This is a genomic window from Paenibacillus silvestris (assembly GCF_009882985.1).
Classification (GTDB): Bacteria; Bacillota; Bacilli; order Paenibacillales; family NBRC-103111; genus Paenibacillus_E; species Paenibacillus_E silvestris.
Genome location: NZ_WTUZ01000036.1, coordinates 1 through 57671 on the forward strand (window position 1 = coordinate 1; position 57671 = coordinate 57671).

Genomic DNA, 57671 nt, shown 5'->3' on the forward strand with positions numbered 1-57671 from the left:
ACCAGCTAGCCAAGTACATTCGAGCCGTCTAAAAGAAGAAAATGAACGAAAAGAAAAGAGAAACAAAGGAAATCTAAGAGCATCGTTACTTTCGTTAGCAACTCTCCGGAATTAGGGGGTCTGACCGCAATAGGCTGAATTTGGCCATCTTGCATTGAAATAGCGGAACGTAGTTCCCCTCCTTCTGCCAAATACCCTGTTCCGCCGAAAATAGCGGACCATAGTTCCCTCAACCGCCGAATCGCCTGAGTCAATCACAGTTCCTCCCATTAGTAGGGAGATTTACTCGTGATGGGCAGGTTTGCTTGTAGCTGCGAGATTGGCTTGTGGCAGGCAGGTTTGCTTGTAGCTGCGAGTTTGGCATATGGCCAGGGCTCACATGATTATGACCGCATCTCTTCTCTTCTCTTCTCTTCTCTTCTCTTCTCTTCTCCTCTCTTCCCATTGGAAGAAATCCAACGAAACACCATACTAGAGCCACAAATTCCTCACTTCATTGGATGAAATCCAACGTGAGCGGCTCGTGGGCACCCAAAAAGCCCTAAAATACATTCCCTCGTTGGATTTCATCCAATAGGAATGACTTTTTGAGCCCCAATTCCATCCTTTCGTTGGATTTCATCCAATGAGAATGGGAGATTACCGCATACCTGCGTTCCCTCTCCCGCATTTTTACTCGCTCCTGCTTGCTAACACACTCGCAAATTAGCTAAACCCAAGAACCCAGCGGAGATCCACTAGGTTCTTGGGGGCGCTACTATTTCAATCACGCTGCATTACCGAAGTCTACTCCCGCGACTGCTTCAATCACGCTGCATCACCGCAGCCTACTTCTTCTGACTCTGAGCCAACGATTCTTGATACTCTTGAATCATTTTGTTGCCGCCTGCCGTTTTCCATTTCTCGATTTCCGCTTTCCAACCCGCTTCATCAATCTTACCCATGATGAATTTGGTTTCAGCATCTGTAATCATCTGCTCCAATTCCTTGCCGCGCTCCGAGAACGTTGCCGAATTAAGTGTCAGCGCCGGATTCGGCACGATATACTGTTCATTCGTCTGGCCAATCTTCTGACTTCTGCGGAACAGATCCGGCTGTTTCATCACCTTCGCCACATTATAGCTCTCCCCGCGCTGCGGCAGTGTATCCCGGTATGGCTTCACTTCTTTCAAATCTGCATCGCGATCAAGCGGTTCTGTAAACTCGCCTTTGTCCGCATAATGCTTGCCTTCAATACCTTTCACGATCAGATTCGCCATCTGTGGATCCAACAGCTTATCAACGAAAGCGAGGACCTTCTTGAACTCCGCTTCTGTTTTCACAGAGGATTTGGGAATCGCCAAGAAGCCGGCATTGCCACTCTCCCCAGGGACTCGGCGGCCACTCGGTCCTTCTACTGCAGCAGCCTCAATAACGGCGCTCGGAACGACCTTCACGATCTTATCCTGCCAGCTTTGCGCATTCCCACCGGAAATCCGAATGCCTGCACGGCCTGATTCGTAGGCTTTGTCCACCTCCGTGGTGTCAACGACAGGGAAATCCTGATTGATCAGCTTTTCATCGTATAAGCGTTTAAATAATTTCATCGTGTCAAAGAAAGGCTGAGTCACAAACTCTGGTGCAAAAACGCCATTCTCAACCTTCCATTTGGACGGCCCGCCTTGTGAGACCGAAATTCGTGTCAACGTGGAGCTGACATCCTGGTTATATTTCTTCTCAAGCATTAAGCCGTAGGTATCGTTTTTCCCGTTTTTATCCGGGTCATTCAGCGTAAGCGCTTTAATAACATTGTACCAATCGTCCAGGGTTTTCGGGGACTGAAGGTTCAACGCATCCATCCAATCCTTGCGGTAATGGATCACGGCGCGCCCTAGATCGCGGTACAGCGGTACACCATATATTTTGCCATCGACGGCGATATTGTCATAAAACAGCTTATTCTGCGCCTGAAGGTTTTTATAATCCTTGAGATACGGACCGATCTCCCAGAACAAATCTGATTTCAAGGAGCTGATCATGCTTGGATTACTATAATTGAGCTTAATGAGTTTCGGAAGCTCGCCAGAGGCGATCATCACATTAACCTTTTCATCGTAGGCAGAAGCCGGAATCCATTGGATTTGTAAATTCGTATTCGTATAGGCCTTAATCGCCTTCTCAATCTCATTGTCTTTCGCCGGAACCTCGCCAACTTGATTCACAACCAACGTGAGTGGAAATGGCGTCTTATCCTCCGCTGCAGCTGTACTTTGCGCCCCGTTCGTTCCAGCATCCGAGCTGGGATCTGCGCCGCACGCAGTCAGCACCGTAGATAACATGAATACCGTTCCCAACATCAGAGCCACTTGATTTCTTTTCATCGAGCTTTCCCCTTTCGTTATCCCTTATTATACTCTATTTTCAATCTCCGCCTATCTCCTTAAAGGAACAGGCAGAGCGTAAATAGCTTGTGAGGTTACCCTTTCACAGAGCCGAGCAAGACGCCTTTTGTGAAATGCTTTTGCAGGAATGGATACACCAGCAGAATCGGAAGCGTTGCAAACACGATAACAGCCATTCGAATGGTCAGCGGTTGGATCTCAGCTTCATCAAACCCTGAATCGCCAATCCGACTTTGCGCCAACATAATGATTTCTCGCAATAACACTTGAATTGGCCATTTGCCGTTATCATTGATGTACAATATGGCGTTGAAAAATTGATTCCAATGCGTAACGGAATAAAAGAGGGCAAACGTTGCCATAGCTGGCATCGAAAGCGGGAGCACGATCCGGAATAACACACCCATATCGTTACATCCGTCGATTTTGGCCGAATCCTCCAGCCCGTCGGGAATTTGCTGAAAGAAGTTTTTGAGTACAATCAGGTTAAAAGCGCTTATGGCGCTCGGAATCATTAAGGACCACAACGTATTCGTGAGATGCAGACCTTTGACGACGAAATAGGTGGGAATCATGCCCCCGCTGAAAAGCATCGTAAACAGCACTGCAAGGAGGATAGTTTGACGCCCTCTTAGCTTGGATTTAGCCAATGGATACGCCATTAAAGCAGTAAAAACAAGATTGATAATCGTACCTACTACCGTGATATAGATCGAAACCCCGAGGCTGCGAAGCAAAGTGTCCGTGGAGAAAATGTACTTGTACGCAGATAGCGACCACTCTTTTGGGAATAAAATCAACCCGCCCTTAGCTACCTCAGAGGGACTTGTGAAGGATACCGCCAAGACATAAACAAACGGCAGTACGCAGACGATGGCGATAATGAGCAGCAAACTGTAATTGACTATGTTGAAAATGCGATTTCCAAGCGTTTTATCGTATTGCATGTCTTGCAACCTCCATCTCAAGCGGCATCAATAAACGCCTTCTTGACCGAATTTTTTGGCCATCCAATTTGAGCCTAGTACAAGAATGAGTCCGACCAATGATTTGAACAGACCGACTGCCGCACTGTAGCTGAACTGACCTTGACTTAACCCCTTCATATACACATAAGTGTCGAAGACCTCTCCGACTTCCCGGTTCGTTGGCGCTAACATAAGGAAGATGTGCTCGAAGCCAGCGTCCAAGAAGTTACCGAGTCTTAAAATAAGCAAAATAACGATCGTGCTGGAGATGGCCGGCAGCGTGATGTGCCAGAGTTGACGCCAGCGCCCTGCGCCATCCATTCTTGCGGCTTCATATAGCTGCATGTCAACGCCCGATAGCGCTGCCAGGAAAATAATCGTGCCCCAACCAACCTCTTTCCAGATGGACTGGGAGACGATCATCGTTCTAAACCACTCCGGTTCCATCAGAAAGGCAATTTTTTGACCCGTTAAATAGAATAAAAGCTCGTTCAGTATCCCGTTTTCCGTCGTAAGCAGCATGTAGAAAATCCCAACGACAACAACCCATGAAACAAAATGGGGAATGTACACCAACGTCTGCACGAACCGCTTGAAGCGCTCTTTTCTAACCTCGTTTAACATCAAAGCCAGAACAATGGGCAATGGGAAGAAAAACACCAAATTGTAAATCGCTAATAACACCGTATTTCGAAAAAGCATCCAAAACTGGGGTTCGCTAAAAAATCGCTGAAAATGTTTCAGCCCAACCCATGGGCTATGCGCATACCCTAGATGCGGCTTATAGTCCTGAAAAGCCATAATGATGCCGTACATAGGTACATACTTGAATATTAAAAAGTACGCGACACCGGGAAGCAGCATATAATAGAGCCATTTATCTCTGATTACGTCTCTAACCCATTCACTTTTTCGCAGCTTTTGCCCAGGGGTTACAGGCGCAGCTGTTTCTATCGCAGTCTCCTTCATGCTCTCTTCTCCTTCCAGCTCGAAACCGATATGCCTTGATTATTGACCATGAGCACATGGATAGATATACCTAGCAGATAACTTGTGTGTTCTGTGCGAGAATACCCCTTCTCTCATCCCTATTCGCTACGGCAATACCTCCTGCATAACTCCGCGTATGCCACAGAAAACCAAAAAAGAGCTATTCCCTTGAGTGATTATCATCACTCTTGGAAACAGCTCTTTTTATTTATTGCTTTCAAACAGCTCCCTGTAGCTGCCTGGTGTCGTGCCGAACGTTTTGCGGAAATTGCGAATGAAAGCGCTGATATTTTTATACTGCAGCTTCTCGCCGATTTCGGAAATTTTTAACGTTGTTGTTTCCAGCATCACTTTTGCCATATTCATCCGGTAGTCCGATAAATAATCGCTAAAAGGAATGCCCATTTCCCTTTTGAATACACGGCTTAAATACACGGGGTGGAAGCTAAGATGAGCTGCGCAGGACTCTAACGTTATATCTTGATCGTACTGATCATGAATGATCCGAACCAGACGGTCCGCAATGTTCAAATACTGGCAATCCGCCTTCTCCGATAAAATAACGATAATGGGCGCAAATAGCCTCGTTTGGAACCAAATAGCGATTTCCTCTCTAGTTTGGAGCTTAAGCAGACGTTCCACAGCGGAGTCGCCGTCCAGCACTTTTTTAACCGAAATACCTTGATCCTGAACGACGGTCAGAATCCGTGACATCAGCTGCAAGAGCAGAATGTGATGTTCATGTAGGAAGCCATCCTTATTCAGCAGCGTCGATAAATAGGTTTGAAACACTTCCATCGCTTTCTCGAGCTGTACATCCTTGAGTGCTTGCAGCAGTTGATCTTCCATAAGCTTCAGATGCGAATATACCGCCGATTCCGCACGTTCACTGCTTTCAATGTCTTCAAAATGAACAATAATATCGGGTCCCAGACTTATCCGGCATTTCAAAGCTACTAGACTTTCGCCGTAGGCTTTAACGGTTTCTGACAGCTTATGGTACGGCTTGCTGATGCCCACACTGACCTGCAGCTGGAGAAATTTGCTCACATTTGATTTAATAAGCTCCGCTGTCTGGTAGAACAGATGCTTCAGCTCCTGCGGGTCTATCGTGTCCAGAGCCAGTAAAGTGACTTGCGATTCGCCCATCAGGATCGGACTGAACCGGGTGTGAGCCGGCAGCAGCTCGCCAACGATATTGTTAATAGCGAACAGCAGCAGTTCGCGATCCTGCTCTTGATAACGTGTCTCCTGAAGCTGATCGACTTGCAAGGTCAGTACGCCAAGAGAGTTCCATTCCATTGGAAAACCATACATGTGCGAGCGATGCTTGAAATCCTCATCGGATATTTGACCCGTGAACAGCTTTAGCACGAAAAACTCCTTCAAGTGCACCGACTGTCCCTGCATCTGCTTCTCCAATCGTCCTCGCGATACCGCCAGTGATTGGAATTTTTCTTGAATGTACGCCAATTCGTCTCTTTGTCCAGTCTGACTATTCACGGAGGGCTCTACTTCGTAAGTACTTGTAACCTCAAGCAAATTGCGTATAGGCGAATACATTCGTTTACTTCCGTAAAATGCAAAGGCCAGAACGATTAGCAGGATTAACGCACAAGCTGCTGCTGTCAGCAAGCCGATTTTCTTGCTGGCCTGTGTCATTTCGGAGATGGAAACAACCGATACGAAGGTCCATGCGTTATACCCTGATGACAAATAAGTGACCCCAACCTGCTTATCCCCGATTTTCGCTTTAAAAAAACCACTTTTGTCAGCAGCACTGCTAATTTTACCGGTAATAATGGTGTTAATTTCTTGGTAAGCGGCTTGATCCTCAGGTTTGGATAAGAATGCGTTCCCCTTCTGATCGAGCACGTAATTCGTTCCGAGCTGATTGTTTGTAGTCAGTCCACCACGGATCTCATCAGCTGAAACTTGCACCATAAGCATGCCTTTAGGGGTGTTCGTTTTGGGCACAATGGGAATTTTATAAACGAGACTAAGCGTATTTCTAGCACTAGCACTAGCACTAGAACTAGCTGTCTGTCTATCACCTTCGTCTTCCACGCTAGTGGTCTGAACTTGATTCAACAAATGTGTATTCCAAAATAAGCTCTCAGGCTGCTTGGCATACAGCAGCAGTTCATTTTTATTCTCGAGTTGATCTACTTGCTTCAAGTTATCTAAGGTTACGGCCCAGCCTTTCTCGAAATTCACGAGATAGGCTTCTGAGATGACCGCTTTGGCTTGCAGATTGTACAGCCCCGTCATCACTTCTCGTACCCGGATAAAATCTTCACCCGTCAGTGACTCATTCATCACTTCTTTAACAAGTGCGGAATTAATAAATTGCAAGGTGGTCACTTCCAGCGACTTGACGGTCTGCTCCACGCGCAATTGTGTTTGCAGAAGCAATTGCATATTCGCTTCATTGACTTTCGCTTCAACATCCTTGGTGGCTATATAGTAGGAAGCAATGCCGATAAACACGGTAGGAAGCGCACCTAGGATCAGACTAAACCCCAGGAGCCGAAGCAAATATTTATGCAAGATCCACACAACCTTCCAACTGGTAATATGACTAGTATTACATATTCATTCAGACCCATCAAGCCAGGATCAGGTAATGATATCGCTTACATTAGCAGAGTATGCAGCTTCAAACTATACGGTTTAGATAACTTTTGGGTTATACGACGAAAAAACCCTTACAAGATAAGGGTTTTCTTCAAGTTGGGTCCTCCTTGACATGCGAGGAAGTTACTTCAAGCATACAAGTTATCTCCTGCATATAGGCACAGCAGCTACTTCTTTTGATCATATCGGATGTCCTTGGAATCCGCACCGGTTACAACCAGCATACTTTCTCCTGATGCAGAATTGCATTGCCCCAGCTCAATAAGCTCCACATTCTGACATTGATGCAGCTTGATCACAGGACCGACGTTTGTTTGCAATTTCAAACAATCCAGCAGCAAATCTTTCGCATAATGTGCGATAACCCCCCGCTCGGAGGTCGCATGAAAGTTACTGATGCGCACATTCTCCAAGGGCATTTCGGGAAGCCCATTCACAATAAGCGCTGTTTGAGCTCCTGTACAAGTAACATTCGCAATCGTCATATTGCGGAAAACCGGCGTGCCTTCCGTAACAGGAAACGCGTCTTCCTTCGCACTGCCCGAGCCTTCTATCCCCTCATAAAACAGATGGAAGGAGATCGCTTCCCCGGCAATATTGGTCATCCTAATTCGGCTGATAGCGATCTCTTCGACAACGCCTCCGCGTCCGCGAGCGCTTTTGAACCGCAGCCCGATATCGGTACCAATGAATGTGCAGTCCGACACATGAATGCGCCGAACACCGCCAGACATCTCGCTGCCGATCACAAAACCGCCGTGGCCGTGATAAACGATGCAGTTCCGAATCGTGACATATTCGCAAGGGATTCCTAGCTGACGCCCAGCTTCATCCTTGCCTGACTTCATACAGATGGCGTCATCTCCCACGTCAAACTTGCAGTTTTCGATAACGGCATACCGGCAAGAATCCAAATCCAACCCGTCCCCGTTTTGGGCAAACCATGGATTCCTCACCGTCACGTTGCGAATCGTGACATGTTCGGAAGCCCATGGGTGCAGGCACCATGCTGCCGAGTTTTGGAACGTAGGACCATCCAGCAAAATATGCTTGCACCTGCGAAAGCTTAGTAAATTCGGCCTAAGATATGCGCGATAGGCCTCGTAGGCTAACGGATCATGAATGCCTTCCTGAACGAGCTTTTCTGTCTGTACTCTACCGTTCATAGCGGCAACCGATGGCCACCAGAACTCGCCCTCAGCATCGGTAACCCCACCGGATTGCAGCAAGCTTTCCCATTGCAGCGCTGTCATTTTCCAGCGTTTGATCGGCCGCCAAGCTTCCCCATTGCCATCAAATACACCTTCGCCTGTAATAGCTATATGCTCCAACCCCTCAGCGTCTAACGGCGATTGACACCGAACCGAAGGAATGCCCTCAAAGCTGGACATGACGAGTGGGTACTTAGCAAACTCCTTGGTAAACATGATCAAGGCCCCTGCTTCTGCATGCAGCTCTAGTCGGCTGACAAGCTTCAGCGGCCCCGTTAACCATAAACCGGCCGGGATGACTACTCTCCCGCCGCCAGCTTCCGAGCAAGCCTGAATGGCTTGCTGGAATGCCTGCGTGTTGTCTGTATGCCCATCACCGACAGCGCCAAAGTCCGTTATCCTGAACAAGCGATCAGGAATTTCCGGCAGCAGCACCTCTGGCATGGTCCAGCCGTTATGTGTCTCGCTGCGTTCTACTTGTGAGCTTGTCATAGCGATCCCCCTTCTTTCTCATCGCTGAATCGGAACCAATCGATATCTACGAAGCCTTGGCTTGTCGTTTCGTCTGCCTGTTTGTCTTGCAAACAGAATAGCCCCAGCTTGGCCCCGACCCATCCGCCAGGCACCGCTGCAAACTCGTTCCCGATCCGGTGGTAGGCCACGTCATCCCAGCTATAATAAAAGCTGAACACCGCTTCTTCAACGGCAACTGTTCGCAAATAAATCGTTCGAGCTAATTCAGCTACAGGCACACGCGCGATTACTTGTTCCCTTGATGACTCCTTGCTGCCGCTTCCTGTGGCGAAGACGAGCTCAAGCCCCTCCTCCGTTGACTTAAGGGCCAAATAACGATACTCATGTCCGAAAATCGTCAACCCCGCCAACTCTTCCTCCGTATCGGAGCCGAAGCCAGAGCCTAAGCCAGGAATAAACGTCAGCTTCACCGTTGCTGTAAATGCCGGAGCAGGGAGCTTTTGACAAAGGATGTTCATCGCATTGTACAAGGTTGATGTGCCAGCTGGCAGTGGCTGCGCATATAACCGCAGATGACTAGGGTTCGCGGTCAGCGAATACCACTGTGGGCGATGGTTAGCCTGCCATTGCCACTGCAAGCCTAGAACCGGCTGATCGAACTCATCGCTAGTTGCAGGTACTCTACTCGGCCATGCACGTCCTACATCCGGCTTCTTGTGTACAAGAACAGGTTCGCCAATACCGTCACCTTTTGTATCAAGACCGATGATAGGCCAGTCGTTCTCCCAGCTCATAGGCTGAAGGTGGACAATACGCCCATATGCTTCGCGGTCCTGGAAATGCAGAAACCAAAACTCACCTGATTCTAGCTCCACATAACCGCCTTGATGCGGTCCGTTAATGGGTGAATCGCCTTGATGAAGAACCATTTTATCCTCATAGGGCCCCCAAATGTTCTCAGCTCGAAGCACTGTCTGCCAGCCTACTGCAACTCCTCCCGCCGGAGCAAACACATAGTAATAGCCGCCACGCTTGTACAGCTTTGGCCCTTCAATTGTCGGATGATTGTCGGTCCCATCGAAAATGATCCTGCCGTCATCCAGCAGCGATGTGCCATCTGGCGACATCCGGCATATTTGTAGCTTGCTCTTGATGCCGCAGCGGCTTTTGGCGAAGGCATGCACCAAATAAGCCTGCCCGTCCTCATCCCAGAACGGACAAGGATCAATCCATCCCTTCACTTCCTTCACCATGTGCAGAGCTGTCCATGGGCCTGCAGGATGATCGGCGGTAGTCATATAAATACCTTCATCTGGAGCGCTGAAATATATCCAGTACTTCCCGTCGTGATAACGGATGGCAGGCGCCCACACACCGTCGCCATGCCGTACACGATCATCATACTCGCCTGGCAACTGATCAATCGCATGACCTATTAACGTCCAATTAACCAAATCCTTCGAATGCAGGATCGGCAGTCCCGGCGTGCTGACGAAGCTGGAAGCCGTCATATAGAAGACTTCGCCCACCCGGATCACATCCGGATCCGAATAATCCGCGCATAGAATGGGATTGCGATACGTGCCATCACCTAGATCGGCATACCATACTGGCCTAACTTCACTTTCACTGACGCTCATTTCCGTTCCCCTCCTTGTAATCGCTCGATTTCCACACTAGCAAGCAAGAAAGGCGCCATTCCCATCAGAGCATCCTTCACAATCTTTTCCCCCAAGTAGTACTCAAAGCTGCCATCTCGATAAGGATTACCGCCAAGTCCCGCTCCATGGCATATCCCGTTAACATGTACGCCACTCGCATCTTCTTCGATAAGTTCATTCAATAGGCCTTGGAAACCTCTCAGAGCTACTTCCTTAAAAGGGCCGGAAAGGTACTTCAGCCGAACGCCTTTGGCAGCCGCATACACGAACATACTGCTCCCTGACGCTTCCAAATAGTTTGTCCCCTCCTCGCCTCTATTCAAAACCTGATACCATAACCCCGTAATCGGGTCCTGAACACGCGCAAGAGCATGCATCATCCGTTCAAAAACACCCATCATCGTCCCTCGCTGCGGGTGATCCTTCGGAAAGTGCTCCAAAGCATCTACAATCGCCATCGCGTACCAGCCCATGCCTCTGCTCCAGAAATGCCGCGATTTCCCTGTCGTGGCCTCACACCACTGCTGCTCTCCACTTTCATCCCATCCATGATGCAGCAAACCTGTCTGACGATCGCGGGTATGCCGCTCAACCAGGAGGAGCTGCCTCGCCGCCTCATCGAATAGCTCAGGGATATCGAAAACCCTCGCATACTCCGCAATGAACGGAGTCGCCATATATAAGCCGTCCAACCACATTTGGAACGGGTAAATCTTTTTATGCCACAAGCCACCTTCGCTCGTTCGCGGATGCCCTTTAATTTGAAGAATGAGCTCGGAAGCAGCTTGCGCATATTTCTTGTCAGATGTCTTTTTCCATAGTGAAAAAAGCACCTTGCCTTGATTAATTTGATCCAAATTATAATCTTCCAATGTATAGGTACGGATTGTCCCGTCCTCTTGAACGAACAAGTCCGTGTGTTTCCTGACATATTCGCCGTAGGTGTCATCCCCCGTCTGTTCACCCACGTGAAGCAACGCTTTCAGTGTCATTCCATTCACATACATCCATCTTTGCTCGAGTTCCGGATGATAGCCTCTTTCATTTGTGCTCCTCATGATGGTTTTCGCTGTCTTGACTGACCACTTGTCCTCTTCCTTCATCTGATTCTCCCGCCTTCCCTCTCAGTGCTCTTTCAGATCTGCCATATCTACTAACTATTATGCTTGAGGATAGGATGTCACACTATGCATTTGAGATAACCTCTTTCTTATGATTGCAAAAATGCCGGATAAGCTTGGGTTTCTGTGCGAAATAAACGCCCGAACCCATCAACGAAGTTGCTTCAAGCATATTGGTTGCTTGCTGCATATGAATCGAATTTAAGCCTAAAAAGCCCTAACAGAAGGTTATCCGTTAGGGCTTTTACTTATTTTAGATTAAGCATGGATATCCAGCAGCTTTGACATAAGATCGAGGAATCGGTCATGACAGAACGCATTATACTCGTTCCACGGGGCTTGCAAGCCAGCGTAACTCCCGGTGGCATGCACTTGCTTCGCTTTCACAGCTTTCAGTTCCAGCCATGCCGGAGATCGGCTGACTCGCTGCCATGTCGCCTGCGAAATCTCATCCTTAGGCACGCTCAGGATCATATGGTCCGCATCATAGGCGCCAAGGTCGTGAGCCTCAATCGCTTGCGTCCACAAGATAGAGTCAATATGACGTGCCGGGGCAAGTTGAAGATCATCGTACAGGACAGTTCCTGCATGTCTCCCCCAGAAATACATCCTCATCTTATCGACCACGACAACGATGACCTTCTCGTCCTGCAATCTTTTCTTCACTGTTTCCCTAATCCTTGCAGCCTTCTGATCGTAACTGTGAAGCCATCTCGTTGCATCCTTCATTTTGCCAAGGAAATCTGCTGTCAGCAACAAATGTTGACGCCACCCTACTTCCCACGGCAGAAACAGAGAAGGGGCAATCTGCTTGAGCCTTGCTTGTTCCTCTGCATCGATCCAAGCGTCGACACCGATGATATAATCAGGCTGCGCTTTTTGCAGAGCTTCTCTGTTGAAATCATAATGATGGCTGAGCGGTACAGACACATCAAAGGCGTATTTATTTCTATAATAATCTGTCCAATACTGATCGATAGGCGCTGCATAGGGAATCGTACGAAGAGCCAGTAATTGACCGATATTCACCCAACTGTAGGCAGCGATTTTAGTTGATCTATTTTTCAAATATACAGCTGGAGCTAGTCCTATATGTTTCTTGAACATATTGCTAAAGTACGTTTCGTTCTTATAGCCAACTTTATACGCAATATCCGTGAGTGAAAGCTTGGCCTGCTCACCCATTAACCGTCTTGCCTCCATGAGGCGCAGATCCGTCACATACTCAATAACACCTTTGCCAAACTTTTCTTTGAACAGCCGCATAAAATGGTACCGGCTTAGCCCTGCCTTCGTAGCCAGCCGGTCAATTGTAATATCTTCCGTGTAATGCTGCTCTAACATGAGCTTTGCACACTCCAGGGCCAGCTCTGTTTTGTGCTCTTGATTTTTGAACACCTGACTGAGCAGCTCATAGAAGCCAGCCTCGCTGCGAAAGCGATCTGCAGCATTTCCATTGTTCCAATGGGTCCAAACGGATTTGCACAATGGAATGACGGAAGGGGCCGACAATTGAATGGCCTCGCCTTCCCCCGGAAATCGATGTGTTCTTTTTACAACAGCTTTCGTACCGGCTATCTCCACCGCTTGGAACCGCAAGAGATAAAAGCCTTGCTCATCCCCAACATGCAGACCCATTTCTAGCAGTTGACCAGGTCTGCACACAAATACAGTCCCAGGACGCATTGGAAAATAGTGACCATCCACGATAAGACGTCCCTCGTTGGCGGCCGATGCGACAAGTAGGAAGGTATCGGCTCGAATGAAATCGCGTTCTGCCGGCCATTTCATCTGATGTTCCGTTACATGCTGGGCACCAAGAAGCTTATACCACGTATCAGCAAACGAGTTATCGTTGCTGTTAAGTAAATCTGAATCTTCTCCCATGGACGATTGCTTCTCCCATAAATCTGCTTATTTGATAACGTCATGCAGAACATCATCAATAATGAGTTGATTGGCAATGACATTTTGATTAAACCAGTGACCTGAATCTGCCTCATACACATGTCCTTGCTTGACTGCAGGCAATTGCATCCACAGCGGGTTATCAACCGGCGGTTTCGCCCTGCCTTTTCCGGACAGCACGAAAATATAGTCAACATCATCCAACTGCGCCAACGTCTCTATCGAATAGGTCTCGTAATCACCCTTTAACAATTTCGGCTGTTTAAATCCAAGTCCTTCATACAGCAGTTTTCCGCTATAGAATTTTGCTCCAAACAGCTTGTAGCCCTTATCTCCGGCTTGCAGCAGCACAGCTGTTTTTTCTCCTGCTTTTATGCGGATTTGTTCTTTCGCACCCGTTAATTTCTGGTCAAGCTTCTTGATCGCCTGATCCGCTTCGCTGCTCTTGCCCAGCACTTCGCCTAACTTAGTGAAATTGCCGCGCCAGTCGTTTTCATCTTTTGAAAGCACATAGGTAGGTGCCACTTTGGAGAATTCTTCATAAGATCCATTTTTCATATAAGCCTCTGAGGTGAGGATAATCAAATCTGGATTATAACTTAACGCTTCTTCCGGCTTAAGCCCGCCTTCCATATGCAGGATTGCGACGTCTTTTAGCTCCTTTTGCAAATACTGCTGTGGCTGCCCGGCAGCAGACCACTGTGCAACCGGTTTTACGCCGAGCGCCGTAAGTGCATCTTCTAGAAATGGCGCAATGATACGCTGCGGCTGTGCAGGAACTTTTACCGTGTGCCCCATTGCGTCTGTCAGCATTTTCTCCGTCTCTGGTTTTTGAGTTGCCGCGCTGGAAGTCGGCTGCGCGCTGGTCACTGCGCCGGCTCCCGCTTGCTTCGTATCATTTCCAGCTCCGCAGCCGGCGAGAAAAACCGTTGTCAGAAGAAGAACCGATGTGATCGTAGCGTACTTTTTAAAATGAAACATATGGAACCCCCTAGGTGATACTGATAATCATTATCGTTATCGATACTAAGGAGTATATAGGAAGACAGCCTGTTTGTGAATAAGCAAAAATGCTGTATTTATGGCGAAGCTGCGCACGATCGTGTATACGTGGAGGTTTTACGGACAATCTCCGGTCGCTAAAGGTTATCTTGAGGGAACTGGAATCCTCTATTTTGAGGAAAACAAGCTATTTTCTCGCTAAGCGGAACTCCAGTCTCTTATATGCCCTCCACGGTGCGTTTTTCAACTGAAATCTTCAAAATAGCGGAACGTAGTTCCCCTTGCAGATGGAATCCCTGCTTTTTCAGAGAAATAGCGGACTCTAGTTCCTTGCCCCCCTCATCACACACATTTGCTGCGTAAAAAAAAGACACCTTTGCGGTGTCATTGAGAGTTAGCCCGTTCAGCTACCCACGTCAAGATCGATATGTCAGCTACTCCTAACTCAACGACATTGTTCTTATAAATCATTACTCCAAATCCATGTTCCTCATCCCAGGTACAATCAAATTCTAACCCAAAATAGGCCATTCCATCTTTGTGTACATTCATGATATGTACATTCAATAGACCAATTAAATTTTTCAGATCATTAATTTCATTTATATCCGGCATAAATCGTTCTAACTCTTCATCTTCGTAACCATAGTAATCCTGTAAATCCTTATAGTTTTTAAATAAAACCTTAAGAACTATGTCTCTAATGGCATTTTGATTTTCGACAATATAATGAAAGGCCGCAACGTGTTCATCCTCAATTTTGGGATCAGCCATTACCGTATCCCCACCGAGATCTAGCCCGTAAACACCATTCTTTTTTGTCAAAAAGTCATCCCATGCTTCTAAACAAATAGTGCCCTCGTATCCATATTCTCCAAGTGAAATGTTGGGTATTTTAAGTGTCAATTGGGTTTCATCCTTTATTCAGTTTTTATTTTCCTCTTACAACTACAAAACTTCCTGCAATGAAATCATGCAATGCCCTTCTCTTTGGGTTAAATAAAACTAGCAAATCACTAACTATAGTTAAAATGCCGAAATACGAATACATACTTTGGTACATACTCGAACTGTTTGAAAGGAAGTGAACAACATCTTTCTCTTCAATTTTTGATTGAATGGCCAAATCTAATATAGGTATTAAACAACCAGCCCCGATAATGTAAAAGATTATTCTTCGGACTGATCTCAGTATGGTTAATCGTTCTCCATTCTTATCAATGATCTTTGCTTTCATGATTAATTTCCCCGGTGTACCACCGTATTTTACTATAAAGAATATCATTGCCGCGCAAAAAAATATCCAGTAAACAACGAATGGGATAACATTTCCCAATCGCACTGATAATTTCAATGAGTAGGTATAGAGCAGTACACAAGGTATACCTGCAATAATTAGATCAAGTAGTCTCATACCAACTCTTTGCCAGAATCCAGCTATATTACATAAAATATTCTCCGTTTCCATTAGTTTTTCTCCTTTTTACAAAAATTTTCAAATAACTCCCTCAATCATTAATGTCTTAGGTAAGATTTCCACAATAATTTCTAATTTCCTATGACTTTATCAAAACTTAAGGAAAACAAGAAAAAGACACCCAAGTGGTGTCTAAAGTGTCTTAACATTATCATCATGGATACAACGAAGGTAGCTCCAACTCCATTTTATCAGCAACTAACGTGTAAAACTCAGGAAACCTAGCATCTGTGGGACTTGGTATCTCTTCCAATGCGCGTATCACTAGCCCAGAAGCCGAAATTGCCGAGATAATCTCACCTATTGTCCAACTCCGTGTAAGAACCTTCTCCAGCCCGTAGCGCTCTTCCTCAGGCAGCAATTTGGCAAATGCTACGTCCCCTTCTCTCGTCCCCTTTTCAAAATAGTTACCGCTTGGCTCAGTCAGATTGACTGTGTTCATCCAAGCACGAGCAAAAGGATGAAAGTCGGTTAAGAGGAACCGACCCTTATTTCCAAGTCTGCGACGGACCACCGCAAAGATATCGTTAAGATCATTAAAATAGTGCAGAACACCAAACTCCATGAGCACGATGTCAAATTGGCCAAGTGACTCTTCATCCGGGATTTGCAACACGTCTGAACAAATATAATCGAGCTTCACACCGACTGCATCGGCAACTTGCTTGGCGTATAAGCGGTTTTCTTCCGAAATATCTACTACGGTTACGTCCGCACCTAACATGGCTAGAGAGATTGCTTTTCTGCCATTCGAGCCAAGAAGATTAATCATTCGCTTTCCATTTGGATCACCTATGTATTTCAGCCAATAGCGTAGAGGATGCTTGTGTTCCCGCTTCAATTCTCCAGCGAGCTCATCCGGTGTCCCAAAATTATGTACCCAAGCCTGATACGCTTTCGTTTCCCAAGCCTTCTTGTTTGCTCTTGAAAACTCATCTTGCACATCCATACCTCCCATACTCATTTGACTCCAAATGCTCTTCCATTAGACTGCATCCTTAATTTACCACAAATATTTGAGCAACAAACAACCCTTTTTCTGCGTCTAAACATTACTAAAGTCAGCTAAGGAGTTTATGATATGAAGATAAAAACTGGTATACAAACAGGAGCCGCGCTTATGCTGCTTCTCATGGGTATGCTCCCTGCAGCAAATGCGCATGCAGACGAGAACACGTCGCTTCCGGTCTATCTGGATGGTCATCCGCTCAGCTTTGAGACACCTCCCGTTATCGAAGATGGCTACAGTCTCGTTCCACTTCGCGCTATTTTTGAGGCTGAAGGCGCAAAGGTTTCTTGGGATGAAAACACACGTACAGTGACAGCTACGAAAAATGATATCGTATTTACATACCGCATTGGCGATAAGACCGCTCTTAAAAATAAGGATCAGCTTGAAATGCCGATTGCGGGTAAAATTATGAACGGATCAACGATGATTCCGCTTCGGTTAATTAGTGAAACGCTGGGCAATCTCGTGAAATGGCATGAATATTCTCGTACCATCACGATTTCCTCATCTAATGAGTATGAAACCAAGATTGAATATGGCGTCAATCTACGCGATGCTCCGAATACGAGTGCACAGGTCCTTCGCATGCTTCCGAAGAGTGAGAACATTCATGTAATCCGAGAAGTCGACGCCAACTGGCTCGAGGTGCAGACGAAAGATAAGTCCATTGGCTTCCTATCAGCAGGGTCGCAATATACGGATTACGCCAACCTGGCTCCAGCGGATAAAAAGGCCGATGAATTGCTCGCTTTCGGAGCAAAATATCTCGGAACGCCCTACGAATTCGGTGCAACTTCTGGCCAAACCAAGACATTCGACTGCTCCTCTTTCGTCCAATATGTGTTCAAGCAAGCATTGTCGATTGATCTCCCGCGAGTCTCCTACAACCAAGCTTTGAAAGGAACCGAAGTCCCAATCGATGAGCTGCGCAAAGGTGATGTGCTGTTCTTTGACGCACGCGGGCTCGATATTGGGCATGTTGGCATCTATGCAGGAGACGGGCGGATTCTTCATACTTACTCCAAAGAGCAAGGCGTACATTATGAAGACTTTGATGATAAATGGAAAAAGCGTTTTGCCACGGCTAGAAGGATGTTCTAGTTCTATTTTACGATACTTATAGTGGGATAATGGCTAACCCTGAGGCTGCATTTCCTACCTTAATGGTGTCAATGACCTTATTATCCTGGACGCTTATCACAGAGACGGTATTTTCTCCAAAATTAGCCACATAGGCATATTTGCCATTTTGAGTGATAGCAACTATACCGGGTTTCTTTCCCACCGGAACGGTCGCTATCACTTTATTTTTTTGAAGCAGAATGACAGAAACGGTGTTATCTCCTTCATTACCGACGTAGGCAAATTGATCGTTTGGCGTTATCGCTACTCCGATAGGCTTCGAACCTACTTTAATTTGGCTTAGAATCCTTCTGCTGCGCGTACCGATGACCAAAACATTGTGATTCGTGGTCACATAAGCCAATTTGCGGTTTCGGGTAAACGCAATTTGATCTGGACCTACCCCAGCGGGAATAGTGTCTATGACCTTATTGCATTTCGCATCAAAAATAGATATCGTATTGCTGTCGTGATTGCTCACGTAGCCCAAGGTTCTTTGTCCTCTTTTCTGCGGTGTGACTGTTACGCCTATCGGTCTATGACCAACCTTTAGCGTCTGAATGACCTTTCTCTTCTTGATACATAGAACTGAAACGGTCTTATCCGCTGAATTCGTAACATACACGTACCTTTGCGAGGTTCCAACATCGGATGGACTTTTTCCAACTGGGATTGTGCTAATGATTTTATTCGTACTTCGCTGGATGACTTGAGCGGTGTTATCGGTTTTATTGATGACAACCGCATGCTTCCCATCGGGTGTGACAGCGATCTCAAAGGGACCTTTTCCAGTCTTAATCGTTGCCTTAACCTTTCTTGTTCGGGTATCAATCACCGAGATGGTGTTGTCCTGATAATTCGTCACGTAGGCAAAATGAAACGAGGGTATACATCTATTCATGGTCACAAGGGATCACACTCCTAAGTAATCTTATGTTGGGAGATGTGCCCTAGGAACGGCTGTTATCACGAGGAAATTGCATTCTATTGAAGCAACACCCTCATATAGGATCAGCCTAACGAATATATAAGATATATGAAGAAACGTTGTCATGGAGGGCTTCCAATGCTAGCCAATATGGAGGAAAGAAAAATTACGAATCGTGATATTGAACTAATGATTGCGGAGATCGATAAAGGTTGGAAAGAATTGAATAATATCCATGTGTCGTGCCACCATATTTGGAGGGATCTCGTCCGAATATCGCAAATCTTGGACGAGAAGTTCGATATTGCTTATTAATATAAGGTCTTAAAATACAAAAACAGTAAAAGGCTTTCCCTCCGTCATTTGACGACTCTCGGGAAAGCCTCTTACTGTTTCTATTTCGCTTGAATATAACCTTCTGCTTTCAGCAACTCTGCGATCAACACAGCGCCGCCTGCTGCTCCACGCAATGTATTATGCGATAATCCTACGAATTTGTAATCATAGATGGAATCCTCACGCAAGCGGCCTACGGAGACGCCCATACCTCGACCAATGTCACGATCTAGTTTCGTCTGTGGTCTGTTCTCTTCTTCGAAATAAGTGATGAACTGCTTAGGTGCGCTTGGCAGCTCAAGCTCCTGCGGGCTTCCTTTGAACTGCAGCCAACGAGCAAGAATTTCTTCTTTGGACGGCTTTTTCTCGAACGATGCAAAAACGGTCGCCAAATGTCCATCTGTGACAGGAACGCGGATACATTGGGTTGTAATTAAAGGTGCGCTTGCTTTAACGATAGCATTATTCTCGATGCTGCCCCAGATGCGCAGCGGCTCTTGCTCGCTTTTTTCTTCTTCGCCGCCAATATAAGGGATCACATTATCCAGCATATCTGGCCAGTCTGTGAAGTTTTTGCCTGCTCCGGAAATCGCTTGATACGTAGATGCAACGACTTGTGTTGGTTTGAAATCCAACAAAGCATGTAGCGCCGGCACATAGCTCTGGATGGAGCAGTTAGGCTTAACTGCAATAAACCCAGTCGACGTTCCGAGACGTTTTCTTTGTGCCGCGATCACTTCGATATGTCCTGGGTTAACTTCCGGAATAACCATCGGGATATCAGGTGTCCAGCGGTGTGCTGAGTTGTTGGAAATAACAGGCGTACCCGTTTTGGCATAAGCCTCTTCCAAAGCTTGAATTTCATTTTTCTTCATATCAACTGCACAGAAGATAAAGTCGACTTGAGAAGCTACTTCTTCCACTTTCGAAGCATCTTGAACAACAATTTGTTTGACACCTTCAGGGATAGGAGTTGCCAGCTTCCATCTGCCTTGCACAGATTCTTCATATGTTTTACCCGCAGAGCTGCTGCTCGCTGCGATTGCTGTTACTTTAAACCAAGGATGTTGATCCAGCAGCTCAACGAAACGCTGGCCAACCATACCTGTTCCTCCGACAATACCCACTTTTAATTTTTCTGACATGATATATTCAAATCCTTTCAAAATGGTATGATAAACTATTCAATAAGTCTGAATTGGTGTACCTAATTAACGTGTGAACAACATTTCTTTTATAAAAGCAAAAAAATCCCACCCCCAAGACTAATATAGCCTTAGGGACGAGATTTGGATTCCTCGTGGTACCACCCCAGATTCGCCAATATGTCGCCATATTCGCCTCTTCAAGTACGGCATTACGGTGTAATGCGTATACTTTAGCTCTGTAACAGGAGCTCCTGGCGCACCATCCCCTTCTTACTTGGTTCCGATGTGCTGCTCTGAGCCTTTTTTCAATAAAGAATTCTTTACTCCTTTTCAGCTAACGGAGCTCTCTGTGAAAGATTTCATTTATTTACTCTTCTCTTCGTCGCATTTGAATGTTGCGATAATATTATCAGATATCGATTGTAACGTAAACAACATTTTTTAAAAATTTCGAAAAAAGACCCTTATTCGCCTACGATGTCTGCTCTTAAATCGCTGGCAACTTCCGTCATCCTTGGAATCACGGCTTCATTCTTGCCTGACACGTAAATATCACCCTGATAATGCCGGAAAGGAATTTGGGTATCACCGTAGCTCCACATGAAGAAATCACCTTCGATCGACATGGTCGTAGCACCGGTTATCGTAAACACAGATGTATAGGAAAAATCAGATTTGGAAGCAAAATACTGCTTGCATTCTTCCAAAGAGATTACGGCTTCTGAGCTGTCATTCACTTGCAAAGATCTTGTAATTCGATAGCGTTGATTCACAACGATTCCTCCATTCGTTCAACCCCAAACTAGTGGGTCTCCACGGTTTGTTTCATTAGATGAAAGTTAGTTTCATCCATATTTTATTGCAAAATCGTGCAAATTGCTAGCGCAATTTTGGGCTTCCCGGCGTGTGGCAACAAGGCCCCCTCCGCCATACAAAAATAGCCATTCCAGTCCCTGGAGTGGCTATGTCTGTATCCATTGGCTTACCCTCATGTTTTGGTTAGCTGTCTGCGATCTTCGACTTGTGGCGGCTCTTCCATCCAACCATGCCCAATCATCATTTCCCCGCCTTCTTTGACAAAGGGAATAATTTTTTGAGCAAGTTTTGCTAGCGCAAGCGGTAAATCGCTACGTAGACTAAAAGCTCCACCAAGCGAGTGACTTCCAACCGCAAACGAACCCAATAAATTGGTGAGATACATCATCAACTTATCAGAGAATGGAGAAACGGTGGAGTTGGTGGCTTTCCCCGCGTGAGTGGCAGGCGGCTCAATGTAGTCCTCGCGTAGAAATTCCCCCAAGGTCGTTTCGACCTCTTTGGACAGCTTCATCCCTTTCACGAAATATTCTTTCACTTTCTTATCATGAGCAACTTGAGCGAAACCGATCATGAGCTGCATCCCTGTAAGGTTCATTTCAATGGCATGATGCAAGAGCGAAACCTCAATCGCATTAAGAGCTCTTTTATCCTTAAATAAATGGAATCCTGATAAATAATTATCATCCTGAATAAAGGTTACTTCTGTAGGCATGGAGATATAAGGCGGCCGGGTTAGCACCCCTTTCTCCTCCAGGAATTGTACGCACTGATCGTACATCTCTTGTGAATTTGCTGTTAACTGCTTAAACAGCTGTCTGATATCTTTGCGATACGACATTGTTGAATGAAATGCAAATAGGGGAGTTTCAATCTTGCTTATCATATGCAAAAACATGGGTTCATACAGGTAATCAAATAACTTAGGAACCCCTTTATTGACGTCATTTGGAGTAAATCCCAGAGGAATGACAGCTCCTGCTCCCTCGAAAATTTGTTTAATCTTCGTTACGATTTGTTCAGAGAAATCGTACGTTGTTTTTAGAATTTGTTTAACTTCTTCATTGTCTGCACTTTCAAGGAAATATTCCAAAAATCGAAGCAACATGGTTTTTTCTTGATAGGTCATCCACAAGTTACCTATTTCAGACGATGTCAAGGGGATATCGGTTGATTCCATATGGTTGACTCCTTTATGTAAATTCGCGTGAACTCTTCCTGATGTTTACTTTCATTTATCATTTCCTATCGGGGAAAGAATATCCAGAATCCTTTGGCCAAGTTGGCCTATGAAAATAGGGCTATCCCTCTGGTCATAGACCTTTGGAATAGCCCTCATCATTTTTTGCTTACAGCCTGTATGTTACTGTGCGTTTAAAGAAAACCTAATATTATCAAAATTACCAATGTATTTCTTACTGGAATTGGTAGTTCCCGTAAAGACAAGATAGATATCTTGAAGCCCAGTCAGCTTTTGAGTTAAATCAGCCGTTACGGTCTGGTAAGTCCCCCATCCGCTCGCAGTCGGAGGTGTGGAGAGTTTCCCAACTAGTGTACCGTTTATGCCACCCAAACGAATCTCTACAGCCGCATCGGTAGGACAACTTCCGCTGTTGCCTGAATACTCAATGCCAACGCGATCCACGCCTTCACTGCCGAAGTTCATTTTCTTGAAACCGAGCCAGGCGCCATTAAACGTATTAGCAACCTGATCTCCGCTAGTCCCCTTCTCTGTTTTGAGAGGAGTATTATTGTTGTAGATATTTAGAGCAGTAGTCCATTCATTAAAGCTCTCCAGCTCCAACTTCGCATAATCGTTTCTAATTGGAAGCTCATACGAAAAGCTCGCGTTGTCGAAATTTCCGATGTATTTAAATGTCGCACTCGTCGTTCCAGTAAATACGAAGTATATGTCTTGAACGCCGGTAATTTTTTGAGTTAAATCGCCAGTAACCGTCTTGTAGGTGCCCCATCCGCTTCCTGTCGGAGGTGCTGCGAGCTTCCCGATTAACGTACCGTTGACTCCGCCTAATCGAACCTCGACTGCTGAATCGGCAGCCGTATTCGCCGTGTTACCTACGTACTCGATGGACAAACGGTTAACACCTTGTGTCCCAAAATCCATTTTTTTATACGCAATCCATGCGCCATTAAAGGTATTGGCAACCTGATCTCCGCTATTCCCTTTCTCCGTTTTGAGCGGACTATTATTGTTATACACATTTAAAGCAGTTGTCCATTCATCGTACTTCTCCAGCTCCAACTTCGCATAGTCGCTTCTAGTTGGATTTGAATTCACATACGAAAAGCTGGCGTTATCGAAATTACCGATGTATTTAAGTGCCGAACTTGTCGTTCCTGTAAGTACGAAGTACACATCTTGAAGGCCGGTTAACTTTTGAGTTAAATCGCCAGTAACCGTCTTATAGGTCCCCCATCCGTTTGATGTAGGAGGCGCCGCGAGTTTCCCGACTAACGTACCGTTGACTCCGCCTAATCGAACTTCAATGGCTGAATCGGCTGCCGTGTTAGTCGTGTTACCTACGTACTCAACGGACAATCGGTTCACACCTTCTGTCCCAAAGTCCATTGCTTTGTACGCAAGCCATGCACCATTAAAAGTGTTAGCAACTTGCTGCCCGCTTTTTCCACCTTCTGTTTTCATAGGGAGTGAATTACCCGGATTCAGGTCAGTCGACCAATCATCATAGGTTTCCAATTCCAGCTTCGCAAAATCATTTCTACTCTTTGCAAAGGTTAAACGGTCAAAGTTTCCAATGTAAGGTAACGCGCTTGTTGTGCTGCCTTTCATGACCACGTATACCTTCTGCAAACCTGTAACGGTTTTGTTCAATTGAGCGGTTACCGTTTTATAGGTTCCCCAACCATTGCCGGAATTCGTCAAGTTGACAGTTCCGACTAGTTCACCATCCAGTGCACCTAATCGAATCTCCATTTGACTGCCTACAGGCACTTTATTCGTTGGAGCATCATATTCAACGGTGATTTGATTAGCTCCTTTGGTACCAAAGTTAAATTGGTTAAAAGCAAGCCAAGCCCCGTTAAACGTATTGGATACAACCGTTCCGTTATTGCCTGATTCTGTTTTTAATGGACCATTGTTAAAAGTATTAACATCTGGTGACCATTCGGTGCGATTCTCAAACTGAATCGTTAAGCCATCCTGTGTAGGCGGCTCTTCCTCTTCCTCTGTCTTGTCCGGTAATGGAAGCGGGTCAGGAAGCGGCTCAGGATCTACAACGACCGGTGGCTTCGGTCCTGAAGGAGTTCCAGGCTCAGGCTTCGATACGATCGGTTCCGCCAGCCATAAGGAATCATAGATGTTACCGTTGTAAGCATCAACCAGATAAACGTTCATCTGGAATTTGTTTGCGTTCACGTTAAATTGCTGCGAAAGCTGGAAGCTTCCTTTTTCAACGGGTACGCTATTGGACATTAAGGCCTTCTCATTTTCATCCATGAGCTGGAAAACAACAACAGCCGAATCGCCGTAGTCACCTTTCAATGTTCCAGTGACATTGACAGCCATATTCCCTTGCCGGCTCACATCCGCTTTGAGATCATAAACATCCCACTGAATGTCGGACGTATACGCAATTGGAGAGACAAGCTCGTGACCAAATGTTATGCTCAAGCTTTCATTCGCCTTAACGCGAACCTGAATCTGACCTGCGGCATAATCCATCGGTCCTACCGTTTGCGGATTAGCTGTTGCCGCTCTCCACTTCTTGCCACCATCCGTGCTGATCTCATAGTCTGTCGCTTGGCTGAAGCCAGGAACAGCCGTCCAACCAAAGGTGTTGGCTTTATCATCAACAACTGGTGCTGTTGGCGCTGCTGGTTTCGTCATCTTCTTCACCGCTTCGAGACTAAACTCAAAGGCAATGTCCGAACTCGTAGCATTCACCTGATGAACTTCTGCGGTCACAACGTTAGTGCCTTTAACCAGGAACGACGGGTCTATAGCATAGACATTCCGATCCCGCTCATCGCCTACGGTTGCATTTGCTTTGGTGTTGTAGCTCACTTCACCTGTCGGCATATTCGTGCGGATAATTTCATGCCCGTTGAGATACACAACTGCTCCGTCATCACGAATCAGACTAGCATCCAATTCGAGAATATCGTTCAAATCAGGCATCACAAACGTTTTCCTGAAATAGGTCGTCGGGTACTTATTGTTCGCATCCGGACCGTAACTTGTTTTTGTTTTCACCCGGCCCAAACTGTCATACCCCAGCATGGCTGGACCAGAAGCCCATGTGCTATCATCATAAGCCAAGTTCGTCCAGCCTTCGCCAGCGTATTGACCTTTATCTTGATACTTCCAAACAGATTGCTCAGCAATCAATTTTTGATGACTTATTGTGTTTGTAATGTCAGCATTATAATCCATCGTTGGAGGTGCCGCACTTGCTACTGCTCCCCAACTTGTATTCGGCTTGGCATCCATTTCAAAAGACAAGGTACCACCCGACATGATATCGGCGTAAGTAATCCAAGCTTGATTGAAATCCTTACCATTCAGCTGTGCTGACTTAATGAATCGGTTTTGACTGGAAACGTTGTTAGCCTTAATTGTAAAGGTTTTACCATTATCCAGATGCAGCTTTAATTCAGAGAAAATTGGTGAACCAATTAAGTAATTCGCTTCTCCCGGATTTCCAGGGAACAAGCCCATGCTGCTGTAAACAAACCATGAAGACATACCGCCGGCATCATCATCCATCGATAACAAATATCCTTCTGGATCATCACGATAGACGCGGGATTTCATTGGGAATGCGTAAGGACCATGGTTATGATATTTCTGCGTAACCACTTCCGTTGTATACTCTCTTGCATAATATTGAGTCAAATAAGGATATCCCAAGTAATTGAACAAATAAGGAACATGCAAATCTGGTTCATTAATGGCCATATACTCGTTGATTTTGAAGAAATGCTGCAGCTCTTCTGCCATTTCTTTTTTGCCGCCCATCAAACCTGCTAATCCGTTTACGTCCTGAGGTACTGACCAACGGTAAGACCACAGATTGCCTTGATAAGCATATTTGTCCACGGCTAAAATATCTTGCTTATTTACTGTCTGTCCATTCGGTGTGAAGAAGCCGCGTTTATCGCCTTTTTCATCGACTTGCGTGGCATTCCACAGACTTTTATACGACAAAGCTGCGCTTTTATATTTCTCGTACGTTTCGCGATCTCCGATTAACTGAGCAAGCTTCATTGGGAACGAAGCACTGTTTGCCTTTTCCAGCTTGCCGGAAATCTCGGTGTCGCTTATCGAGAAATTGTCTGCATCAACAGCCATACCTTTGAGCGCTTTATACACATCAAAATTTGTAAAACCTTTTGCATAAGCGTCAACAATAACTGCACCATTAAACTCATTTCTTACCGTCGGGCTCGGCCAATACCCTTCACCCCACTGCTGATAGGAACCGCGAGTATTATATACGTCAACCATGGACTTCACCATGTTTTCATATTTCTTAGGCGCTAGCAGTGAGAATAACGAATATTTCCGGAAATCATCCCAAGTCGTCCAACCATTGTAGTAGTCAAAATCATTACCAAACTCGGACGTTTGGCGAACCGTGTTCTCATCCCTTGCTGCCTTGAATGTCCCGTTTGAGCTGGTAACATTATTCGGATGAAGGAATGTGTGATACAACTGCGTATAGAATACACGTTTGTTCGTTTCATCGGCATCGGTAATTTCAACCTTGTTCAGCTCTTTGCTCCAGTTACTTCTGGAAAGATTATGCTGAGCGTCAAAATCCCAATCCGCAATATCATGATTACGTTCATATTTTGCTTGATCTACACTGATTGTCGATAGACCAACCTTCGCTTGAACCACTTTATTGTCTTTTGTATTAAAATTCACCCAGACGCCGCTGTTCGAGCCGCTGCGCTTAGCTTCTGTTCCAACTGCATCTCCTTGCCAAGAGCTGTAGGAGTCGAAATTATGATCAAATTGAATGGAGTAATACATGGTGTAATACCCATGTCCGCACACATTCTTGGATTGAATCATACCAGAAATCTCATTGTTATTTTCAACAGTCAGATTCGCATCAACCATACCCGCATACGAATTGGAAAGATCAACCAATACAGAACCCGTATCAGCAGCAGGGAACGTATAACGGTGGAAACCAACATTATGTGAGGCTGTAAGTTCAACGCCAACACCAGAAGCAAGCTTCACGCCATAATAGCCAGGTGATGCATTTTCGCTATTTTTATCATACAACTGTTTGTACTCAGCACTATTTTTTGTAAAAGTGCGCGTTTCCGGCATCATCAAGATGTTACCGCCTGCACCGCTGCAGCCTACGCCGCTAAAACGCAGATGCGAGAAACCTTTTAGATACTTATCCTGGTAATAGTATCCGCTGAACGCTCCACCATCACTATCAGGTCCTAATGAAACCAGACCAAATGGTGTCGTTGGACCTGGATTCGCCTGCCCATTGTCGCCAAGCGTGTTAATGAACGGGTCTACGTAATCCACAGGAGAAAGATTAGTTGCAGGGTAAGCCGGGAGTTGATCGGCATCCACCCCATAAACTTCCAGCTCATACAAACGAACGGTATTGTTGTCGTAAGCCGCTTTGTCCACATAGAATCTAATGTACTGCGCTGAGAAAACCGGGACGTACCGGTTGAGAATTGTCTGCACATTATTCTTCACGACATCGACATCTACCCAAGTTTGTCCGTCGTTACTTTTTTGCAAGCGGAAATCCTTCGTGTTCCAGAAGGGGAAATTCCCCGACTCACTGATTCCTGCGTTTTTCACAATCCATTCGTTGATGTTATAAACTTTCCCTAAATCGAGTGCTAGCCACTTTTGGGCAACACCCGAATTATCGCACCATTTTGTTTCATTTTTGCCGTCAACTGCGCTGCTTGCACTCTCATTCGTGTTACATTGTCCCGAAGCTGTCACCGTGGCATTCAAGGCTACATTTCTCGTTTCAATCTCCTGAATGGAGGGATTCGTAGCCGCAGAAACAACTTCCAAAGCTAACGGTGCCAGCATGCTATATAAGAACAATACCGTCATGACAACTGAAATTATTTTTTTGCGTTTCCACATTGCGATGGGGTCCTCCCGCTTTCGTTTTATAAAGAACCGTTCGGCAGCAACCGAGTGATCATGACAGCAACTTCAGCCCGTGTAACTGAGCTTTTCGGATTGAAATGTGCGCCATCACCCTCAATTAATCCTTTTGACCAGGCTTGATGAACAGAAGCCGCAGCCCATGACGAAATTTCATTTGTATCCGCAAAAGAAGGATCAGCTTTCGTTGACTCCGTTAGGCTGAAATACTTGGCGGCTTGTACAAGCGCGACCACCGCTTCTTCACGTGTAATGATATCGTTCGGTCGGAATGCTCCGTTGTAACCCGAAACAATGCCTAAGGATGCTGCACCAATAACTTGTTCAGAGTAATAGGCACTAGCAGCAACATCAGAGAAAGGATTGGTAGCAGCTTGCGTAGATGCATGTCCGGACCATTTCAATGCACGCATCAACAGGGTAACGAACTCGGCACGCGTTATGCTCCGATTTGGCTCATAATGCTGCGGATCTACTCCCTCAACGATGTGTTTGGCTGTTAGAGATTGCACAGACTTTGCGGCCCAGTGTCCTGCGAGATCTGCAAACGTCTTGTTATACTCCAGAATTGTATAGTAGGAGAAGTGCTCGGCTGTGAAAGTGAAAGTTCCCTTGCTAACGGTTCCTCCAACATATTCAACGTTAGTGCCATTTACATGATAAACACCGGCAAGATCAGATGTCATTGCCTTCTCTTGTTCTTCCGTTAATTTCATCGTTACTACGGCAGGTTTGTCCAAGTGATGGATTTCCACTGTGTTGTCTCCCGTAATCATTTGGATCACAACAGAAAGAATAACGCCGGTTGACTTGTAATCAGGGTTGGACTGAAGGGATTGATTCAACAAGTTTTTAGCATCCGTTGTTAATGCTGTATTCAGATCAATACGAATTCGCGACTGCTGTTCGCTCGTAGCCGAAATGGCGTTGGCCGGGAAACGAACTGTGCTATTTCCATAGGTAAGAATGAGGTCCAAATTCTTATCCTTAAGGTCCTGCAAGGATTTCGCTGGGAACTCAAGCGCCGAACCTGCATCGCCAGTTGCTGCTGGCAATTGAACCGTAACGGCATCCTTGGCTTGCTGGATAGCCTGATTCAATGTTTCACTTCCGAGTACGTAACGTCCGTCTGAAGATTTCTCAGGCTGAACGATGCCATCGACGGTTTTACCTGCATTGGTTGGGATGGTGTTTGGGTCGGGTGGCGTTGTTCCAACGTTACCTGGATGATTATTATCATCAGGATCCGTTACTTCTCCGTTAGGATTAATGACTCTGAACATATTGACCTTTGTTAAGTTATCACTACCAACAACGACTTGGTATAAACCAAAAGGTGCAAAACCCTCGTCATCTGGTATCGTCACCTTCGTAGAGTAGCTGCCCTCTGCAGGGGTTATTGTATTAAGATAGAACATCGTTTGATTAGGACGAATAATTTTAACCACAACATCCTTCGTATTGTTCGCAACCGTCCCGGACAGCTCGATTTCACCGCCACGCAGTACTTCATTTACACTTAAAGCAAGTGTAAATGAAGCTGCTGCGTGAGCCGAAACCGGTGAGAGCACGAACAACAACGCCATAATGGCCGCTATATATTTTTTCACCGTCGTCAGTTCCTCTCTTCATTCCATTATTCAAACAACACAGGTCTTGCTAATTGAAGCGGTGCACGAAGATCACTGTCATATTGGTTAAAAATGAATGCTTTTACTTTGTAATTCGGTCCTTGCACGTTGAAATACTGGTTAAAAGTTAATTTATTTTGCTTAACCGGAATGGCGTTCATTAGAATCGGTTTGTCTCCATCCAGTAATTCAAACACGATATAAGCATCACTACTATAATCGGCCAGCGGCTCCAACGTCACATTAAGTTGAAGTTGCTCTCCCTTTTTGAGAGTACCTGTGATTTTATATGTATCTTCTATGAAGTTCATTGTAAATGGCAGATTCGATGCGAGAGATAGACCAGCTACTCTCCCAGAAGAGGCATCCGCTTTGACGCGTACCTGTACCGTACCCGCAGGATAATTGTTATCCCCAATCGGCTGCGGATTAGCTGTTACAGGAAGCCATGTTGCTCCTCCATCCACTGAGTACTCGTAATCAGCCGTGTTCGCATAGCCAGGGACATTCGTCCAACCGAACGTGTTACGACCATCATCAACCACAGGTGCGGTTGGTGCTACCAATGCTGTACTAACCGTGCTAGCAACCGAGTTGTCCCGTTTATCAACGGCTTTGACGGCAAATTTATAAGATTGACCCGCCTGTGTGCCAGGCACAACATACTGATAATTCGCTTGGTCCTTGACAGCTGGCACATAGGTGCTCCAGTTCATGCCTAATTTGCCGTCTACCTCGTAAATTCTAAAGCCTCTGACCGCATCTTCCTCAGGGTTGGCAACTTGTGGAGCAATCCAAGTTAGAATCTCCTTGCCATCCACCGTTTTATTTGCCGCCAATTGTGCAACAGGTGCAGGCTTCGCGTCATTCCTAACAATCGTATACGTATCGAAAGGCTGATCCTGACCAGACTTATACGAATCAATCGTGAAGCTGTTCTCCGTCATACGGATTCCCGAAAAAATCGGTAGATACGGCTGCTCGTATACCGCTGCATAATAGCGGTCTACGCCATTTTGGAGATCGTAATACTTCGTACCCGCTGAGTTATTAATCATATACAAAGTTCCGTCCGGATTAAGCGGATTTCCATTTGAATCCTTCTTCACATTCGTCACCGGAACATTGTTGTACATTTGATGAGATCTCATGAAAGTATGGTCATGTCCTTGCAAGACCACATCGATACCAAGCTCATCGAAGACTGGATAAAGCATTTGTCTCATACTCAAAATATCAGAATCAAGCGCGTGGTTCCCGAGTGAATAAATCGCTTTATGGAAAGCCACGACCTTCCACTTCCGATCCGTTTGGGCAACTTCTTTTTTCAACCATTCCACTTGCTGTCTAAAAGATTCTTTCTGACGATCATCCCAACCAATATCCATCGTATTAAGCACCATAATGTGCGCATCGCCATAGTCATACGAGTACACGCTGCCTGGTGGCAAAGGATTCTGGATGGAATCATTCGGATAATTAAAATGATAGTAATAATTGTCGTTATAAGGTCCTTCGTGATTACCAACCGCCGCCATAATCGGAATTTTCAAGAACATATTTTGCGGCTTTCCAAAATAATCAAGCCACTGAGACTCAAGGGAACCGGCATCCACCTCGTCACCCGTCATCACCATAAACTTTGAATTCGGGAAATGCTCAAGACCTTGCTTAAACGTATCGGCGAAAACTTCATAATCATGCGAATTCGAACCTTGCGAATCCGTCATGTACAAGAATTCATAATCATTCTCAATGAGTGATTCCGTTGTGAAACTGCCCGTATCGCTCCAGTTGCCGTCGCTTCCCACCCGGTATTTATAAGCAGTTCCCGGTGTTAGACCTACTGCGATCGCTTTATGGCTAATAAACGTGCCATTCGTTGAGCTTGTAATTTTAAGATTTAAAATTTTGGTTTCTTCCGGCTTTCCAACGAAACGTTTCACATCTGGTGTGCCAAAAGCTTTATCTGCTGGTACAACCTCAACAATACTATCCGCTATGTTAGCTGGTGCATTATCCGGCTTTTCATAGCTTGTATACCAAGCGAACGAACGGTTCGTTTTGGGACTTCCATTGAAGGACATCGCAATGGCAATTGGAGAGTAGTTAACTACATCATTTACAGGAATATACATGAAACTCCCAACAACTGTTCCATCTGCAAATTGTAAATTAGCTAGTCCGTCATACGAAATCTTAACAACCTGATTAGGTTTAACCTTGGTCGCCAAATTTATCTTAAGCATAGACGGGGTACTGCCTAACTCAACGCTTTGAACCTGAATAGGCAGATCATCAGCTATAACCGACAGATGAGTCCCAAGCGAAGCTGGCAAGTTATCCATATCCGAGGACATCGTTAGATAAGCGCTAGAGCCATCTTTTAGAACATTTCCTGCGATAGGTCCTGTGTAATTTTGCGGTAAGTAGAAGACATTGCTCGGTACGATAATCTTGGCCATATTTGGCGTCGACCAGCGCAGGTATAAATTCGAGCCGCCTGTATCTTCAAAATATTCAATTTTGAAATTGTATTTCTTTCCACCTTCCAAGGAGATCACATTGCCTGTTTGCTCCTTGTCCCAGTCATTCACCCAGTGATCGATTACGATCTTATCATCTACCCACAAGCGGAATCCGTTGTCACCCATCATGTAAAACGTATAATCTGCCGTTTGAGGTGGCATGATTTGCCCCGTCCAGCGAACATTGGCATGGTCTTGTGTCCCCGTCCACGATTGCAGGACAGGATCCAGATTCGTGAAATTAATCTGAGGATCTACCGTCGTTGCTTTGTAATCCCCAAAGCTGAAATCACTTTTTCCAAGGTAATATTCACCAAGCAATCCCTGATTACTGCTAGACGCTAGCGGAGTAACCAAAGGAGCAAGAGGTTTCGTTTCTACAAACCCAAAAGCTTGGAATTCATAAATGTTCGCTGCGTATTGGCCCGTCGCTGGATCAGCACTGCCCGGGTCCGTAATGTTTAGCTTGAAGTATCTTGCAGTAACCGGTGAGCTCAAATTATGGGTTGTTAGGCCATAAGTATTATCTGTAACCGTTACGACAGTAGTCCAGTGAACATCGTCCTCGCTGGTTTCAATCGTATAGTCCCGGGTATTGTAGCTATCAGGCTCTCCACTATAACCGGCATGTGCAAGTACAAACTGATGCACGGTAGCTTCTGCGCCTGCATCCACCTTCAGCCAATAAGGATTTTGCTCATTAGGCTGATTCGTATCCCCCTTGTAAACCCAGTTGCTGGTTGGATTACCGTCGATCGCATGTGCTGGGGCTGCATGATTAGACACATACCCATTTGCGGTTGCAGTAACTCCTGCTGCGGCAAAGACGTTGCTGGGATCTGGCTGCGCATACGCTGGTTGTGCAGGAGCCAAACCCGCTGTTAACAACGAGGTCACAAGCATGACTGCAGCAAGCACGCGTGATGTCAACGTGATACTCTTTTTCACTAGTTTCCCTCCTAGATAAATATGATTTTTTCCTAACGGTACTATACGGTCAATTAAACTTACATTCAATGGTTTTTGGGTTAATTAACCATGTAGTTATTGTAAAAGCGGTAAAGCCTAATTCCGTGCAATTGCTTTATTTTTCCTGTAAGCGTCAATCATTTGAACGCTCCATTGTTAATTATTGGGGTAAAATGGATGGTATATTCTGCGCGAAACGCTCATTTCATTTTCAAAAAAACGCTATCATCTCAGCAGTGATGCCACTTCCTCTTTTCCAACTTTTGCATACGCTTATGGGAAAAATGCACCCCATTTTTATCGTAAATGAAATGTAAATGTATTTTTAAGTCTTGCATGGCGAACCGATGAAAGGGTTTTCGAATATCCACAGAAATGAATAATACTTCACTGGCTGAAATTTTATTGCAGGAAATGAATCCGATTGTGCAGAGGGAACTGGAGTCCTCTATCTGTAGGAAATCGAGCTATTTCCTCAATTGAGGGTAGCTACAGGGTCTTATTTGGCCTCCATAGCGCGTGATTTAAGTGCAATTAACAAGATAACGGACCGTAGTTCCTCTTGTACCTGAAACCGTGCCTTATCAGTACAAATAAAGCTATCCCCCAGCCATATTGGAATGACTGAGGGATAGCTTTATGAATCCTTATTTAGTGAAAAGTTTCTCTGCTGCATCAAGCGCCATTTTATTTCCAATGGCGGAGTAATCAAGCCAAGGCTGATCGGCAATCGGGTAAATGTGACCCGCCTTAACCGCTTTAAGCCCTTTCCAAATCGGGTTGGTGGACAGCTGCTCAAAGAGTTTCTTAGCCCCATCTTCATTATTCACAATAACAAAGATTGCGTCGGCATCATAGTCAGGAAGAACTTCCTGCGAAATCGTTTCGTAAGCCTTGTCAATCTTCTCCACACCTTTGGCTGGCTTCAAACCTAAATCTGTAAACAGAAGTGGGCCGAGCGGACGTTTCATCCCCATAACACGCAGTTCTTTGGCAGTTACACGAATCGCCATTGCAGTCCCGTCGCCGATCTTAGCGTTTATAAGTCCTTTTACACTCGCAGCCTGTTTCTCGTAATCCTTGATGTATGTTTCTGCTTGCTGCTCTCGGTTCACAAGTTTACCGATTTTCTTCAAATGATCGCGCCATGTGCCTTCATCTAAGTTAAACACTTCTGATTTGGCAATTTTCTCGTACTTCGCGACATCCTTACCTGAAAATGCCTCATCCAAATAAATCACTTCAGGCTTCAAGGAAAGCAAGGCTTCCATATCGGGCTCAGCCACAACACCTAGCTTCTTGGTGTTCTGCAAACGGTCAGCGACATGCGGCAGAAAAGCCTTAAGATCGCCACCCATGACAGAACCTACAGGCGTAATGCCCAGCGCAAGCAGGTCATTCGTCAAATGAATGGACAGCGACGCAATACGCGGTTCTTTCTCTACTGGCTTAGTTGTACTCGCCACAGCAGCAGCTGAAGCAGAAGGAGAGGCAGATGCCGCAGGCGCTGCTTCTTTAGGTGCTCCGGATTGACCGCACGCTGTCAGAACGAATAAGGAACTGATCATACTTAGGACTACCATATTTCTCTTTTTCACAATAAAAACCCCTTTATCCTTCGTTTTCGTTATTTCGATCTTGCAAGCAAAAATAAAAAGTACGGAGCTCCAACAGCAGCAACAACAATACCTGCGGGGATTGCGTTAGGCTGGAAGATAGAGCGCCCAATCGTGTCGGAGGCCACCAAGATAACGAGACCTACCAGGCCCGCTATCGGCAGTACATACTGATACATCGGTCCAACTAATCGACGTGCCAGATGCGGCGCCACCAAGCCAAGAAAGCCAATCCCACCGGTCATTGCCACGCTCGCGCTCGACAAGGCAACTGCTGTCAGTAGAAGAAGCAGACGTTCGCGACTCACAGCAATGCCGAGCCCCGAGGTCGTTTCATCTCCAAGTGAAAAAGAATTCAAGATTTTCCACTTAGATAATGCGAAAGGAACGAACAGGCCAATCCATGGGAGAAGCGCAATGACATGCACCCAATCTCTCCCCCACACGTTGCCTACCAGCCATCTAGCTGTAAAACTATACGTCGCTTCATCTAACCGCAGCGACAGGAAGAGGGTCACAGCGCTAAAGCCAGCTGCAACGGCAATACCAACAAGGATCAACCGTATGGGTACAATCCCTTTGTACCGGTCAAAGGCTAAGGCCATAATCAAAATAGCGGTTATGACGCCACCAGCAAAGGCGAAAATCGGGATGAGCAAAGTCGGAGTACCCTTCATCGAGTGGAAAAAGCTGACAAACACAATTAAGCCTAATGCAGCACCTGAATGCAGTCCTAGAATTCCCGGATCAGCTAGACCATTACGGGTTATCCCCTGCAGGAGTGCGCCGGATAGGCCTAGACCGATTCCTGCCAGCATCGTGATGAGGATCCGTGGCAAGCGATACTCGAATAAGACAAGCTGATTATCGGCGCTCCCATAGCCTAGAAGCGTTTGCCATACTTCAATTGGCGAAAGCCGAATTGAGCCCGTATTCAAACTAATCAGGATCACAACCAAGCTTATGAGAAGCAAACAAATGCCAACCCAGATACTCCTGTTTTTGCGATCAAGAGGACGATACGATCTCATGACAAATTCCTCCTTTCTTTCCTAGCCAAATACAGAAAGAAGGGAACGCCCACCAAAGCAATCATTAGGGAGATGGCCAATTCTTTGGGAGGATGAACCATCCGAGCGCCTAAATCAGCAATTACCAGCAAAATTGCTCCAAGCAAAGAAGAAAGAGGAATGATGAAACGATAGTCCACTCCTACGATTTTTCTAGCGATATGCGGGATAACCAGCCCTACGAATCCAATGGACCCTACAGCCGAAACCCCCACACCGGCAAGAATAATGGCCAGAACAATACCGAGCAAGCGGATTCTGTTTGTTTTGACCCCTAGACCTGCGGAAACTTCCTCACCAAGCGAGATCAGGGAAACGGATCGACTTATCATCATAGCTCCTGCAATTGCCAGAAGTAGAATAGGTACAAGCAGCTTGACATGCTGCCACTTCACACCTGCAACTCCACCGGCATACCAGAAGGCAAGATCCTGACTAAGATCATAATAGATCGCAACGCCCGTACTCAGTGAATGCAGTAAAGCCGCAACCACGGAGCCTGCAATTGTTAAACGGAGCGGGGTTAGACCTCCAGGCGTCGATGAGCCTAGCAAGAAAATGAAACCCGTACTGAGCGCTGCACCCAGGAATGAGACCACCATAAGGCTTGAATAAGGCAGATTCGGAAAAAATGCAAAGCTAAGAGCAACCATGAAGGCTGAGCCGGCATTAATACCCAGAATACCGGAATCAGCTAATGGATTACGTGTTATTCCTTGCATTAACGCACCTGCTACTGCAAAGCCAGCTCCGATCATTGCCGCACCGAGAACACGTGGTAAACGTAATTCATGAATAATCTGATGGGTAGTTAACTCAGGATTATAATGAAATACGGCCGTCCATACCGTTTGCAGCGTCAAATCCTTGGCCCCAAACGAAATCGCAGTAAACATAACGATTAGTAAGGCTAGTATGGCAATGAGACAAATCAATCCATATGTCATTCTTTTCATGCTTGAAAGACCCAACTTCCTAGATGTAATCCGACGCTCTCATTAATATTGATAATCATTATCAATAAATTCATTATAGGAATCTCTACTGCATTCGTCCATGACATATTCATAGATTTTATCCTTGGATTATTTTCATATTAACGGGTGAACTCGTCAGGGAAGCTTCGCTTAACATCGATACCGCCTTCTCCAAAAGCTGCTGTATCGCTTGCGGCGCATAGACCATCCATTCATCCCAATGGAGCATGAAGTACCGCCCCTGCCTAATGGCTGGATGACGCAGCCAAACAGGATCCGTCATAATCTGCTGCGTGAGTTTAGCCGATGCTTGCTTCGTGGAATTCAAGAAGATGACATAATCTGACTCATATTCAGTCATATCCTCTGGCGTAACATTAAGCCAATTGAAGTTCGTACCTTCTCTATGTTGATTAAGCTCATTAGCAATAAGATTAGGAGGAGACAACTGCAAAGATCGATAGAAAACATGCCCCACATTCCTGGCACCATACAATCTCATCTCTGTGTTCATCAAACGGCATATCGCGATAGTTGGGCTTCCGAACGCTTTGTTCACTTGTTTCTTGGCCTGCTCTGCTTTGTAGGCATGACGCTCAATCCATTCTTTGGCCATCTGCCTGCGACCGACAAGATCAGCTATTGCCTCCAAATGATCGAAGACATCCTGCGACGCCCAAGGTACGGAAATGATAGGAGCAATGTCTCCAATATGTTCTCTGGCTTTCAAAACAACGTTCTCTTTGCAGAGAATAAGGCCCGGCTGCGCTTCGAGAAAAGTCTTTCTGCCTATTTCCCAAGATTCCGTAGCGTGAAGCGGCAAAGTCAGAGAAATTGTTTCCGCCGGCAAATACTTTTTGCGGTGAAATTGCGCTGCACTAGGAACAATGCCTAAAGTCAGCAAGTGGTCTGTATACGGGTACGATAGCGAAACGATATTCGTTAGCGGATCATTCGCGTACTGCGTGGGGGCATATCCGGAATTTTCTTTGAAGCGACGGCTAAAATAAAACTCATCACGATACCCTACGCGTCCGCTCAAATCTCGAATCTGCGGTGTAGAGACAAGCAGAATTTCCTTCGCCTTATTCATCCGTACTTGCGTGAGAAATTCAATCGGTGATTTATTCATTTTTTGCTTAAAACGCTGCGAATAATAAGCCGGATGCATGCCTGCGATCTCAGCAAGCTTATCCAGATTAATGTCGGTATGGTAAGCATCCTGCATGTACTGAATCGTAAGCTGCAGCGAGGCATCAGCATCTTTCGGTGTCGCAATGGAAGGCGGCTGATCCTTCAGAATCAGCTCCACCAAGGCGTACAAATACTGCTGCCGCAGGTGTTCCCTTACACTCGAAGCGCCGCATGCGGAGGCAAGCAGCTGCATTTTTCGCTGAAAAAGAAGCAAATCCGTCTGCAGATTTCCATGTATGGGAAAATGAAGCTCCCTGTCATAAACTTTACGTGATTGCGTATTTTCCTTGATTCGAAACAGATCAAATTCTAGTTGGTAGATCATACTATTCGCATTGCCTGACAAATTCAAGGCTTGGACATTCATGCCTGGAAGAAGCATGATGAGCGTTTTGCCATGTATCGGAATTTCAATCTGATTCATTAGCAGCTGACCTCTCATCTTCACAAAAAAGAGCATCGTGTGATGGGAAATTTCCTCTGCCGTTCGTTTCCACTCGGCTATATCCGTTATAACTTCAAGCTTGACCAGCTCAAGCAATGTTCCTTCCAAATACACATCGTGGTCCGTTTCACGATTCACGCCGAATCCCTCCCGTGCAAGTGATAACCATTCTCACAATAATATACCACAAAACGCAGCGCTTCGCTGATGTATAAAACTTCCATTAACATCCGTTTGCCTATGCGCGTAGGCTTTCGTGAATAAAAAAACCTAGCCTACTTCTACTTCTACTTCTCTTACTACTTCATTTTTTATTTCTCCTTCCATACTATCCTGCTCTTATATGTCTCCACTCACCTTGCCTCTCTACTGTACCCTACCTTTTCTGAGAACTTAAACCGCTAGAAGTTAGCGTACTTCCAGTTCTCATTGGACGAAATCCACTGAGAACGCCATTCAGACATGTTAATTCTACTTTTCGTTGGATGAAATCCAACAAGGGCGGCTAAAATGGCGCTGAACCCCCTTAAAATTCAACTCTCTGTTGGATTTTGTCCAATGAGAATGGCATTTAAGCGTCGAAAACCACTTATTCATTGGAAATCATCCAATGAGCCTGACTCTCCTCAGTTGCCTCTCCCCCTCAAAATTTGAAAAAATCAAAAGAAACCGCCAAGGAAATCCTGGCGATTCTTCTGGGTAGAACAACATTGCTCTGATGCGAGTATGGACGCTACAGCCTTACGGGTTGGCGGAAATCAGCCCATTATTAACCAACCCGTTTACGTTTGAACAATAAGTAAAGGAAGAACGGGGCTCCAATCCCCGCCGTGAATACCCCAGCCGGTATATCAAGCGGCATAAACAGCATGCGCCCGGCCAAATCAGCCAGCAGCAGCAGAATCGCGCCCGTCAAAGCCGCAACGGGAATGACTAGCGAATACGAATTGCCTACGAGCCTGCGGGCGATATGCGGGGCCATGAGGCCGAGGAACGAAATCATCCCCGCCACCCCAACAGCCGCACCTGCGAGTGCTACGCTAAAGAGCAGCACCATGACTCGGGTGAACTGAAGGCGGCTGCCAAGTCCCAATGCCGTCGCTTCGCCCAAAGTCTGAATCGTCAGTTCCTTTGCATACAGGAGGGAAAGCGGGATAAAGACGGCAATCCATGGAGTAATAACCTGCACATACTTCCAACTTGTCCCGTAGATGCTGCCTGTCATCCAGTTCAACACTTGAGCCGCTAAGTAAGCCGGTCCGCTAATGAGCAGAAACATGGTTAGGGCTCCCATCGCTGCGGAGAGACCAATGCCGATGAGCACCAGCCGGTAGGTGGATACTCCCTTTTTCCAGGCAAGGGTATAATTAATCAGGACCGCGAGCAGCGCTCCCACCATCGCAACAACCGGAACCCAGTGAATGCTGTAGCCAGTGAACAGCGTCATGAAAGCAACAGCCGCAGCCGATGCGCCCCCCGTGAAGCCCAGAATGTCCGGTGAAGCAAGCGGGTTGCGAATCACCCCCTGCAGTAAGCATCCGGATACGGCCAGCGCCGCCCCGATCAGAATTGCAGCAAGGATTCGCGGTAAGCGAAAATTCATGAGAATTAGGTTTGAGCTGCCTTGGTTCTGTCCGATTAACGAACGGAACACTTCCTTCATCGGGATGCCTACACTGCCGATAGAGAGGCACAACATCGAAAGCACGATCATCGCGAGAAATAAACTGCTGATGATCAGAATCGATCTTCGTGAGCGTGTTTTAATCATTAGCCTTCCTCCTTGCTGCATGGATCAGGAAGGGTACGCCCAGCATCGCCATCGCGATCCCAACGGGGACCTCTTTCGGCATCAAGACGAAACGCGCAGCAAGATCCGCCGCTACCAGCAGCACAGCTCCACTTAATGCGCAGCATGGCAGCAGCCAGCGGTGATCCTGGCCAATCAATGCCCGGCACAGGTGCGGCACAATCAGTCCGACGAACGCGATCGGACCCGCAGCCGCGACCGAACTACCGGCGAGCAGCACAACGGCAAGTGAAGATAGCAACCTTACGAGCGTCACCCGCTGACCCAGACCCCGGGCACTTTCCTCACCTAGCATCATAATATTGAGAGAGCCGGCTAACAGAAACGCGAGACCTAAGCCAATCGCCATATAGGGGGCTACGGACAGCAAATGGTCCAATTTCCTCCCGGAAACGGACCCAATCATCCAGAACAAAGCCGCATCTAGCGACTGCTTGTTAATCAAAATCAAACCTGATGTGATCGAGGAAGCAAAAGCCCCCATCGCCGCGCCTGCCAGCGTAAGCTTGACGGGCTCGAACCAGCTGTCACGCATCGCCATCGCATAGACGCAGACCGAAACGAAGAGCGCGCCGGCAAAAGCGATCCAAATCATGGTATTCATCGTAAGAGCTGATCCATAAAGGACCAGCCCGATGACGATGAATAAAGAAGCGCCGGCATTAATGCCGAAGATCGAAGGTGACGCCAGCGGATTTCGCGTCAACACCTGCATGACGGCGCCTGCTACTGCAAGTGACGCGCCTACTGCTGCTGCAACTAAAACCCGCGGTACCCGGGTTGTTCGAAGAATTAACTGCTCGTTAGAGCCATCGAAATGCCTGTAACTCGTCCATAAATCGCCGAGCCCGAATAGATGCTCCCCGAGTAAAACGCTCGCTACAGCAAGCACGAGCAGAAACACAGCTCCCGCCGTCAATCCCATTATCTTTCTCTTGTAGGTGTCGAGAAAAGCAGCTTTGTTATTTGACATCGAAGTATTTAATCAATTCGTCGAGCAGTAGGTTGGCTGCTTTGTACCCGCCTGCCGAGTTCCAAATTCCTTCATCTACTTGGATCACTTTATTCGTTTTCGTTACGTTCAAGTTTTTGAATAACGGATCATTCTGCCATTCCTTCACCACATTCGCTCCATCTGTCTTCCCTTTTGCTTCCGTGACAAAATAGAACAGGACATCTCCATCCATTTTGGCGATATTCTCTTTATTCAAGACTTCAATGAAGGACTCCTTGTCCTGTGACTCAGGACGTGCGATGCCCAACTGGTTAAGCAGTACGCCGGCAAATGTCTGTTTCTGGTAAATACGCACTTGCGACGCGGAGAAACGCACCAGCGAAACCTTCGTAGCTGCCTTGCTGCCAAGCTTCCCTTTCACTTCCACTACACGCTTGTCGAAAGCAGCCATCGCTTTCTCGCCTTCATCCTTCTTATTTACTGCCTCTGAGTACAGCTTGAAATTGACTTTCCAATCCCCTACCAAGTCAGCTGCGAACACCGTAGGCGCAATTTGCTTCAGTTGATCGTAAATTTTCTCCTGCCTTACTTTGTTCCCGATAATCAAGTCCGGTTTCAAGCTGGCAATCAGTTCAAGATTCGGCTGCAATTCATCTCCAACTACCGTTACGTTCTGCATATCGTTCTTGATATGGTCGTACCAAGGCTCGCCAAGCCAAGACATAACGGCGCCTACTGGTTTGACACCGACGGCGAGCAGCGCTTCCGTACCCTCATTCGTCAGGATAACGACACGTGATGGCGTCCCTTTAATCGTCGTCTCTCCCATCGCGTGCTTAATGACCCGAGGAGCATCAGCTTCCTTATTTGTTGCGGGGGCTGTCGTGCTATTAGCACTCGGAATTGGCGTCACGCCACTTGTTGTGGTTGGTGATGGCGCCCCTCCCGTTGAACATGCGCTGAGTAACAATGTGAAACAGATAACGACCATGGCAGTCATCCAGGCTCTTGATTTCTTAACCATTTGTGAATCTCCCTCTCCCCTGTTTTGATAATGATTCTCACAACCATTCCTACTATAGCGTCTAAGCCCACCGGCCACAATGGGATATCTCGACAGGAAGAATGGATTATTTCGACGCCATTCCCAGGCGTACAATTCTTTGAATCTTGTGGGAGAGACACCTTCTTGCTTTTTGAATATCCGGCTAAAATAGTAACTGTCCGTGTAACCGACACTCTCCGAAATCTCTTTCAGCGTTTTGTCTGTATACACGAGAAGCTCCTTAGCCTTGCCCAGCCTTAGTCCAATTAAATACTCAATGGGGCTTGTATCCATTTGATTTTTAAATAAACGAAGCAGTTGTCTTGTTGTACATTCCAGTGTATCCGCCAACTCTTCCAGCGTCACCGCTTCCTGATAGTGCTCCTCCATATAATAGACGGCTTGGCTGACGAGATCGGGATGGATGACGTCGATCCCTTGTTCGTGCAGCTGCTCAACTAGCTCATACAGTAATTGATAAAATAGCGTCTTCACCTTTAATTTATCTAGTGGACTCGGTGCCTGCCAGATGTGATACATGTGCTCCAGCTTCTGCATCCAAGAAATCGGGTACTTCGGTGACAAGCTATAGCGCAGCTGGAATGGATTCTCGCGTTCCATCATATTGACTAGCTCCAATCGACTCGGAAGCGGCAAAGTCGCCTTGTACAGCACCATAAAATATTCCAACTGCTCCATAGCCGTAATGTCGAGGCGTATTCCTTTCCCTACATGGAGGACATGAAATCGTTTCATGCGGCTTTCGACTCCGTCTATGTGCAGCAGGGCATTGCCGCTGGTGACATAGAGGAAAGCACTTGTCGGCAAGCGATAACCGCGCATCACTTCACCAGGCTCCAACAGCATGCGGCGAACGTCCATCACTCGGATGAGAACGTGATTCCACAACACGGTATGGTCGCTAATTCTCATTAATCAGTCATTCCTTTCTTTCTATCAGTCTTCGATAAAACTATTTTATCATAATTGAAAATAATTCTCATTATCAATTGAGTGAGGCGTTGTGGCGTTGCGCTTGGATGTTGTACTTAAACGTACTCTTTGGATGTTGGACTTAGACGTGCTGTTTAGATGTTGCACTTGGACGTACTCTTTGGATCTTGTACTTAGATGTACTCTTTAGATGATGTACTTGGATGTACTGTTTGGATGTTGTAGTTAGATTTACTCTTTAGATGTTGTGCTTATGTTGTGCTTTGATGTACTGCTTTGATGTACTGCTTAGATGTTGTACTTGAGAGTCATATTGGGTTACCACATTGTATTGATGCGTTTGGAATCGTATTCGGGCGCCGCATTTGGAAATCGGCTTTCTAATTTCCCTTCCTCCCTTGCATCCGCTAAGTGATCACTTAGCGGAACTGCAGTCCTCTATTTCGAGGACATGGTGCAATTTCCGCGAAGGAGCGGAACTACAGGGTCTTATCCGACCTCCATGACAGCTATTCCGGTCGAAATCGGCGAAATAGCGGACCACAGTTCCGGTTCCACCCGGAAAACAGGCGTTTTCCGAGAAATAACGCCCTGTAGTTCCCACTAAGCCATACAGAGGCTCAATTACCACAAATAGCCCGAGCAAATCAAGCTACTTTACCTACCTTCTACGATGCAACCGTTGTACTCACCATTCTTTTACCTTCAACCTCACCATCTCCTTGCACCTTACCATTCTGCTACCTTCAACCTCACCATAGTGCAAACCTAGTCTGAGAATTCCGCTAAGTCAGTTGATAGAGAAACTGCAGTCCTCTATTTCGAGGACATGGTGCATTTCCTCGAGGGAGCGGGACTACAGGGTCTTATCCGACCTCCGTGACAGCTATTTCGGTATAAATCAGAGAAATAGCGGACCATAGTTCCCTGACCCTCCCCCCACCATATAAAATACGAAAAAAACCTAGCGAAAATCGCTAGGTCCTCAGTTGCCGAGTTCGTAACCTTAAATCGGGAGCACGTAGTACATACGAATGCAGCACAGTTATCTCAGCTCCCAACGTGCCCTCTGGCTGTTTATCTGTCTATTAACAGCTCTAGAGCTTCCAGTTCTCATATTCACCTTTGGTTAAACCAAAGATGAATTCATCAAAATGCTGCCCCATCGTGAACACCATATTCCGTAGCCTTCCCTCTTGGACAAACCCAAGCCCTTCATGCAGCGCCACGGAACCCTCATTAAACGCATAAACATGCGCCGTAACTTTCTGATAGCGCAGCTCTTCGAAATAATACCGCAGCAGTATCCATATCGCGTCTGAAGCATACCCGCTGCGCCAATGTCCACGAAAGATGGCTACGCCATATTTAAAAGTCCCCTGCCGGCGATCACAGCTGCTGGTGCTCATACTCCCAACGAGTTCACCATCCAAGGTTTCTATGGCGAGCATGACATTATCGCTGGCTGACGCATTCGCTGCTTGACCCGCTGCCCAAGCTTGAGTTCCTTCTTCGGATCTCGGAAAATAGATAGCATCGCAGTGCCTGGCACCTTCCGAATCCAAATCATTTTGGTGGAATTTCTCCCAATCCGCAGCCAAAATAGGCCGTAATCGCACTTTTTTACCTGACCACATATAGTTCTGCATCAGACGCTCCGCCTTCGATCAATATTTGCGTGTAGAAACATCCCGTTTAGCGGTTTCCTGAGAGAAAATACTTTCCGCTGTAATAATATTCACCGGAATTTCCTTGCCTGCGACAAGATCCTTAGCTGCTTTGATGATTTGTGGCCCCAGCAAAGGATTGCACTCCACTGACATGTTTAGCTTCCCTGCGAGCATAGCTTGAAAAGCAAGCTTCGTGGCGTCCACGGATATCACGATGACATCTCTGCCTGGCTTCAAGCCCGTCTGCTCAATCGCCTTAATGGCGCCAAGTGCCATATCATCATTATGAGCAAAAACAACCTGCGGTATCGTTCCCTGCTGCAGGACTTTACTCATTAATTGCTGACCGCTTTCCGTCGTGAAATCCCCGACTTCTGAAGCGATGACGCGAAATCCAGCATTCTGTGAGAGCACCTCTTCAAAGCCTTGTCTGCGCTCAATAGCCGGTGCCGATCCTGCCGTTCCTTGCAGTTCCACAATTTTGGTTTCCCCTGACATGGGTTTGTGCTCCACAAGCCATCTAGCAGCTCGCCGTCCCTCTTCAACGAAATCCGAACCAATGAACGTCGTCCATAAGGAGTCATCTTCCAGCTTCACTTTGCGATCCGTCAAAATAACCGGTATGCCAGCTACCTTGGCCTCCGCTAAGACATCGTCCCAGCCTGATTCAACTATCGGAGTGAAGGCAATAACATCAACTTTTTGCTGAATAAAGTTCCGAATAATCTCAATTTGCTTCTCTTGACTGCCCTCGGCATTTTGCATGATAAGTTCAATGCCAAGGTCTTGAACAGCTGCATTCTTGATGGATTCGGTGTTCGCTGCCCGCCAGCTGCTTTCCGAGCCTACGACGGCTACGCCCAGCTTCATCTTTTTCGTGCTGACACTCATGTGAGAAGTAATCTGTTTGAGGCTGGGGTCACTGGCTGCCCCTAACTCTCGGGTATTTTTTTGCGTAATAACGTGACTTGGCAAAATAATCTTTTTGGGAATAACCTTCTCACGGTTAAGAATATCGAGTGCGTATTGAATCGACTCTCTTCCCCCTGTTGGGCTCGTAACTGTTCCACTGAGTACGCCTTGTTTAACTAAATCAAATCCGCCATTCACCGTGTCCAATCCATCAATACCGATAATTTGGACATTGCTGAGCCCCAACGCATCAATCGCCCGATAAGCGCCAAGCGCCATGGCATCACTATGGGCAAATACCAGCTTAATCTCTGGTGAACTTGGTAAAATACGCTTCAACTCGTCCTCTGTCCGATCCCGCTGCCAGTCTCCGACAATCACTTTATCGACCTGAATGGACGGTGATTGAGACAAATAATCGCGGAAACCACGACTCGTTTCTTCAACCGATTTGGAGCTGACGGCACCTTTGATCTCCACGACATCAGCAGAAGCGCCACCAAGCAAGTCTGTTGCAAGTTTACCTGATTTCTTACCAATCGACAGATTATCTGACCCGATAAAAAGGGAATAATCATAGCCGGTAACGCCTCGCCCAAGGACAATAACAGGAATCTCCTTATAGACCTCCGTCACGATCGGTGTCAGCTTCTCTGAGTCATTCAGCGAGATAATGAGAAGATCAATGCCGTACTTCATCAGCTTCTGGACATCGTGGACCTGCTTCTCACTGTTTTCTGCGGCATCGGTAAAAATAAGCTTAACGTTCTTATGTTTTTCGGCTTCTTTGCGAATTTCGTTATTCATAAGCAGCTGCCGAGGTTCATTCAGGTTAGGCTGACTAATGCCAATTAGAAAATCCGGTTCATCTTTTGCCGCTTTAAGGTGCAAGAGGCTTGCGACGAGCATGACCACAACCAGGCCTATCAAGCTAAAGGCAAGCAGCCAAATGTAACCTTTTTTTGAGGGAACCTTCATCCTAGTAGTCTCCACGCTTTCTGTATTCCAGTGGCGATACGCCTGTCATTTTTTTGAAAGTATGACTGAAATAGTGCTGCGATTGGTAGCCGACTTTCTTGGCAATTTCATACATTTTGGAAGTAGGATCATTCAGATATTGAATGGCTTTTTTGATCCGAATGTCGGTAAGGCAATCTACAAACGATTTGCCCAAATCTCTTTTTAACAATTTACTCAAATAGGTAGCATTGACGTTCATCTGTTCCGCCACTTCGGACAAGGATAAATCTTCTTTATAATAGTAGGTTTCCAAATATTTCTTCGTCATCATAACAATCGGGGTCAAAGCGCTTTCACGCATCAGTTCCTGATTCATTTCTTCGTAATGCCTTGGAATTTGTTCAAGCTGTTCAACAACCGAATGCGTAAGCAGCATGCTGACTCCCAAATAAGTCATGACAACCCGTTCAAACTCCTGATAGACAGCACGTATGGAGGTAAGATCGGAAATCTGTGTAAGCGCTGCAATTCGGCCTTTTTCAGCGCTGAAAACGGTGGAAATTGGCAGCTGCGGCAGCATCTCACTTAGAATATTCTTGATGGCAAACTCAAGTAACGACGGGTCCCAAATCTTGTTCGGGGCATTGGCTGTCACTTTGCCGAGCGGCTTCAGAAGCAGCATGCTGATTTTCCCATGAAACTGCGGCTGAAAAAACAGCCATTCTTCCTCGAATTGTTCCTTCGTTAGCTTCCCAGTAATCCATTTGCTAAAAAACTCTTCGCGCATCGTTTCCGCATTGAACTCCAATTTGTTGTTCATCCACTGCGTATGCTTCTGCTCCACTCTATCTTTCATCAGCACTTCGAGCGCTTTGTTTACGGCTGAGCTTAGCTCCATTTTTTGCACTGGCTTAAGCAAATAATCGAAGGCATTGAGCCTGACCGCTTGCTGAGCGTAAGAGAATTCATCATGACCTGAAATGACGATGACCAAGCAATTCGGATTCTGATCATGTAATTTTTCGATCAATTCGAGGCCGTTCATGAAGGGCATGTTGATATCGACAAACATCAGATCAGGACAAGCTGAAGCCGCGATTTCTAACGCTTCTTTGCCATTTTCGGCTTCAGCAACGACCTCAATGCCCATATCTGCCCATGGAAGCGTTTTACATAAACCGTTTCGAATGCGTGGTTCATCGTCTGCAATCATAAGTTTCCACATATTCGTCACCTCATCCTGTCTTTTTCACTACTTGCACCATTGGATGCTTAATCTCGACGGTTGTTCCTTTACCAAGAACGCTATAGATCTGAATTCCGTAAGCGGTACCATAAGTGAGCTGGATACGCTCATTCACATTGAATAAGCCAATTCCGTACTCATCCTCGCGCATTTTCTCGCCACGCAAGATCTGATTGATTTCCTCCAGTTTCTCCGGCGGAATACCAGCCCCATCATCTGTGATTCGAAAACAAATCAGATCTGACTCCTGCTCAGCGCAAATGCTGATTTTCCCCTTGCCTGTTCTTGCCTTAATACCATGGTAAATCGCGTTCTCAATTAAAGGCTGCAGAATAAGTTTAAGTACATGATAGCTGTACAAATGCTCCGGAATATCGAATTTAAAATCTAATTTATCCATATAGCGTGACATTTGAATAATCATATAGCTTTCGGCGTGCTTAACCTCATCCCTAACTGGAATCCACTCGTTTCCTCGATTCAAGCCAATTCGGAAGAGATTCGTAAGCGCTCCGATCACTTCAATAATATCGTCGGCTTCATATTCTTGCGCCATCCACTGGATAGTATCTAGTGTGTTATATAAGAAATGCGGTTTGATCTGGGCTTGAAGAACTTGCAGCTCAGCTTCCCGCTTTTTTTTCTGCTCCATGTAGACCACATTAATTAAATTGTTAATTTCTTCAAGCATATGATTAAAGCTATTGCCGAGCTGCCCGATTTCATCTTTGGTTTCGGAGACGAAACGCTGATTGAGCTCACCATTCTTCACATGACTCATCAAACTCATCAGCTTGCGGATGGGACGAATCAATGTGCCAGTGAAATAAGCGGACAACAGAGACGCTAAAACAATCGTTATGAAGGTAACGATGAGTGTATACAACTGAATATCTGTAATGACTCTCTGGTAGTCATCATTAGGAATAACCCCAATGAATCTCCACTTATTCGTTGCGGAATCATTAAATAAAATACGATAATCGTGCCCTTTAATCTGCTGCGTCAGACTTCCTTGTGAACCGTCCGGCAGCCACTTGCCTTGTATGCGATATACGATATCATTGGTTGGCGCGTACACAATATTGCCCTTATGATCCAATATGTACATAAATCCGGATTTGCCGAGCTTCACATTTTCGAAGATGGATTTAATCATATCCATTCTTAAATCCATAAGAACGACCCCCAGCACTTCTTCGGTTTGGGGATCTACAACTGCATGTACGAGCGATAATACATCGTAAGAACTGTAATTCTGGGACGTAGAAACGTTACGTCCTATTGGATTACTAATAATCATCGTTTCACTAGGTGCTTTGAGCGCATCCTGAAACCACGTCTCCTCGACCAACGAGTCGCGTGTAATTCGAAACATATCATGCGATGTAAATATACCACTTTTATTAACTAACATAATACCCATAATTTCTTTGTTGCGCTCTGTGTACATGGACAACGTCTTATCGATCCGTGCAACCTCATCTTTGGAAGGTTCTTGCCCCTTCATTTGCATGAATTTCGCGACTTCTGGATCCTGGCTTATGTAGTGTTGAACATCCTTAAGATGATCTATGTAATAGTCTACATTACTTTCTACTTGATGAATCATTTGAAGCGTGCTTTGATCTGCTTGATTCTCGGAGTAACTGCTGTAGGTTCGAATGCCCCAAAAGCTCAGCGTAAGAATCGAAATAAGAATAATTAAGAGAAAGATGCAGTTAAGCTTAAAACGAATGCTGCGGTCATGCCACCAACGAAGATATGCCCTCACTGCGATCCTCCTCTTAATTGATATGGTTCTTATAATATCACAATTGAACGACGTTTTGGACGGTACTTTTCGATTTTTTGGGCGTATGCGGATTCCGCTTTCTTTCCCTTCTCGACACGATAGCACGCTGCAAGGCGATGAAGGCAAATAAGAGGAAGCCAATGACGATTTTAGTCCACCAGGAGCTTAGAGACCCTTGAAACATAATCATTGTTTGAATAACGCCAGCACTTAATACACCAAGCATGGGCCCAACAAAATAACCAAATCCGCCTGTAAGCAGGATGCCGCCGATGACACAGGCTGCAATTGCGTCCATCTCGCCTCCCATCAAATGAAGACCATAGCCGGACAGCATGTAGAAGGTAAACACGATACCGCTTAATGCCGAGCAAAATCCGCTAAGCGTATAAACCGCCAATTTGGTTACATACACAGGAAGACCCATTAATTCCGCAGATTTCTCATTCCCGCCAATAGCATAAACATTTCTGCCAAACGCCGTATATCTTGAAACATACACGGCTGCAGCAACGGTGACTAACGCGATGACGACCCCGATCGATATCGTTCCATCCCCTGGCAGCGGAATTCTGAAATTGGATATAGCGCTGTATATGGGATTATCAATCACGATACTCTCGGGACTTATCAAAAAGCACGTACCACGTGCCAAGAACATTCCCCCAAGAGTGACAATCCAAGGATGAATATGGAAACGGCAAATCAGGTAACCTTGCAATAATCCGAATATCGTACCGAGCAGCAGTACACTTGGCATGACAACGAATGGATGAATACCAGCTCTTAACATGACGGCGGAAAGCACACTGACCAAAGCGATTAGGGAAGCAACCGAAAGATCGATACCCCCTGTCACAATTACAAAAGCGAGGCCCGTCGCAACAATAATAAGAAACGCGTTATCAACAAACAAATTTAGAAATACTTGCATGGAGAAAAAGCTGTCAAACATCGCGGAGCCTGTTCCATATAACGAGATAAACAAGAGAATCGTGGCAAGAATAGTGATGTTTGAGGATGTAATTTTAAGCGGCATTTTCATGAACAAGCACCTTCTTTCCCGTTTTTCTGCTAAATGTACGACTGAACATGTCTCTCAAAACGTCCGATTGGACTAGGCTGACAAGGATGATAACAACTGCTTTGACAACCATGACAGATTCCGATGGCACGCCTAGCGTGTAAATGGTGGTCGTTAGGGTTTGAATGAATAGAGCACCTAACACGGTACCGCCTAAGTAGAAACGTCCGCCACGCATCGAAGTCCCACCGATAACAACGGCTAGGATCGCATCAAGTTCGAACCATAAACCGGCATTGTTGGAATCAGCTCCTGTAATGTTCGAGCTAACAATAATACCTGCAAGCGCTGCGCAGAATCCACAAATAATATAAACAGACATCATAATGCGAGTGGAATTAATGCCAGCGAACTCACTGGATACGCGGTTGGATCCAACGGATTCCAGGAATAATCCAAACGCCGTTTTCCGAGTAACGATATGCAAAACAACGAAAACAATGACAGCCAAAATGACGGCAAATGGCAACCCAAGCAAATAGCCTCCACCTACAAAGCGATATGCTTTATCGGAAATGGTAATGATCTTTCCGCCGGAGATTAGCTGTGCGATGCCTCGCCCTACGGTTAACAAGATAAGTGTGGCGATCATCGGTTGTATCTTTAATTTAGCTACGAGCAAGCCATTCCAGTACCCACACAGAACGCCGATTCCGAGCCCTGCCAATAAGGCTAGTGCGAACGGAACATGCTTCTGCAACAAGAATGCAGCTAGAGAAGCGGCTATCGCGAGCACGGAACCTACGGAGATATCGATTCCTTCTTTGGCAATAACAAGCGTCATACCCAGTGCAATGATGAGGATCGGTGTCCCCCTGTTTAAAATATCGATCAAACTTCCAAATAAATGGCCATCTTGGATCCGAATATTGAAAAACCCTGGGGTAAATAGGGCATTAAATAGCAGGATGATGGCGATCCCTAATGAGGGCCAAAACAATTTGGAGCGAATCGCATTATGAAACATGCTCTTTAGCTTTGTCATTTGTGTACCCTCCCTCTGCAATCATCTGCATAATTCGTTGTTCACCGATTTCGTTCCCATTCAGCTCACCAATGATTTGGCGATCCCGCAAGACCAGAATGCGGTCGCAGCAGCCAACCATCTCTTCCCATTCCGATGTGATCATGAGAATCGTCATTCCTTCGGCAGCAAGCGATAAAATTAATTTGCGAATTTCCGCTTTGGAGCCTACGTCAATACCGCGAGTCGGCTCATCCAGGATGAGGAGCTTCGGTTCTGTCGCTAACCACCTCGCCAAAATCGCCTTCTGCTGATTCCCACCGCTGAGTTGATCGATTCTTTGCTCCATGCTCGAAGCCTTAATGCTCAGCAGCTTCATGTAATACTCTGCTATTTCCTGCTGCTTGCGAAGGGACAAGTTATGCAGGATTCCGCGTTTGGCTTGCAGCGCGAGCACGATATTTTCCCGAACCGTCAATTCCCCGATAATGCCTTCAACCTTGCGCTCTTCCGGACAGAAGGCTAAGCCATATTCGATCGCTTTCTTTGGAAACATGGTGCGGATCTTATCATTATCGATCGTCATTGCACCTTCATCCGCCTTATCGATACCAAAAATCAACTTCGCAATTTCCGTACGCCCGGATCCGAGTAAACCTGCAAGTCCTAAAACCTCTCCTTTGCGAACCGTTATATCGAATGGCTCTATCGAGCCTCGACGTCCTAATTGTTTGGCTGACACCCACACCTCGCCTTTTTTCATTCCGACAATCTTGCTTTGCTGCTCTTCGTCATTCCATTCACGGCCAATCATCTTAGAAATCAGATTAATTCTCGGCAGTTCTTCCGTTAAATACTCGCCTACTAGCTCACCGTTTCTCAGCACGGTAATGCGATCGGATACCTCATAAACCTGATCCATGAAGTGTGTAACGAATACGATCGCCATGCCCTCGTCCTTCAATTTCCTCATAATTCGGAAGAGCTCCTTGACTTCCTGCTGATCAAGACTGGAAGTCGGTTCATCCAAAATAAGCAGCCCCGATGAAATATCTACAGCCCGAGCAATCGCCACCATCTGCTGGATCGCTACGGAGAACTCGGAAAGCGGCTTGGTTACGTCGAGCTGGATGCTCAACCGTTCCAGAAGCTCTTCCGCTTTACTATTCAAGGCGTTCCAGTCGATGCTTCCTCCGCGCTTCCGTGGTTGGCGGCCGATGAATAAATTCTCCGAAACGGATAAATTCGGACATAAATTCACTTCCTGGTAGACCGTACTGATGCCTAATGCCTGCGCATCTTTTGGCGATTTGATGTGCACTTCCTGACCATTCAAGGTGACGATGCCTTGGTCCATCTCATGCACACCTGTCAAAACTTTAATCAAGGTGGATTTCCCTGCGCCATTCTGTCCCATCAAAGCATGAATTTCTCCTCTTTTAAGCTGAAAATCCACATTCGTTAAAGCTTTGACACCAGGGAAAAATTTACTTACGCCAGTCATCGTTAATACAGGTTGCTGTTGCATTCCTCTCCACTCCTTTATTCATTCTTGGATGAACGAAATCAAGAGCTCCGATTGACTCTTGATTTCGTTTAGATCTCTATTTATCTTAGTACTTACGATTTGGCAGAGCGTCAATTGCTTTTTGACCTGTGAATACATCTTCATTGGATTTAATCCATTTTGGAACTTGTTTCCCTGCTTTCAGATCTTTGGCTGCTTGGAACAATTGTGGTCCGAGAAGCGGGTTACACTCAACAACCGTATTCAGCTTCCCTGCTTTTACAGCTTCGAAAGCTTCTTTGATACCGTCAATGGAAACGATTTTCACGTCTGTACCTGGTTTTTTACCAGCTTCTTCAATCGCTTGAATGGCTCCAAGTGCCATATCGTCGTTATGAGCGTATACGCCTTGAATGTCTTTACCTTCTGGGGATTTCAAGATCGCTTCCATCACTTGTTTACCCGTTGCACGGTTGAAATCACCGCTTTGCGATTTCACGATTTTAATGTTCGGGTGATTTTTCATTTCGTCGTCGAAGCCTTTTTTACGATCAGTCGCAGCGCTCGCACCCACTGTCCCTTCCAGCTCAACGATATTTCCTTTGTCTCCAAGGTGCTGAGCCATTGCTTTTGCAGCATTTTGACCTTCTACGATAAAGTCTGATCCAATGAAGCTTGTGTATAGATCTTCGTTCTTTTTGTCGATGCCACGGTCAACCAGGATAACTGGAATTTTGGCATCCTTCGCTTCTTTCAGAACAGCTTCCCAGCCCGTTTCTACAACTGGAGCCATAGCGATTACATCAACCTTTTGGGCGATAAAAGAGCGAATGGCTTTAATTTGGTTTTCTTGCTTTTGCTGTGCATCAGAGAATTTCAAGTCGATTGTAGGATCAGCTTTTGCTGTGTCTTGGATAGATTGCGTTTCCGCACCGCGCCAGCCGCTCTCAGCTCCGATTTGGGAGAAACCAACCGTAATTTTACCGTCTCCAGCTTTAGCTGCTTCTGCCGCCTTCGTAGCTTGAGGTGCTGTTGAAGCTGCTGTCGTTTCTGTTGTTTTAGCCCCGCAGCCTGCGACCAGAGTCATAATGACTGATGCGGTTACAAGTGCCCCCATGATTCTTTTTCTTTGTACCATTTGTGTTCCTCCTCAAAATAATTATTTACAACCTTAGTGTAATATTTAACGTTGTAAAGGTCTTTACACGCAAAAGTCATTTTTTGCTTTATTCCGTCATACTGGATGGAAATTGTGAAAAAGGGATTGGACTACTCTATGGCTGCCGGTGCTGGCGGTTTGCGCGTGAGGAAATTGGGGGATTCACAGCTGCTGACACGAGACGGCCTTTGGGGCTCTCTCGGCAGGGATTGCGGGAGCGATGCATAATTTAAGCTTGTTTTACAACGTTAACGAGATATGATTGAGCGTAGCAGCTACGTTAGCGTTGTAAAACAACGTTACAGCGTGTTTTCGCGTGGAAAGAAGCCGCGATTTAATCGGATTAAACAAGTGAACTGACGGACCACAGTTCCTTCCCCCGAACTCAAGCTGCGATTGGGGCGAACGCGAACCCTAGCTAGTGCCGCTCACTACCCCGCCAAACAAAAAGTCCGGCCAAATGAATGGCCGGACTTAAGCGCTTATTGCATGATCGCTCTTGCAACAATGACAAGATCTGCAATATCTACTTTGTTATCCTTGTTGATATCCGCTTGCTTCCCTACAGCGTCCCAATCCGCGTCGCCTTGCTTCATGCCATACGAAGCTGCAACGATCGCTAAATCGCCTACGCTAAAGCCACCCGAATTCAGATCAGCATTGATCTTCTTCGCTTCAAAGGCAGTAACCGCCTCTGCCAGCCTGTCAATCGCAGCAATCAGCTGCTCCTCCGTTGAGGCGCTATTGCTTGCAACAAGCGCTGCTTCATCAATGGCTGCTTGCAGGGCAGCTTTGGCCCCTGCCGCATAGAAGCCATGCTGCGCATCTTCTACGGCTTGGTCATGCTTCGTTTGAGCCGAAGCGATAGCTGCCAATAAAGCCGCTTTGTGTCCTGTTGGATTCGCTGGCTCCTTAAGCTCGAGAATAAGCCTATCGATCTCTGCAAAGTTCGTCTTTTTAGTCAACTTTATCGTATTTAACCCTTGATTCAACGTTACCGTTATGGAAGACGGATTGTAACGTCCCCACCCGAATTGTTTGTAGTCAATAACTTGATTAGCTCCATTGTTGACAGAAACATCGTGCTGGGAAATGACCGTACCTCCCGTTCCGTTGGAGGCCATGACCGTCATGGCATAAGTACCCGCTTCTTCTACATTGACGTTAAATAAGATATAGTCGCTGCCAGCTGTGTCCACATAACCGACCACTTTGCCGCCAGAAGCGTCATCGGAATTGTTGATTCTCGCGTTACCGCCAAGAACAGCATCCTCAGCCTCATAGCTGAACAAGGAGATAGACGGTGTGCCAGACGGCTCTTGAACCAATGCGCCATAGGCTGCCGGTGTACCAAAGTTTGGCGTACCATCCTGGTTCCAAGTGAACTTCTGAGCACGGATGGTGCGATTCCCCCAGCTTCCGCCAGACTTAAGATCCGCATGGTAAACGATCCAATCTTCCGTCCCATCCGGTGACTTCGTAAAGGTGTTATGTCCAGGACCGTATGCCCCTGGAGCTTTGCTGAACACAGGACCCGACTTTGTCCAAGACGCTGGATTCAGCACATCTCCATCCGTGTTCGTCAACATACCTAACGTATAGTCATCCGTCCAGCTGCCGCTTGCTGAATAGACGATGAAGATTTTATCCTCTTTCATCAAGATTTCCGGACCTTCATTAATGCTTGGCGGCGTCCCTATCAGCTCCCAAGTTTGATCAGGCGTAGACACCAGCACTCTAGGGCCGCTAATCGTCCAAGGATTGCTCATTGGGGCGATATATAAATTTTGACTTACATTGGTGTCGCCTGCCCAACCCGACCACACGAAGTACATGGAATTGTCGCTTTTCGTTAAGACCGTGCCGTCAATAGCCCATTTGTCTGTGGCATCTGCAATCTTTCCTTTCATCGTATAAGTCCCTTGCGCATCTTGCGTATCGCCTTCAACTACATACATCCGGTGGTTATTATTGTTGCCATCATCTGCAGCGAAATAGATGTACCATTTGCCATTCAAATACAGAATTTCAGGCGCCCATAACTCCTTCGAAAACATTTGTCCAGATGGTGGTGTATAGACCGTTACACGAGGCGCAATCCCAATATCCTGAAGGCGTCTGGCTTTCGCCACTTGAATCGAACCGTCATTCTCGGATTTTACATAATAGTAGTAGCCATCCTTAAATACAACGCTTGGATCTGCCGCACCCGCACCGCTTGAGACAGGTACGATTGGATTTTTGAAAGCACCGCTATCCGTAACTGTCACGACTGCCGAAGCTTTCACGCCTCCTGCTGCTGTAACCGTAATGATGGCTGTTCCTCTATTAATCCCTTTCACATTTCCGTTGCTATCCACTCTTGCCGTACCTGTGTGGCTGGAGCTCCATGTTAGCTGCTGACTAGAAGCGTCTTCAGGCGCGATTGTAGCCGTCAGTTTCTTCGATTCGTCCACCTTGACAGATAACGATGCTGCATCCAAAGTAACAGACTGCACGCTTTTCCCTGAATACACAGGCGTTAAGGCTTGTTTGTTTAAATTGGCATGAGACCATTTCACATGTAGACTTGCATCGCCTGTTGCATGCACATACTCGACTTTAACCGGATATTGTTGTCCGGCTGTCAATGTAATTGTTCCGGTTTTCTCTTCTCTTGTACCGCTTGTTTTATTAACAACCAGTGTCTCGCCAATCCACACTCTAGCGATGTTGTCACTATCGACGTAGATAGTGTGCGTTCCCGTATTCTCAGGCTGCAAAGTTCCCATCCATCGTGTAGAGAAATGATCTTCGCCGATACCGACGGTTGGATCAGAAGCTCCTGTCCCC

39 protein-coding genes and 1 other annotated feature (1 of these 40 running past the window's edge) are annotated in these 57671 nt (G+C 46.2%); of the genes, 3 read left to right on the forward strand and 36 right to left on the reverse strand.

Going from position 1 to position 57671, the window contains the following annotated elements; translation table 11 throughout:
* Positions 1 to 5: 5 nt before the first annotated feature.
* From GQF01_RS27270 to GQF01_RS27330, 13 genes are all read right to left on the reverse strand, one after another.
* Complete coding sequence (locus GQF01_RS27270; RefSeq protein WP_161410112.1) at positions 6 to 254, reverse strand: hypothetical protein; 249 nt, start codon at positions 252 to 254, stop codon at positions 6 to 8.
* A gap of 573 nt (positions 255 to 827) precedes the next feature.
* A complete protein-coding gene (locus GQF01_RS27275) occupies positions 828 to 2360 on the reverse strand; it encodes an extracellular solute-binding protein (protein ID WP_161410113.1) in 1533 nt (510 codons plus the stop codon).
* Between the two features lie 95 nt (positions 2361 to 2455).
* Positions 2456 to 3328, reverse strand: coding sequence for a carbohydrate ABC transporter permease (locus tag GQF01_RS27280; protein WP_161410114.1), 873 nt, complete (start codon positions 3326 to 3328; stop codon positions 2456 to 2458).
* Positions 3329 to 3355: 27 nt separating this feature from the next.
* Positions 3356 to 4318, reverse strand: coding sequence for an ABC transporter permease (locus GQF01_RS27285; RefSeq protein WP_161410115.1), 963 nt, complete (start codon positions 4316 to 4318; stop codon positions 3356 to 3358).
* Between the two features lie 225 nt (positions 4319 to 4543).
* Positions 4544 to 6898 (reverse strand): helix-turn-helix domain-containing protein, encoded by a 2355-nt coding sequence (locus GQF01_RS27290; RefSeq protein ID WP_407945429.1) that lies wholly within the window; start codon positions 6896 to 6898, stop codon positions 4544 to 4546.
* A gap of 245 nt (positions 6899 to 7143) precedes the next feature.
* The gene (locus GQF01_RS27295) at positions 7144 to 8679 is read right to left on the reverse strand and encodes a glycoside hydrolase family 28 protein (protein WP_161410117.1); all 1536 of its coding nucleotides are present in this window, start codon (positions 8677 to 8679) and stop codon (positions 7144 to 7146) included.
* A complete protein-coding gene (locus GQF01_RS27300; protein WP_161410118.1) occupies positions 8676 to 10301 on the reverse strand; it encodes a glycoside hydrolase family 43 protein in 1626 nt (541 codons plus the stop codon). The genes GQF01_RS27295 and GQF01_RS27300 overlap by 4 nt, the downstream gene beginning before the upstream one ends.
* A complete protein-coding gene (locus GQF01_RS27305) occupies positions 10298 to 11380 on the reverse strand; it encodes a glycoside hydrolase family 88/105 protein (protein WP_235960546.1) in 1083 nt (360 codons plus the stop codon). Before GQF01_RS27305 ends, GQF01_RS27300 begins: the two co-directional genes overlap by 4 nt.
* 321 nt (positions 11381 to 11701) lie before the next feature.
* Positions 11702 to 13330 (reverse strand): AraC family transcriptional regulator, encoded by a 1629-nt coding sequence (locus tag GQF01_RS27310; RefSeq protein WP_161410120.1) that lies wholly within the window; start codon positions 13328 to 13330, stop codon positions 11702 to 11704.
* Positions 13331 to 13357: 27 nt separating this feature from the next.
* On the reverse strand, positions 13358 to 14332 hold the full coding sequence (locus GQF01_RS27315) for an ABC transporter substrate-binding protein (RefSeq protein WP_161410121.1): 975 nt from the start codon (positions 14330 to 14332) through the stop codon (positions 13358 to 13360).
* A gap of 405 nt (positions 14333 to 14737) precedes the next feature.
* Positions 14738 to 15259 carry a DUF6985 domain-containing protein gene (locus GQF01_RS36030; RefSeq protein WP_202556743.1) on the reverse strand — a complete coding sequence of 174 codons (522 nt, stop codon included), beginning with the start codon at positions 15257 to 15259 and terminating at the stop codon, positions 14738 to 14740.
* 25 nt (positions 15260 to 15284) lie between these two features.
* Complete coding sequence (locus GQF01_RS27325; RefSeq protein ID WP_161410122.1) at positions 15285 to 15821, reverse strand: RDD family protein; 537 nt, start codon at positions 15819 to 15821, stop codon at positions 15285 to 15287.
* 163 nt (positions 15822 to 15984) lie between these two features.
* A complete protein-coding gene (locus GQF01_RS27330; RefSeq protein WP_161410123.1) occupies positions 15985 to 16773 on the reverse strand; it encodes a class I SAM-dependent methyltransferase in 789 nt (262 codons plus the stop codon).
* A 138-nt stretch (positions 16774 to 16911) separates the two neighbouring features.
* On the opposite strand from GQF01_RS27330, the gene GQF01_RS27335 reads away from it, so the two are divergent.
* Positions 16912 to 17943 carry a stalk domain-containing protein gene (locus tag GQF01_RS27335; RefSeq protein ID WP_161410124.1) on the forward strand — a complete coding sequence of 344 codons (1032 nt, stop codon included), beginning with the start codon at positions 16912 to 16914 and terminating at the stop codon, positions 17941 to 17943.
* A gap of 16 nt (positions 17944 to 17959) precedes the next feature.
* Here the strand turns inward: GQF01_RS27335 and GQF01_RS27340 are convergent, their stop codons facing one another.
* Positions 17960 to 18865: a YVTN family beta-propeller repeat protein gene (locus tag GQF01_RS27340; protein WP_235960564.1), complete on the reverse strand. Its 906-nt coding sequence runs from the start codon at positions 18863 to 18865 to the stop codon at positions 17960 to 17962.
* A 165-nt stretch (positions 18866 to 19030) separates the two neighbouring features.
* Here GQF01_RS27340 and GQF01_RS27345 point away from each other — a divergent pair, with 165 nt between their 5' ends.
* Positions 19031 to 19207: a hypothetical protein gene (locus GQF01_RS27345; RefSeq protein WP_161410126.1), complete on the forward strand. Its 177-nt coding sequence runs from the start codon at positions 19031 to 19033 to the stop codon at positions 19205 to 19207.
* 80 nt (positions 19208 to 19287) lie between these two features.
* Here the strand turns inward: GQF01_RS27345 and asd are convergent, their stop codons facing one another.
* The 21 genes from asd to GQF01_RS27450 all read right to left on the reverse strand — a co-directional run bounded on the left by asd (position 19288) and on the right by GQF01_RS27450 (position 54818).
* The gene (gene asd, locus GQF01_RS27350) at positions 19288 to 20373 is read right to left on the reverse strand and encodes an aspartate-semialdehyde dehydrogenase (protein ID WP_161410127.1); all 1086 of its coding nucleotides are present in this window, start codon (positions 20371 to 20373) and stop codon (positions 19288 to 19290) included.
* 130 nt (positions 20374 to 20503) lie between these two features.
* Positions 20504 to 20768, reverse strand: a binding site (T-box leader).
* 72 nt (positions 20769 to 20840) lie between these two features.
* Entirely contained in the window at positions 20841 to 21149 is a 309-nt protein-coding gene (locus tag GQF01_RS27355; protein ID WP_161410128.1) for a hypothetical protein, read from the reverse strand.
* A gap of 215 nt (positions 21150 to 21364) precedes the next feature.
* Positions 21365 to 22372, reverse strand: coding sequence for a DUF3231 family protein (locus GQF01_RS27360; RefSeq protein ID WP_161410129.1), 1008 nt, complete (start codon positions 22370 to 22372; stop codon positions 21365 to 21367).
* A 183-nt stretch (positions 22373 to 22555) separates the two neighbouring features.
* Positions 22556 to 28324: a glycoside hydrolase domain-containing protein gene (locus tag GQF01_RS27365; protein WP_161410130.1), complete on the reverse strand. Its 5769-nt coding sequence runs from the start codon at positions 28322 to 28324 to the stop codon at positions 22556 to 22558.
* A gap of 26 nt (positions 28325 to 28350) precedes the next feature.
* A complete protein-coding gene (locus GQF01_RS36930) occupies positions 28351 to 29958 on the reverse strand; it encodes an S-layer homology domain-containing protein (protein ID WP_161410131.1) in 1608 nt (535 codons plus the stop codon).
* Between the two features lie 26 nt (positions 29959 to 29984).
* Positions 29985 to 33455 carry a PA14 domain-containing protein gene (locus tag GQF01_RS27375; RefSeq protein ID WP_161410132.1) on the reverse strand — a complete coding sequence of 1157 codons (3471 nt, stop codon included), beginning with the start codon at positions 33453 to 33455 and terminating at the stop codon, positions 29985 to 29987.
* Between the two features lie 668 nt (positions 33456 to 34123).
* Entirely contained in the window at positions 34124 to 35059 is a 936-nt protein-coding gene (locus tag GQF01_RS27380) for an iron-hydroxamate ABC transporter substrate-binding protein (RefSeq protein WP_161410202.1), read from the reverse strand.
* Between the two features lie 44 nt (positions 35060 to 35103).
* Positions 35104 to 36123: a FecCD family ABC transporter permease gene (locus tag GQF01_RS27385; protein ID WP_161410133.1), complete on the reverse strand. Its 1020-nt coding sequence runs from the start codon at positions 36121 to 36123 to the stop codon at positions 35104 to 35106.
* Positions 36120 to 37109, reverse strand: a complete 990-nt coding sequence (locus tag GQF01_RS27390) for a FecCD family ABC transporter permease (RefSeq protein WP_161410203.1) — start codon at positions 37107 to 37109, stop codon at positions 36120 to 36122. The genes GQF01_RS27385 and GQF01_RS27390 overlap by 4 nt, the downstream gene beginning before the upstream one ends.
* Positions 37110 to 37236: 127 nt before the next feature.
* Positions 37237 to 38916 carry a helix-turn-helix domain-containing protein gene (locus tag GQF01_RS36460; protein WP_161410134.1) on the reverse strand — a complete coding sequence of 560 codons (1680 nt, stop codon included), beginning with the start codon at positions 38914 to 38916 and terminating at the stop codon, positions 37237 to 37239.
* Between the two features lie 631 nt (positions 38917 to 39547).
* Positions 39548 to 40549, reverse strand: a complete 1002-nt coding sequence (locus GQF01_RS27400; RefSeq protein WP_235960547.1) for a FecCD family ABC transporter permease — start codon at positions 40547 to 40549, stop codon at positions 39548 to 39550.
* Positions 40542 to 41513 (reverse strand): FecCD family ABC transporter permease, encoded by a 972-nt coding sequence (locus GQF01_RS27405; RefSeq protein ID WP_161410204.1) that lies wholly within the window; start codon positions 41511 to 41513, stop codon positions 40542 to 40544. The genes GQF01_RS27400 and GQF01_RS27405 overlap by 8 nt, the downstream gene beginning before the upstream one ends.
* A 37-nt stretch (positions 41514 to 41550) precedes the next feature.
* On the reverse strand, positions 41551 to 43521 hold the full coding sequence (locus tag GQF01_RS27410) for an AraC family transcriptional regulator (protein WP_161410136.1): 1971 nt from the start codon (positions 43519 to 43521) through the stop codon (positions 41551 to 41553).
* A gap of 1118 nt (positions 43522 to 44639) precedes the next feature.
* Positions 44640 to 45191 carry a GNAT family N-acetyltransferase gene (locus tag GQF01_RS27415; protein WP_161410137.1) on the reverse strand — a complete coding sequence of 184 codons (552 nt, stop codon included), beginning with the start codon at positions 45189 to 45191 and terminating at the stop codon, positions 44640 to 44642.
* A gap of 18 nt (positions 45192 to 45209) precedes the next feature.
* A complete protein-coding gene (locus GQF01_RS27420; RefSeq protein WP_161410138.1) occupies positions 45210 to 47102 on the reverse strand; it encodes a substrate-binding domain-containing protein in 1893 nt (630 codons plus the stop codon).
* A gap of 1 nt (position 47103) precedes the next feature.
* Positions 47104 to 48309, reverse strand: coding sequence for a response regulator transcription factor (locus GQF01_RS27425; RefSeq protein ID WP_161410139.1), 1206 nt, complete (start codon positions 48307 to 48309; stop codon positions 47104 to 47106).
* 10 nt (positions 48310 to 48319) lie between these two features.
* Positions 48320 to 50104, reverse strand: a complete 1785-nt coding sequence (locus GQF01_RS27430; protein WP_161410140.1) for a sensor histidine kinase — start codon at positions 50102 to 50104, stop codon at positions 48320 to 48322.
* 37 nt (positions 50105 to 50141) lie between these two features.
* On the reverse strand, positions 50142 to 51170 hold the full coding sequence (gene yjfF / locus GQF01_RS27435; RefSeq protein ID WP_145657605.1) for a galactofuranose ABC transporter, permease protein YjfF: 1029 nt from the start codon (positions 51168 to 51170) through the stop codon (positions 50142 to 50144).
* Positions 51154 to 52194: an ABC transporter permease gene (locus GQF01_RS27440; protein WP_202556745.1), complete on the reverse strand. Its 1041-nt coding sequence runs from the start codon at positions 52192 to 52194 to the stop codon at positions 51154 to 51156. Before GQF01_RS27440 ends, yjfF begins: the two co-directional genes overlap by 17 nt.
* Positions 52166 to 53701: a sugar ABC transporter ATP-binding protein gene (locus GQF01_RS27445; RefSeq protein ID WP_161410141.1), complete on the reverse strand. Its 1536-nt coding sequence runs from the start codon at positions 53699 to 53701 to the stop codon at positions 52166 to 52168. The genes GQF01_RS27440 and GQF01_RS27445 overlap by 29 nt, the downstream gene beginning before the upstream one ends.
* Before the next feature lie 85 nt (positions 53702 to 53786).
* Positions 53787 to 54818 carry an ABC transporter substrate-binding protein gene (locus GQF01_RS27450; RefSeq protein WP_235960554.1) on the reverse strand — a complete coding sequence of 344 codons (1032 nt, stop codon included), beginning with the start codon at positions 54816 to 54818 and terminating at the stop codon, positions 53787 to 53789.
* A gap of 114 nt (positions 54819 to 54932) precedes the next feature.
* Between GQF01_RS27450 and GQF01_RS36720 the strand changes: the two genes are divergently transcribed.
* On the forward strand, positions 54933 to 55067 hold the full coding sequence (locus tag GQF01_RS36720) for a hypothetical protein (protein WP_268894396.1): 135 nt from the start codon (positions 54933 to 54935) through the stop codon (positions 55065 to 55067).
* A gap of 254 nt (positions 55068 to 55321) precedes the next feature.
* Here the strand turns inward: GQF01_RS36720 and GQF01_RS27455 are convergent, their stop codons facing one another.
* A protein-coding gene (locus GQF01_RS27455) for a family 43 glycosylhydrolase (protein ID WP_161410142.1) crosses the window boundary here: on the reverse strand, positions 55322 to 57671 show its end. The gene runs 3329 nt beyond the window's last position; the window shows 2350 of its 5679 coding nt (coding positions 3330-5679); its start codon lies off the right edge, out of view; it ends in the stop codon at positions 55322 to 55324.

What these genes read in the sequence shown, in the direction of transcription:
- GQF01_RS27275 (WP_161410113.1), bottom strand. Translation starts at nt 2,360, where the DNA reads ATGAAAAGAAATCAAGTGGCTCTGATGTTGGGAACGGTATTCATGTTA.
- GQF01_RS27450 (WP_235960554.1), bottom strand. Translation starts at nt 54,818, where the DNA reads ATGGTACAAAGAAAAAGAATCATGGGGGCACTTGTAACCGCATCAGTC.
- GQF01_RS27445 (WP_161410141.1), bottom strand. Translation starts at nt 53,701, where the DNA reads ATGCAACAGCAACCTGTATTAACGATGACTGGCGTAAGTAAATTTTTC.
- GQF01_RS27410 (WP_161410136.1), bottom strand. Translation starts at nt 43,521, where the DNA reads ATGAGAATTAGCGACCATACCGTGTTGTGGAATCACGTTCTCATCCGA.
- GQF01_RS27310 (WP_161410120.1), bottom strand. Translation starts at nt 13,330, where the DNA reads ATGGGAGAAGATTCAGATTTACTTAACAGCAACGATAACTCGTTTGCT.
- GQF01_RS27400 (WP_235960547.1), bottom strand. Translation starts at nt 40,549, where the DNA reads ATGATTAAAACACGCTCACGAAGATCGATTCTGATCATCAGCAGTTTA.
- GQF01_RS27280 (WP_161410114.1), bottom strand. Translation starts at nt 3,328, where the DNA reads ATGCAATACGATAAAACGCTTGGAAATCGCATTTTCAACATAGTCAAT.
- asd (WP_161410127.1), bottom strand. Translation starts at nt 20,373, where the DNA reads ATGTCAGAAAAATTAAAAGTGGGTATTGTCGGAGGAACAGGTATGGTT.
- GQF01_RS27325 (WP_161410122.1), bottom strand. Translation starts at nt 15,821, where the DNA reads ATGGAAACGGAGAATATTTTATGTAATATAGCTGGATTCTGGCAAAGA.
- GQF01_RS27365 (WP_161410130.1), bottom strand. Translation starts at nt 28,324, where the DNA reads ATGTGGAAACGCAAAAAAATAATTTCAGTTGTCATGACGGTATTGTTC.
- GQF01_RS27420 (WP_161410138.1), bottom strand. Translation starts at nt 47,102, where the DNA reads ATGAAGGTTCCCTCAAAAAAAGGTTACATTTGGCTGCTTGCCTTTAGC.
- GQF01_RS27315 (WP_161410121.1), bottom strand. Translation starts at nt 14,332, where the DNA reads ATGTTTCATTTTAAAAAGTACGCTACGATCACATCGGTTCTTCTTCTG.
- GQF01_RS27390 (WP_161410203.1), bottom strand. Translation starts at nt 37,109, where the DNA reads ATGACATATGGATTGATTTGTCTCATTGCCATACTAGCCTTACTAATC.
- GQF01_RS27340 (WP_235960564.1), bottom strand. Translation starts at nt 18,865, where the DNA reads ATGAATAGATGTATACCCTCGTTTCATTTTGCCTACGTGACGAATTAT.
- GQF01_RS27285 (WP_161410115.1), bottom strand. Translation starts at nt 4,318, where the DNA reads ATGAAGGAGACTGCGATAGAAACAGCTGCGCCTGTAACCCCTGGGCAA.
- GQF01_RS27335 (WP_161410124.1), top strand. Translation starts at nt 16,912, where the DNA reads ATGAAGATAAAAACTGGTATACAAACAGGAGCCGCGCTTATGCTGCTT.
- GQF01_RS27300 (WP_161410118.1), bottom strand. Translation starts at nt 10,301, where the DNA reads ATGAGCGTCAGTGAAAGTGAAGTTAGGCCAGTATGGTATGCCGATCTA.
- GQF01_RS27415 (WP_161410137.1), bottom strand. Translation starts at nt 45,191, where the DNA reads ATGCAGAACTATATGTGGTCAGGTAAAAAAGTGCGATTACGGCCTATT.
- GQF01_RS27385 (WP_161410133.1), bottom strand. Translation starts at nt 36,123, where the DNA reads ATGAGATCGTATCGTCCTCTTGATCGCAAAAACAGGAGTATCTGGGTT.
- yjfF (WP_145657605.1), bottom strand. Translation starts at nt 51,170, where the DNA reads ATGAAAATGCCGCTTAAAATTACATCCTCAAACATCACTATTCTTGCC.
- GQF01_RS27295 (WP_161410117.1), bottom strand. Translation starts at nt 8,679, where the DNA reads ATGACAAGCTCACAAGTAGAACGCAGCGAGACACATAACGGCTGGACC.
- GQF01_RS27345 (WP_161410126.1), top strand. Translation starts at nt 19,031, where the DNA reads ATGCTAGCCAATATGGAGGAAAGAAAAATTACGAATCGTGATATTGAA.
- GQF01_RS27360 (WP_161410129.1), bottom strand. Translation starts at nt 22,372, where the DNA reads ATGGAATCAACCGATATCCCCTTGACATCGTCTGAAATAGGTAACTTG.
- GQF01_RS27425 (WP_161410139.1), bottom strand. Translation starts at nt 48,309, where the DNA reads ATGTGGAAACTTATGATTGCAGACGATGAACCACGCATTCGAAACGGT.
- GQF01_RS27305 (WP_235960546.1), bottom strand. Translation starts at nt 11,380, where the DNA reads ATGAGGAGCACAAATGAAAGAGGCTATCATCCGGAACTCGAGCAAAGA.
- GQF01_RS27380 (WP_161410202.1), bottom strand. Translation starts at nt 35,059, where the DNA reads ATGGTAGTCCTAAGTATGATCAGTTCCTTATTCGTTCTGACAGCGTGC.
- GQF01_RS27440 (WP_202556745.1), bottom strand. Translation starts at nt 52,194, where the DNA reads ATGACAAAGCTAAAGAGCATGTTTCATAATGCGATTCGCTCCAAATTG.
- GQF01_RS27405 (WP_161410204.1), bottom strand. Translation starts at nt 41,513, where the DNA reads ATGGGATTGACGGCGGGAGCTGTGTTTCTGCTCGTGCTTGCTGTAGCG.